At 74.1% G+C, this 55,382-nt stretch carries 51 protein-coding genes and 1 pseudogene (2 of these 52 cut by a window edge); 28 read left to right on the top strand and 24 right to left on the bottom strand.

The genetic code is table 11. The features are described from left to right. The 4 genes from AC07B0_RS07140 to AC07B0_RS07125 form a co-directional block, all read left to right on the top strand. Nucleotides 1-1,469: the 3' portion of a helix-turn-helix domain-containing protein gene (locus AC07B0_RS07140; protein WP_478897122.1), read on the top strand. Its footprint begins 451 nt before the window's first position; the window shows 1,469 of its 1,920 coding nt (coding positions 452-1,920); its start codon lies off the left edge, out of view; the stop codon is at nucleotides 1,467-1,469. 152 nt (nucleotides 1,470-1,621) lie between these two features. Further along, nucleotides 1,622-2,938, top strand: coding sequence for an MDR family MFS transporter (locus AC07B0_RS07135; RefSeq protein WP_478897120.1), 1,317 nt, complete (start codon nucleotides 1,622-1,624; stop codon nucleotides 2,936-2,938). Beyond that, on the top strand, nucleotides 2,935-3,087 hold the full coding sequence (locus AC07B0_RS07130) for a hypothetical protein (protein WP_356876610.1): 153 nt from the start codon (nucleotides 2,935-2,937) through the stop codon (nucleotides 3,085-3,087). The genes AC07B0_RS07135 and AC07B0_RS07130 overlap by 4 nt, the downstream gene beginning before the upstream one ends. Beyond that, nucleotides 3,087-4,457: a YcaO-like family protein gene (locus AC07B0_RS07125; protein ID WP_478897118.1), complete on the top strand. Its 1,371-nt coding sequence runs from the start codon at nucleotides 3,087-3,089 to the stop codon at nucleotides 4,455-4,457. The genes AC07B0_RS07130 and AC07B0_RS07125 overlap by 1 nt, the downstream gene beginning before the upstream one ends. A 16-nt stretch (nucleotides 4,458-4,473) precedes the next feature. Here AC07B0_RS07125 and AC07B0_RS07120 read toward each other — a convergent pair whose 3' ends face one another. Continuing rightward, nucleotides 4,474-5,742, bottom strand: a complete 1,269-nt coding sequence (locus AC07B0_RS07120; RefSeq protein ID WP_469377974.1) for an MFS transporter — start codon at nucleotides 5,740-5,742, stop codon at nucleotides 4,474-4,476. A gap of 276 nt (nucleotides 5,743-6,018) precedes the next feature. On the opposite strand from AC07B0_RS07120, the gene AC07B0_RS07115 reads away from it, so the two are divergent. The 3 genes from AC07B0_RS07115 to AC07B0_RS07105 all read left to right on the top strand — a co-directional run bounded on the left by AC07B0_RS07115 (nucleotide 6,019) and on the right by AC07B0_RS07105 (nucleotide 9,173). After that, entirely contained in the window at nucleotides 6,019-6,426 is a 408-nt protein-coding gene (locus AC07B0_RS07115) for a hypothetical protein (RefSeq protein WP_478897116.1), read from the top strand. 285 nt (nucleotides 6,427-6,711) lie between these two features. Next, nucleotides 6,712-7,869, top strand: coding sequence for a PLP-dependent cysteine synthase family protein (locus AC07B0_RS07110; protein WP_356876618.1), 1,158 nt, complete (start codon nucleotides 6,712-6,714; stop codon nucleotides 7,867-7,869). Beyond that, nucleotides 7,869-9,173, top strand: a complete 1,305-nt coding sequence (locus tag AC07B0_RS07105) for an MFS transporter (RefSeq protein ID WP_478897114.1) — start codon at nucleotides 7,869-7,871, stop codon at nucleotides 9,171-9,173. The genes AC07B0_RS07110 and AC07B0_RS07105 overlap by 1 nt, the downstream gene beginning before the upstream one ends. On the opposite strand, the gene AC07B0_RS07100 is transcribed toward AC07B0_RS07105, so the two are convergent. From AC07B0_RS07100 to AC07B0_RS07080, 5 genes are all read right to left on the bottom strand, one after another. Next, entirely contained in the window at nucleotides 9,152-9,868 is a 717-nt protein-coding gene (locus tag AC07B0_RS07100) for a dioxygenase family protein (protein WP_478897112.1), read from the bottom strand. The two genes, AC07B0_RS07105 and AC07B0_RS07100, sit on opposite strands and share 22 nt — an antisense overlap. A 157-nt stretch (nucleotides 9,869-10,025) precedes the next feature. Next, nucleotides 10,026-10,556: an RICIN domain-containing protein gene (locus tag AC07B0_RS07095; protein WP_356876624.1), complete on the bottom strand. Its 531-nt coding sequence runs from the start codon at nucleotides 10,554-10,556 to the stop codon at nucleotides 10,026-10,028. 223 nt (nucleotides 10,557-10,779) lie between these two features. Then, on the bottom strand, nucleotides 10,780-11,412 hold the full coding sequence (locus tag AC07B0_RS07090; protein ID WP_478897110.1) for an SRPBCC family protein: 633 nt from the start codon (nucleotides 11,410-11,412) through the stop codon (nucleotides 10,780-10,782). Between the two features lie 27 nt (nucleotides 11,413-11,439). Next, nucleotides 11,440-14,736: an amidohydrolase family protein gene (locus tag AC07B0_RS07085; protein WP_478897108.1), complete on the bottom strand. Its 3,297-nt coding sequence runs from the start codon at nucleotides 14,734-14,736 to the stop codon at nucleotides 11,440-11,442. Between the two features lie 24 nt (nucleotides 14,737-14,760). Next, entirely contained in the window at nucleotides 14,761-15,996 is a 1,236-nt protein-coding gene (locus tag AC07B0_RS07080) for an MFS transporter (protein ID WP_469377965.1), read from the bottom strand. A gap of 72 nt (nucleotides 15,997-16,068) precedes the next feature. On the opposite strand from AC07B0_RS07080, the gene AC07B0_RS07075 reads away from it, so the two are divergent. The 3 genes from AC07B0_RS07075 (at nucleotide 16,069) to AC07B0_RS07065 (ending at nucleotide 18,635) form a co-directional block, all read left to right on the top strand. Beyond that, nucleotides 16,069-16,824: a DeoR/GlpR family DNA-binding transcription regulator gene (locus tag AC07B0_RS07075; RefSeq protein WP_356876632.1), complete on the top strand. Its 756-nt coding sequence runs from the start codon at nucleotides 16,069-16,071 to the stop codon at nucleotides 16,822-16,824. 4 nt (nucleotides 16,825-16,828) lie between these two features. Beyond that, a complete protein-coding gene (locus AC07B0_RS07070) occupies nucleotides 16,829-17,461 on the top strand; it encodes an HAD family hydrolase (protein ID WP_478897105.1) in 633 nt (210 codons plus the stop codon). A 61-nt stretch (nucleotides 17,462-17,522) separates the two neighbouring features. After that, nucleotides 17,523-18,635 (top strand): sulfite oxidase, encoded by a 1,113-nt coding sequence (locus tag AC07B0_RS07065; protein ID WP_478897104.1) that lies wholly within the window; start codon nucleotides 17,523-17,525, stop codon nucleotides 18,633-18,635. A gap of 10 nt (nucleotides 18,636-18,645) precedes the next feature. On the opposite strand, the gene AC07B0_RS07060 is transcribed toward AC07B0_RS07065, so the two are convergent. Next, nucleotides 18,646-19,368 (bottom strand): SOS response-associated peptidase, encoded by a 723-nt coding sequence (locus tag AC07B0_RS07060; RefSeq protein WP_478897103.1) that lies wholly within the window; start codon nucleotides 19,366-19,368, stop codon nucleotides 18,646-18,648. Nucleotides 19,369-19,512: 144 nt separating this feature from the next. Between AC07B0_RS07060 and AC07B0_RS07055 the strand changes: the two genes are divergently transcribed. Beyond that, a complete protein-coding gene (locus tag AC07B0_RS07055; RefSeq protein ID WP_356876640.1) occupies nucleotides 19,513-20,049 on the top strand; it encodes an SRPBCC family protein in 537 nt (178 codons plus the stop codon). 86 nt (nucleotides 20,050-20,135) lie between these two features. Here AC07B0_RS07055 and AC07B0_RS07050 read toward each other — a convergent pair whose 3' ends face one another. The 3 genes from AC07B0_RS07050 to AC07B0_RS07040 form a co-directional block, all read right to left on the bottom strand. Continuing rightward, nucleotides 20,136-20,426, bottom strand: coding sequence for an SHOCT domain-containing protein (locus AC07B0_RS07050; RefSeq protein ID WP_356876642.1), 291 nt, complete (start codon nucleotides 20,424-20,426; stop codon nucleotides 20,136-20,138). 129 nt (nucleotides 20,427-20,555) lie between these two features. Then, entirely contained in the window at nucleotides 20,556-21,230 is a 675-nt protein-coding gene (locus tag AC07B0_RS07045) for a response regulator transcription factor (protein ID WP_356876644.1), read from the bottom strand. Next, the gene (locus AC07B0_RS07040; RefSeq protein WP_478897102.1) at nucleotides 21,227-22,441 is read right to left on the bottom strand and encodes a sensor histidine kinase; all 1,215 of its coding nucleotides are present in this window, start codon (nucleotides 22,439-22,441) and stop codon (nucleotides 21,227-21,229) included. Before AC07B0_RS07040 ends, AC07B0_RS07045 begins: the two co-directional genes overlap by 4 nt. 193 nt (nucleotides 22,442-22,634) lie before the next feature. On the opposite strand from AC07B0_RS07040, the gene AC07B0_RS07035 reads away from it, so the two are divergent. The 3 genes from AC07B0_RS07035 (at nucleotide 22,635) to AC07B0_RS07025 (ending at nucleotide 25,756) form a co-directional block, all read left to right on the top strand. Next, nucleotides 22,635-22,886, top strand: coding sequence for a hypothetical protein (locus tag AC07B0_RS07035; protein ID WP_356876648.1), 252 nt, complete (start codon nucleotides 22,635-22,637; stop codon nucleotides 22,884-22,886). A gap of 161 nt (nucleotides 22,887-23,047) precedes the next feature. Then, the gene (locus tag AC07B0_RS07030) at nucleotides 23,048-23,548 is read left to right on the top strand and encodes a hypothetical protein (protein ID WP_356876650.1); all 501 of its coding nucleotides are present in this window, start codon (nucleotides 23,048-23,050) and stop codon (nucleotides 23,546-23,548) included. 135 nt (nucleotides 23,549-23,683) lie between these two features. Then, on the top strand, nucleotides 23,684-25,756 hold the full coding sequence (locus tag AC07B0_RS07025; RefSeq protein ID WP_469377954.1) for a SpoIIE family protein phosphatase: 2,073 nt from the start codon (nucleotides 23,684-23,686) through the stop codon (nucleotides 25,754-25,756). Nucleotides 25,757-25,761: 5 nt separating this feature from the next. Here the strand turns inward: AC07B0_RS07025 and AC07B0_RS07020 are convergent, their stop codons facing one another. After that, a complete protein-coding gene (locus AC07B0_RS07020; RefSeq protein WP_469377953.1) occupies nucleotides 25,762-26,952 on the bottom strand; it encodes a PP2C family protein-serine/threonine phosphatase in 1,191 nt (396 codons plus the stop codon). Between the two features lie 94 nt (nucleotides 26,953-27,046). Then, nucleotides 27,047-29,083, bottom strand: a complete 2,037-nt coding sequence (locus tag AC07B0_RS07015) for a prolyl oligopeptidase family serine peptidase (RefSeq protein ID WP_469377951.1) — start codon at nucleotides 29,081-29,083, stop codon at nucleotides 27,047-27,049. A 119-nt stretch (nucleotides 29,084-29,202) separates the two neighbouring features. Between AC07B0_RS07015 and AC07B0_RS07010 the strand changes: the two genes are divergently transcribed. Beyond that, a complete protein-coding gene (locus tag AC07B0_RS07010) occupies nucleotides 29,203-29,682 on the top strand; it encodes a PH domain-containing protein (RefSeq protein WP_469377949.1) in 480 nt (159 codons plus the stop codon). Nucleotides 29,683-29,748: 66 nt separating this feature from the next. Here the strand turns inward: AC07B0_RS07010 and AC07B0_RS07005 are convergent, their stop codons facing one another. From AC07B0_RS07005 to AC07B0_RS06985, 5 genes are all read right to left on the bottom strand, one after another. Further along, a complete protein-coding gene (locus tag AC07B0_RS07005; RefSeq protein WP_356876660.1) occupies nucleotides 29,749-30,015 on the bottom strand; it encodes a hypothetical protein in 267 nt (88 codons plus the stop codon). Between the two features lie 90 nt (nucleotides 30,016-30,105). Beyond that, nucleotides 30,106-31,017 carry an oxidoreductase gene (locus AC07B0_RS07000; RefSeq protein ID WP_356876662.1) on the bottom strand — a complete coding sequence of 304 codons (912 nt, stop codon included), beginning with the start codon at nucleotides 31,015-31,017 and terminating at the stop codon, nucleotides 30,106-30,108. Next, nucleotides 31,014-32,009 carry an ABC transporter permease gene (locus tag AC07B0_RS06995; RefSeq protein WP_478897099.1) on the bottom strand — a complete coding sequence of 332 codons (996 nt, stop codon included), beginning with the start codon at nucleotides 32,007-32,009 and terminating at the stop codon, nucleotides 31,014-31,016. The genes AC07B0_RS07000 and AC07B0_RS06995 overlap by 4 nt, the downstream gene beginning before the upstream one ends. Then, the gene (locus tag AC07B0_RS06990) at nucleotides 32,006-32,908 is read right to left on the bottom strand and encodes an ABC transporter ATP-binding protein (RefSeq protein WP_478897097.1); all 903 of its coding nucleotides are present in this window, start codon (nucleotides 32,906-32,908) and stop codon (nucleotides 32,006-32,008) included. The genes AC07B0_RS06995 and AC07B0_RS06990 overlap by 4 nt, the downstream gene beginning before the upstream one ends. Next, nucleotides 32,905-33,291, bottom strand: coding sequence for a GntR family transcriptional regulator (locus tag AC07B0_RS06985; protein WP_356876668.1), 387 nt, complete (start codon nucleotides 33,289-33,291; stop codon nucleotides 32,905-32,907). Before AC07B0_RS06985 ends, AC07B0_RS06990 begins: the two co-directional genes overlap by 4 nt. A gap of 113 nt (nucleotides 33,292-33,404) precedes the next feature. On the opposite strand from AC07B0_RS06985, the gene AC07B0_RS06980 reads away from it, so the two are divergent. Together AC07B0_RS06980 and AC07B0_RS06975 are read left to right on the top strand one after the other, a co-directional pair. After that, the gene (locus AC07B0_RS06980; protein ID WP_469377940.1) at nucleotides 33,405-34,001 is read left to right on the top strand and encodes a TetR/AcrR family transcriptional regulator; all 597 of its coding nucleotides are present in this window, start codon (nucleotides 33,405-33,407) and stop codon (nucleotides 33,999-34,001) included. Nucleotides 34,002-34,039: 38 nt separating this feature from the next. Next, on the top strand, nucleotides 34,040-35,401 hold the full coding sequence (locus AC07B0_RS06975) for an MFS transporter (protein ID WP_469378091.1): 1,362 nt from the start codon (nucleotides 34,040-34,042) through the stop codon (nucleotides 35,399-35,401). Here the strand turns inward: AC07B0_RS06975 and AC07B0_RS06970 are convergent. From AC07B0_RS06970 to AC07B0_RS06950, 5 genes are all read right to left on the bottom strand, one after another. Further along, the gene (locus AC07B0_RS06970) at nucleotides 35,391-38,654 is read right to left on the bottom strand and encodes a TIM-barrel domain-containing protein (protein ID WP_356882464.1); all 3,264 of its coding nucleotides are present in this window, start codon (nucleotides 38,652-38,654) and stop codon (nucleotides 35,391-35,393) included. The genes AC07B0_RS06975 and AC07B0_RS06970 overlap by 11 nt on opposite strands. 211 nt (nucleotides 38,655-38,865) lie before the next feature. Then, on the bottom strand, nucleotides 38,866-39,642 hold the full coding sequence (locus AC07B0_RS06965; RefSeq protein WP_467292716.1) for a class I SAM-dependent DNA methyltransferase: 777 nt from the start codon (nucleotides 39,640-39,642) through the stop codon (nucleotides 38,866-38,868). A gap of 135 nt (nucleotides 39,643-39,777) precedes the next feature. Next, nucleotides 39,778-40,731: a transporter gene (locus AC07B0_RS06960; RefSeq protein WP_356882468.1), complete on the bottom strand. Its 954-nt coding sequence runs from the start codon at nucleotides 40,729-40,731 to the stop codon at nucleotides 39,778-39,780. Further along, a complete protein-coding gene (locus tag AC07B0_RS06955) occupies nucleotides 40,728-41,660 on the bottom strand; it encodes an ABC transporter ATP-binding protein (RefSeq protein ID WP_478897094.1) in 933 nt (310 codons plus the stop codon). The genes AC07B0_RS06960 and AC07B0_RS06955 overlap by 4 nt, the downstream gene beginning before the upstream one ends. Beyond that, the gene (locus AC07B0_RS06950; RefSeq protein WP_356882472.1) at nucleotides 41,657-42,079 is read right to left on the bottom strand and encodes a GntR family transcriptional regulator; all 423 of its coding nucleotides are present in this window, start codon (nucleotides 42,077-42,079) and stop codon (nucleotides 41,657-41,659) included. The genes AC07B0_RS06955 and AC07B0_RS06950 overlap by 4 nt, the downstream gene beginning before the upstream one ends. A 240-nt stretch (nucleotides 42,080-42,319) precedes the next feature. Between AC07B0_RS06950 and AC07B0_RS06945 the strand changes: the two genes are divergently transcribed. Then, nucleotides 42,320-44,797, top strand: coding sequence for a D-alanyl-D-alanine carboxypeptidase family protein (locus AC07B0_RS06945; protein WP_478897092.1), 2,478 nt, complete (start codon nucleotides 42,320-42,322; stop codon nucleotides 44,795-44,797). Nucleotides 44,798-44,881: 84 nt separating this feature from the next. On the opposite strand, the gene AC07B0_RS06940 is transcribed toward AC07B0_RS06945, so the two are convergent. Then, nucleotides 44,882-45,454 carry a helix-turn-helix domain-containing protein gene (locus AC07B0_RS06940; RefSeq protein ID WP_356882476.1) on the bottom strand — a complete coding sequence of 191 codons (573 nt, stop codon included), beginning with the start codon at nucleotides 45,452-45,454 and terminating at the stop codon, nucleotides 44,882-44,884. 167 nt (nucleotides 45,455-45,621) lie between these two features. On the opposite strand from AC07B0_RS06940, the gene AC07B0_RS06935 reads away from it, so the two are divergent. From AC07B0_RS06935 to AC07B0_RS06920, 4 genes are all read left to right on the top strand, one after another. Then, nucleotides 45,622-46,401 carry an ABC transporter permease gene (locus AC07B0_RS06935; protein ID WP_478897090.1) on the top strand — a complete coding sequence of 260 codons (780 nt, stop codon included), beginning with the start codon at nucleotides 45,622-45,624 and terminating at the stop codon, nucleotides 46,399-46,401. Continuing rightward, the gene (locus AC07B0_RS06930) at nucleotides 46,398-47,114 is read left to right on the top strand and encodes an ABC transporter ATP-binding protein (protein WP_478897089.1); all 717 of its coding nucleotides are present in this window, start codon (nucleotides 46,398-46,400) and stop codon (nucleotides 47,112-47,114) included. The genes AC07B0_RS06935 and AC07B0_RS06930 overlap by 4 nt, the downstream gene beginning before the upstream one ends. Before the next feature lie 237 nt (nucleotides 47,115-47,351). Then, nucleotides 47,352-48,353 (top strand): ABC transporter substrate-binding protein, encoded by a 1,002-nt coding sequence (locus AC07B0_RS06925; protein WP_478897087.1) that lies wholly within the window; start codon nucleotides 47,352-47,354, stop codon nucleotides 48,351-48,353. Nucleotides 48,354-48,424: 71 nt separating this feature from the next. Then, nucleotides 48,425-49,534 carry an aryl-sulfate sulfotransferase gene (locus AC07B0_RS06920; RefSeq protein WP_356882484.1) on the top strand — a complete coding sequence of 370 codons (1,110 nt, stop codon included), beginning with the start codon at nucleotides 48,425-48,427 and terminating at the stop codon, nucleotides 49,532-49,534. Nucleotides 49,535-49,604: 70 nt separating this feature from the next. On the opposite strand, the gene AC07B0_RS06915 is transcribed toward AC07B0_RS06920, so the two are convergent. Continuing rightward, a complete protein-coding gene (locus tag AC07B0_RS06915) occupies nucleotides 49,605-49,805 on the bottom strand; it encodes a hypothetical protein (protein ID WP_356882486.1) in 201 nt (66 codons plus the stop codon). 282 nt (nucleotides 49,806-50,087) lie between these two features. Between AC07B0_RS06915 and AC07B0_RS06910 the strand changes: the two genes are divergently transcribed. The 6 genes and pseudogenes from AC07B0_RS06910 to ispG all read left to right on the top strand — a co-directional run. Beyond that, a complete protein-coding gene (locus AC07B0_RS06910; protein ID WP_469377923.1) occupies nucleotides 50,088-51,683 on the top strand; it encodes a phospholipase D-like domain-containing protein in 1,596 nt (531 codons plus the stop codon). A 340-nt stretch (nucleotides 51,684-52,023) separates the two neighbouring features. After that, complete coding sequence (locus AC07B0_RS06905; RefSeq protein WP_478897085.1) at nucleotides 52,024-52,818, top strand: IspD/TarI family cytidylyltransferase; 795 nt, start codon at nucleotides 52,024-52,026, stop codon at nucleotides 52,816-52,818. Next, nucleotides 52,811-53,530, top strand: a complete 720-nt coding sequence (locus tag AC07B0_RS06900; protein ID WP_469377920.1) for an SDR family oxidoreductase — start codon at nucleotides 52,811-52,813, stop codon at nucleotides 53,528-53,530. Before AC07B0_RS06905 ends, AC07B0_RS06900 begins: the two co-directional genes overlap by 8 nt. 25 nt (nucleotides 53,531-53,555) lie before the next feature. Then, a complete protein-coding gene (locus AC07B0_RS06895; RefSeq protein WP_478897082.1) occupies nucleotides 53,556-54,503 on the top strand; it encodes a 4-(cytidine 5'-diphospho)-2-C-methyl-D-erythritol kinase in 948 nt (315 codons plus the stop codon). After that, nucleotides 54,500-54,757 carry an acyl carrier protein gene (locus AC07B0_RS06890; protein WP_467292696.1) on the top strand — a complete coding sequence of 86 codons (258 nt, stop codon included), beginning with the start codon at nucleotides 54,500-54,502 and terminating at the stop codon, nucleotides 54,755-54,757. Before AC07B0_RS06895 ends, AC07B0_RS06890 begins: the two co-directional genes overlap by 4 nt. Further along, nucleotides 54,751-55,382: pseudogene (gene ispG / locus AC07B0_RS06885) on the top strand (flavodoxin-dependent (E)-4-hydroxy-3-methylbut-2-enyl-diphosphate synthase); its annotated part runs 142 nt beyond the window's last position; the annotation flags it as partial. The gene AC07B0_RS06890 and the pseudogene ispG, both read left to right, overlap by 7 nt.

The raw sequence follows: 55,382 nt of genomic DNA, 5'->3' as shown, positions 1-55,382 counted from the left end.
GGCTCGTCGCCCAGACCGCCCGCCCGTACGCCACCGGGAACTACCAGAGCGACCCGCGCTTCCGGCACACGCGTCCCATCGACAGAGCCGTCGGCGAGGAGGAACTGCACGCCATCCTGGGCGTGCCGCTGCGGCTCGGGCCGAAGGTGATCGGTGTCCTGTTCGCCGCCGACCGCAGCCCGCGCGAGTTCACCGCCCGCGAGGTGGCGCTGCTGTCCTCGCTCGCCGATCACGCGGCGATCGCCATCGACGGGGCCCGGCTCCTGGAGGAGACCCGCGGTGCCCTCGCCGAACTGGGCGTCGCCTCCCGCACCATCCAGGAGAACAGCGACGCGATGCGCCGGGCCGAGGAGGCCCACGACCGGCTGACCGGGCTCGTCCTGCGCGGCGGGGACCTCGCGGAGGTCGCCGCGGCCATCGGCACGCTCCTCGACGGCGGCACCCTCATCCACGACGCCGACGGTACGGAACTGGCGCGGGCCCGGACCGGTTCCCGTCCCGCGCCCGCCGAAGCCGTCGCGGCTTCCCGGGCCGGCGGCCGGGCCGTCCCGCTGGACGGCACCTGGGTGTGCGCGGTGCTCGCCGGTCCCGAGGTCCTGGGCAGCGTCACCCTCACCGGCCGGCCGGGCCTCGGCGACGCCGGGCGGCGCCTGTTCGAACGCGCGGCCACGGTCACGGCGTTGCTGCTGCTCCTGCGCCGTTCGGTCGCCGAGACCGAGGACCGGATACGCGGCGAGCTCCTCGGTGATCTGCTGAGCCCCGCGGCGGATCCGGCGGGCCTGGCCGTCCGCGCCCGCCGGCTGGGCGTCGACCTCGGCAGGCCCCGGGCCCTGTTCGTCCTGCACAGCGATGCGGCTCCGCGGCCGCGGCTGCTCGCGGCGGCCGCGCACCAGGCGCGTGCGCGGCGGGGGCTGGCGGGCGTCCACCACGACCACGCCGTGCTCCTGGCCCCCTCGGAGGAGCCCGGTGCCGACGCCGAGTCGCTCGCCGCGGCCCTCGGGCGGGCGGTCGGGGGCCCGGTGACCGTCGGTGCGGCGGCGGCGGACGGCGAGGTGGCCGCGCTGCCCGCCGCGCACGCGGAGGCCCTGCGCTGCCTGTCGGCGCTGCGGGCACTGGGCCGGTCCGGAGAGGGCGGGACGCTGGCCGGCCTCGGCTTCCTCGGCGTGCTCCTGGGCGAAGGCCCCGACTTGCCCTCTTACGTACGGAGCACGCTGGGGCCCCTGCTGGAGTACGACGAGCGGCGCGGCAGCGACCTCGTGCACACCCTGCGGGTCTATTTCGCCGCCGGAATGAGCCAGTCCCGGGCCAAGGACGCCCTCCACGTGCACGTCAACACCGTCGTCCAGCGCCTGGACCGCATCGGCCGGCTCCTCGGCCCGGACTGGCAGTCCCCCGACCGGGCCCTGGAGCTCCAGCTCGCGCTCAGGCTGCACCAGGTGGCGGCCCGCCCGCCCTTCCCCGGACCTTGATCCGAGCTCCCTCGGAGATCGTTCACGCCGGGCTGACATTCCTGTAATCGCCCTGACGACAAAGGCACATGACTTAACCCTTGTTCCGTTGACCGCAATACTCCGGATCGATGAATCTGATCATCTGTTCCAGCGACCAGGGGGAGAGTCCGGTGAAATCGAATGCGCTCCTCCTCCCCGTCGGCCTGCGCGGACTGCCTCCGGCGTTCTGGTGGATCTGGGCGAGCATTCTGGTGAATTGGCTCGGCGCTTTCGCCGGACCGATGCTGGCCCTTTCCCTCACCGAAGGCCAGGGACATTCCCTTTCCTACGCCGGATTCGTCGTCTCGCTGCTCGGTGCCGGCGCCGTGGCCGGGTCCGCCGTCGGCGGGGTGCTCGCCGACCGGCTCGGCCGGCGGGCCACCATGTTCGCGGGGCACTGCTTCACCGCCGTCAGCATGACCGCGCTCGGCCTGTGCGAGGACCGCCGGGCGCTCGCCGTGGCGGCGCTCGCCGCCGGACTCGGTGCGGCCTCCGTACGTCCGGCCGCCCAGGCCGCGCTCGCGGACGTGGTCGCGGCCGAGGACCGGCAGCGGGCGTTCGGGCTGAACTACTGGGCCGTGAACACCGGAACGGCCGTCTCGGCCGCGCTGGCGGGCCTGCTCGTCGGCTACGGCTACACGCCGCTCTTCCTGGCCGACGCCGCGACCACCCTGCTGTGCGCCGTGGTGATCCTGGTGAAGGTCCCCGAGACCCGCCCCGAGCGGGCGGCCACGCCCCCGGCCGGACCGCTCCCGCAGGGGTCCGGTTCCGTGGCACCGCGCGCCGACCGGTCCTTCCCGCTCTTCGTCCTGTTCGTGGTGCTCGTTCTCGTCTTCGGCGCCGTGTACGAGCAGAAGGCCGCGGCGCTGCCCGTCGTGATGACCCAGGACGGGCACGCTCCGGCCGTGTTCGGCCTGCTGATGTCGCTGAACGCCCTGCTGATCGTCATCCTGCAGATCCCGCTCACCCGGCTGTTGCGGAGCCGCTCCAGGGCCCTGGTGCTGCTGGTCGGCGGTGCGCTGGCCGGGGGCGGGTTCGGGCTGACCGCGGTGGCCGACAGTGCGGTGGCCTTCGCGTTCACCGTCGTCGTCTGGACCTTCGGGGAGATGCTCTTCGCCCCGACGGTCGGCGCGGTGGCCGTCGAACTCGCGCCCGTCCACCGGCGCGGCCGCTACCTCGGGCTGTACGGAGCCGCCTGGTCGGGCGCGGCGTTCGTCGGGCCGGCCGGCGGGGGCCGGCTCCTCGACCACTGGGGGCCCGGCGCCCTGTGGCCGGTGTGCGCCGTCGCCGGGACCGCCGCGGGCGCGGGCTGCGCGCTGATCGTCCGCCGGCACAAGAACTTCCGTGCGGCAACAGCCGTACGCGAAGGCGACGGTGGCGTCCTGCCGCCCTCGCCCGCCCCCGCCGGAACCGGCCGGGGCACGTCACCCGAGAGGATCACGCAATGAACCAGCAGTTCGCCGTCAACACCTGTGTCGCCGCGTACGTCTCCGAGCAGGAGGAGCAGTTCGTCGCGAACACCTGCGTCGCCGCGTACGTGGCGGAGCAGGAGGAGCAGTTCGTCGTCAACACCTGCGTCGCGGCGTACGCGGCCTGATGCAGGCCCTGCCCGGTTCGCGGCCCGGCCCGGACGGTGACCGCCGTCCGGAGCCGGGCTCCGGCCCGTCCCCGGCCTTCGTCTCCCGGACGAGGGTGTTCGCCGGGCCCGGCGGGATTCCGCCCCGGCTGCACCTGGCCGTCTCGGACGTGACGGGCGCCGCGGACGTCCCGCAGACCTTCGGGACCTCCTGGGACGTGCCGGAGCGGGCCCGGCGCGCCGCCGAGGGCGAGGCGGTGGAGCGGTACGTCGGCGCGCGGGCCCCCGAGCCGTCCCGGATGCTGTACGGCAGCCACCGGGACCTGGTCCGGCGTGGTGTGCCCGCGCTGGACCCGCGCGAGCTGGTCCTCTACTCGCCGCGCCAGTACGCCCGTCCGGGATTCCCCTTCCGGCCCTTCCTGGCGGACTCCCCCGCGCACTGGGTTGAGGGGCGTTCCGCCGTCGACGGCCGGCCCGTCCGCGTACCCGCCTTCCTGGTGTACGCGGCCTGGTCGCGCATGCCCCATCTGGGCCCCGAGCCGCTGTACGCCTTCCCCGCCCTCGGCGGCATCGCCGCGGGTCCCTCGGCGGACTTCGCGCTGCGTTCCGGCCTGGAGGAGGTCATCGAGCACGATGCCACCGCCGTGTGGTGGGCCAACGCGCATCCCCTGCCCGCGCTGCCCCTCACGGAGGAGCTGCGTGCGCTGACGCGGGGCGCCCCGCGCGGTTTCGAGGTCCGTCTGGTCCCCGTCGGCAACGAGTTCGGCGTCCCCGTCGTGGCCGCGGGGGTCCGCAGCACCGACGAGGGCTGGCTGACGTACGGATCCGCCGTGCGGGCCGGCTTCGCGGAGGCCGCCGCCAAGGCCCTGGCCGAGGCGTACTCGCTCCAGCTCACCTGCCGGGCGCTGGACGACCCGGCGGCCCGGCCGGAAACTCCGGGCCGCCGGTCCCCGCTGAAGGCGTGGCGGCGCGACCGCCGCTACCTCGACGACTACCGGCCGGACGGCACGGACGTCGTCGAGCAGCTGTGCCAGCAGCAGCTGTTCCTGGACCGCAGGGCCGCCGACCGGGTCGCCCCCTGGGCGTGGGACCTGCCCGAGGGCCGCTGGGAGGAGCCGGCGGCGCCCGCCTACCGCAGCGCCGAAGAGCTGGTCGGCCGGGTCGCGGCGGCGGGCCGCGACGTGGTCGTGGTCCCGCTGTCGTCGGACGCGGAGGCGGCGCGGGGCACGTACGTCGTACGGGTCCTCGTGCCCGGGACCGCCGGGGCGGCGCCCGCCGCGTACCGGCCGCTCGGCGGCGGCAGGCTCCGGGACGCCGCGGTGCGGCTCGGCTGGCGGGGCCGCCCGCTGGACGAGGAAGGGCTCAACACCTTCCCGATGCCGCACGGGTAGGGGTCCCGGCGCCCGTTCAGCGGTGGCCGGGCACGCCGGGGCGGTTCGGGCGGGTGTCCTCGTCCGGGAGCGCGCCGGTGTCGGTGCGGCGCAGCTGGACGGCCAGGACCGCGAGCGCCGCGGCCAGGGAGACCAGCCCGCCGACGTAGAGGCCGGAGCGGGCTCCCCAGTGCTCGGCGAGCCAGCCGAGGAGGAGCGCGCCGACGGGGGTGGAGCCTTGCAGGATCAGGGCGTAGAGGGCCATGACGCGGCCGCGGAAGCGGGGATCGCTGCCGAGCTGGATGCGGTGGTTCGCGGCCTGCGCGAAGGTGATCGTCGCGAAGCCGGTGGCCGCCAGCAGGACCAGTGCGGTGGTGAAAGTGGGGGCGAACGCGGTGAGGGTCTCCAGCAGGCCGAAGGCGATGGCGGAGGCGACGACGAGGGTGGCGGAGGGCCGTCCGCGGCGGGCGGTGGTGGCGAAGGCGGCGAGCAGGGAGCCCGCGGCGAGTGCGCTGGCCAGCAGTCCGAAGGCGGCGGAGTCGGCGTGGAAGACGGTCTTCGCCAGGAGCGGCAGGGTGAGCTGGAAGTTGAAGCCGAACATGCCGACGACCGCGACCAGCGCCATGGGCAGCAGCAGGTCGGGGCGGCTCCTGACGTAGGCCAGTCCGTCCGCGACCTTCGTGGCGCGCTGCGGGGCGCCGCCCCGGTGGAGTTCGCCGGGCCGCATGGCCAGCAGGCTGAGTACGGTGGCGAGGTAGCTGACGGCGTTGAGCGCGATGACGGGGCCGGTGTCGAAGCGGCTGATGAGCAGGCCGGCGAGGGCGGGGCCGACGACGCGGGCCGCGTTGAAGTAGGCGGCGCTCAGGGCTGACGCGTTCGGCAGCAGCTCGGCGCCGACCATCTCGCTGACGAACGAGAGCCGGGCGGGCACTTCGACGGCGTTGACGGTGCCCAGTCCCAAGGCGAAGAGGTAGACGTGCCAGAGCTCGGCGCCCGGGAGCAGGACGGCGAGGGCGAGCAGCAGGGACAGGACTCCGGACGCGGCGTTCGCGCAGATGAGCAGTACGCGCTTGTCGTACCGGTCGGCGAGCCGTCCGCCGTAGAGGGTGAGCAGCAGGACGGGGGTGAACTGCAGGGCGGTGACCAGGCCCAGTGCCGTGCCCGAGTCTCCGGAGAGGGACAGTACGAGCCAGTCCTGCGCGACGATCATCATCCAGGTGCAGGTGACGGACAGCAGCTGGCCGCCCGCGAAGAGCCGGAAGTTGCGTACGGACAGGGCCTCGAAAGTGGTCCTGAACCTGTTCACTCCCGCACCAGGGCGATCATCGCGGCTCCTCCTCCAGTCAGATCATGATCGGAACCGTAGCCACGAGTCGCCATTTCCTGGCGGGAAATATGCGGTCCTTGACGTGGAATGCACTGACCCCTGCCGAATTTAACGTCCGGTTGCCGTACCCGGGCTCTGCCGCCCCCACCGGCGCGGCGCGGCAGGAATTGACGCCCCTTCACCCCGGAGAGGCCTGTTTTCCAATGTCCGAATCGACATCCACCGTCGGACGGAAGGGAGCGCTAGCATCGCGTCATGGTCACGGACCGCTCGCACGGCACCGCGCGGGCCCGCACTTCGGCGGGCCTGCCGCGCCTGCTCGCTCTGGCCGTGCTGCTGCTGGGCCTGTTCTGCGCGCACGGCACGGCCGCGCAGAGCGGGGAGGCGCATCCGGGTTCCGGTGCGTCCGGCCCGTCGGTGACGCAGGCCGTCAGCAGTGCCGTGCCGTCGCAGGCGCCCGCCGCCGGTCACGATCCCGCCCATCCGGCGCACGAGTGCGCGCCGCTGCCGCCGCGTCAGGGGGCCGTGTCGGACGCCGCGTCCACCGCCCCGCACGCCGATCCCGGCTGCGTCCGGGCCGCTCATCCGGACCACCGTGCCGGATCCGGCCCCGCCCGGCAGGGGCCGGCGCTCCCCGTCACCTCGGCCGTCCTGCGGGTGTAGCCGCCCCCGGCCCCGGCAGAGCCGCGCCCTCCGGGGCCCTCGGCGCCCGTCCTCCGGCCCCGCGCCGGTCGGCGTCGACCGCGACCCCGGCTCCCCGGGCCTCCCCGCCGACCGCCCGGCGGCGGTCGCCGGCACGCCCGTCCCGATCCTCCCCGCGCGGGGCTCCGCCGCCCCGGCCCACCCCGTCGGGGCGTACTCGGCACGCCGTACTCCGCATGCCGAACGCCCCGTGCGACGGCACCCGCACGTGCGATCACCCGGCTCCATCGAACGAGAGCGGAAACGATGCATCCCCCCATCACCGGCATCACACCCCCCAGCCGTGCCACCCTGTCCGGGCTGGTCGGCAACACTCCCCTGCTGCGCGTCTCGGATCCGCTGTCCCGGACGGGGCGCGGTTTCTGGGCGAAGCTCGAAGGCTTCAACCCCGGCGGCATCAAGGACCGGCCCGGCCTCCACATGGTGGAACGGGCCCGCGCCCGGGGCGATCTCGCGCCCCGGGCCCGGATCATCGAGTCCACCAGCGGCACCCTCGGCCTCGGTCTCGCGCTGGCCGGCATGGTCTACGGACATCCCGTCACCCTGGTCACCGACCCCGGACTGGAGCCGTCGATGACCCGCCTGCTGACGGCGTACGGGGCACGGGTCGACGTCGTCGCCGAACCGCACCCGGCCGGCGGCTGGCAGCAGGCACGCCGCGACCGGGTCGCCGAGCTGATGCGGCGCCATCCGGGGTCGTGGTGCCCGGACCAGTACAACAACCCCGACAACACCACCGCGTACACCCCGCTGGCCCTCGAACTCGCCGCCGAGCTCGGGCACGTCGACGTGCTGGTGTGCAGCGTCGGCACCGGGGGCCATTCGGCGGGGATCTCGCGCGTCCTGCGGCAGCTGTACCCCGGCCTGCGGCTGGTGGGGGTGGACACCGTGGGCTCCACCATCTTCGGACAGCCCGCCCGCAACCGGCTGATGCGCGGCCTCGGTTCGAGCATCCATCCGCGCAACGTCGCCTACGAGCAGTTCTCCGAGGTGCACTGGGTCGCCCCGGCGGAGGCCGTCTGGACCTGCCGCCGGCTCGCCGCCTCCCACTACGCGGCCGGCGGGTGGAGCGTCGGCGCGGTCGCCCTGGTCGCCGGCTGGCTGGCCCGTTCCCTGCCCGTGAGCTCCCGGATCGCGGCGGTCTTCCCCGACGGCCCGCAGCGCTACCTCGGCAGCGTCTACGACGACGACTACTGCGCCGCGCACGGCCTGCTGGACTCCCCTCCCGCCGCCGAACCCGACACGATCGGCCGTCCCGACGAGCGGGAGGTCACCCGCTGGACGCGGTGCGCGGCCGTCGTCGACCCACTGACCCTCGGCAGCCCGAACGGCACGGCCGGAACCAACGGCACGGCGGGCGCGGCGGGCACGGCAGGCGCGGCCGGCGCGAAGGAGCGGGCGTGATGGCGGGCACCCTCGCGCAGGTCCGCTCGTACGACCGCTGCGTGCAACTGCTGATGGTGAACCAGTTCACCATCAACCTCGGCTTCTACATGCTCATGCCCTACCTGGCCGCGCACCTGGCGGGGCCGCTCGGGCTGGCCGGCTGGACGGTCGGCCTGATCCTGGGCGTGCGCAACTTCAGCCAGCAGGGGATGTTCCTGATCGGCGGGACGCTGGCCGACCGCCTCGGCTACAAGCCGATGATCATCGCGGGGCTCGGGCTGCGCGTCGCCGGCTTCGCCACCCTCGGGCTGGTCGGCTCCGTCCCCGCGCTGATCGCCGCCTCCGCCGCGACGGGCCTGGCCGGGGCCCTGTTCAACCCGGCCACCCGGGCGTACCTCGCCGCGGCCTCGGGCGGGCGCCGGGTCGAGGCGTTCGCCCTGTTCAACGTCTTCTACCAAGCGGGCATCCTGCTCGGCCCCCTCGTGGGGATGGTGCTGACGGGCATCGGGTTCCGCGTCACCTGCCTGACCGCCGCCGCCGTCTTCGCCGTGCTCGGCGCCGTACAGATCCGGGCCCTGCCCGCCCGGCGGGGCAACGACGCCGCCGGCCGGACGGACGGCCCGCGCGAGAAGGTGCTCGCCCAGTGGCGCGGCATCCTCGCCAACCGGCCGTTCCTGCTGTTCTCCCTGGCCATGATCGGCTCGTACGTGATGACCTTCCAGGTGTACCTGGCCCTCCCCCTGGAGGTCCGGCGCCTGGGCGGTGGAGGGGACTTCGGCACGGCGGCGGTGGCGGGCCTGTTCGCCGTGTCGGGGCTGAGCACGATCCTGTTCCAGACGCGGGTCACCGCGTGGTGCAAGGCCCGGATGGAGCCGGGCCGCGCGCTGACCTGGGGGCTGCTCACGATGGGGGCGGCCTTCCTGCCGCTGCTGGCCGCCTCACTGGTGTCCGTCCCGGCCGGCGGAACGGGGGCGAAGCTGCTGGCCGCGGGGCCGCCGGCGCTGTCGGCGCTGATGCTGGCGCTGGGCACGATGATCGCCTACCCCTTCGAGATGGACACCATCGTCCGGCTCAGCGGGGACCGTCTCGTGGCGACGCACTACGGGTTCTACAACACGGTCTGCGGCATCGGCATCGCCGTCGGCAACCTGCTCACGGGCGCCGCGCTGGACACCGCGCGGGCCGCCGGGATGTCGGCGCTGCCCTGGCTGGTGCTCTGCGCCCTCGGTGTCGGCTGCACCGCCGCGCTGTACGGACTGCACCGCGGCGGCCGCCTGACTCCGGCGCCCCCGGAGCGGGTTCAGGCGATCCCGACGGTGTAGGCGGCGCGGTACCCGGAGCCGTCGGCGAGGGGCTTGAGGGTCATGGCGGCTCCGGAGGCCCGGTAGCGGTCGTCGCGCTCGTTGGGGTGCTTCGGAGCGCGCCGGCGGTCGTAGGGCGCCAGCGCGTACGCCTTCAGGAGGAGGTCCTCGGGGAAGAAGAACTGCGAGGTGGTCCCGGCGCCCGCGTCGGGACGCACCTTGAAGTGGATGTGCGGTGCCAGGCCCGCGTACCAGCCGGGCACGATCGTACGGAACACGGCCCGGCCGGTGGCGTCGGTGATCTGCGTCCCGCGCAGGAAGGTGGCCTTGCCCGTCGAATAGGTGCCCGAGGAGTCGGCCTGCCAGATGTCGACGGCGGCGTCCGCGAGCGGCCGGCAGCCCGCCGACATGCGGACCAGCGTCAGGTCGAGGCGGAACGGCACCCCCTTGCGGCCCTCCGTGACGTCCGACCGGACCTTGTCCAGGTCGAGGTAGTACGGGCCTTCACCTGCCTCCGCCGTGAGCACGCACCCGGGGGCGGCGCTGCCGCCCGAAGACTGGGCGGCCGCGGGCGCGGCGGCCGAGGCCTGACCGGCGGATCCGCGTACCCCGGCCGGGCCGGTACAGGCGGCGGTCAGCGCGGCCGCCCCCGCGGAACCGGCGGCCAGCAGCACCGCGCGGCGGCTGGTCCGGGAGGTGTCGTCGTACTCGGCCATGCGAACCCCTCGCAGCGTTCCTGGACCGTCGCACGCGGACGGCCGCCCACTGCGCCCACCGTGCCGGACGCCCGGCGCCCGCGTCGGCACCGACACCAACAACCAGGCCTTCGGCCCAGCGGCCGGGCGGAGGGTGCCGGCGCCGTGAGCCGGCGGGTCAGGCGGCGCGCTGGCGGATCCAGGCCTGGGTCGAGACGTTCGCGCACGGCATCTGGCGGACCTCCCGGCGGCTGCCGCTGGGCTGGCCCACGTCCTGGAGGCACAGGCCGGTGGCGGCGTTCTGGAACTGGATCGTGCCGTTGGGGAAGGCGAGCGGCAGCCACTGCTGGTTGAACCCGGCGTGGCAGTCCCAGATCTGGACGGTGCCGTCGGCTCCGGTGGCGTCCCTGACGTCGACGCAGCGGTGGCTGTCGAGCGAGATCAGGTTGAGGGTGACCTGCGGGGTGACCCGCTCCTCGAAGAGCTGGTTGGTGGCCCCCTTGCAGCTGAACTGCTGGACGACGGTCCCGTTCCCGGTGTTCCCGCCGCGTACGTCGAGGCACTTGCCGCTCGCGACGTTCGTGTACCGGTACTGGGGCGGAAGGGCGGCCGCGGAGGAGTCCGCGGCCCCGGCGGCGCCGGTGGCACCGAGGAGGCTCGCGGCGGTGACCAGGGCCAGGGTGACGGCGCGGGTGGCGCGTAGACGCATGGGCTTGCTCCCGGGGTGGTGAGGGCGGCGTCCCGGCGCCCGGAGCGGCTGGTGCCGGCTCCGGGCGGGGCAGGTGACGCGAGCACGTGCTGTCGCGGCGTGCTCACCGCACATCCCATCCGATGAAGCGCTTTAGCGGTACATAGCGAATCGGTCATTCCGGTGCCTGCGGGCGGCTGTTGACAACCCTGCGGGTCCGTGGTGGGGGGGCAGCCCGCAGGTCTCAGGTGCCCGTGTAGAACGCGATGGTCGCCGCCGTGGCCGCCGCGGCGGCCTCCGGGTCCGCGCCGGAGGCCGCGTAGGCGGCGCCCCACGCCTCGCCCGACCGGGTCATGAACCCCAGGGCCTCGGGCGAGGTCTGCCAGGCCTCGGCCCGCGCCCTGTCGACGCCGCCGTCCGCGAGGTACCGGCCGAGCCCGAGCAGCGCCAGGTCCCAGCCGACTCCGACGGCCCCCGGCCCGAACCGCCCCCAGAACTCCTCCGGCACCACGGCCGCGTGCTCCAGTTCGAACGCCGTGCGGCCAGAGCCCTCCGCCGCGAGCCGTACCTCGACCTCGCTGAATCCGGGCTCGGGGCCGAACAGCCAGCTCAGCCGTAGCCGCCGCGGCGCGTCGCAGGCGAGGATCCCGCCCCCGGCGTTGCCCTCCAGCTGGTAGTGGCCGCCGGCCTCGAACGCTCCGCTCACCGGCAGGAACCACCGTCCGATGCGCTCGGGCGAGGTCACCGCGGCCCAGACGTCGGCGACGCCGGCTCCGTAGGTGCGGCGCAGCAGCACCGTGCGGGCCTCGTCCGTCCCGGCCGGCCGCGAGCCGACCTCCCGGTGCACCCGTTCGATCTCGTCAGCGATGTCGGTCATGTCCGCTCACTTCCTTGCGGGTCCGCGTCACCGGCCGTCGTGCGCGGGGCAGCAGCCGTCGCGGAGCATCTGGTCCAGCACGGCGCCCCAGCCCTCCCCGGGCGGGACCGCGGTGGCGGGGGCGTGCCGGGCGCCTTCGAGTCCGGCGCGTTCGTGGAGGGTTCCGCCGCGTACGGCCGACCGTACGCGGATCAGGTCGGCGAAGTCGGCGAAGGGGTCCCCGTCGATGACGGTGAGGTCGGCGATCTTGCCGGCTTCGACCGTGCCGAGCCGGTCCGCGACGCCGAACGCGCGGGCCGGGGCGAGGGTGGCGGTGGTGAGGGCCTCGGCCGGGGAGAAGCCGTACCGGTGCAGGGCGCGCAGGCAGAGGTGGAGGTGGAGGCCGACCGGGGTGAGCGGGGCGTCGGTGCCGAGGACGACGCGGCCGCCGCCCGCGAGGACGGCGCGGTAGGCGGCGACCTCCCGTTCCAGAACGGCGTCCTGCTCGGCGCTCGGCGGCCGGGCGGCCGCGGCCCGTACGGCTTCCACGTCCCAGGGCGGCATCAGGGCGGTCACCCTGGGGTCGGTGGCCGTCGCCGGGTCGGCGCCGAGCAGCGGCAGGGCCGTGAACGGGGTGGCGATGAGGTCGAAGGCGCCGTGGGCGTAGACCTCCACGGTGTCCTGGTAGGTGTGGCCGCGGGGGGTCGCGCCGTGGCCGTGCTCGGCCCGTTCGGTGGCGACGAGGTGCGTCGTCAGGTCCTGGCCGCTCTGGATGCCGGGGGCGCACAGGTGGGAGCCGGCGAGGACGCCGAGCCGCTCGTGCGCGAAGCGGGCCGCCTCGGCCATCAGCTCGTACGGGGCCCGGACGTAGGTTTTGACGAAGTCCCAGTCCAGGGCTTCGGCGCGGGCCAGGGAGCGGGCGAGTCCGGTCCGGGTGCGGTGCGCCCGGCCCATGCTGTAGGCGACCCGGGAGCCGTCGAGGAGTTCCCCGCCGGCCAGCATCCGGGGGGCCCGGAGCAGCCCGGCGCGGATGTCCTCACGGAGCCGGGCCTGTTCGTGGGCGGAGCCGCCGAGGGAGACGGTGGTGGTGACGCCGTAGGCGAGGTGGAGCAGGCCCTGGCGGGCTCCGTAGGTGTACGGGTACGGGTGGACGTGGGAGTCCCACAGGCCCGGCAGGACGGTACCGGTGGAGGCGTCGACGCTGCGGGCCGCGCGCCGGGCGGACCGGTGCGGCCGGTGCGGTTCGACGGCGGTGATCCGTCCGTCCCGGATGAGGACGTCGACGTCGGCGCGGGGCGGGGAGCCGGTGCCGTCCCACAGCAGTCCGGCGTGGACGACGGTGTCGACGGGCGCGGGGCGGCGGTGGTTCAGGGAGACGGGCACGGTCCGGGGCGGTCCGGCGGGCGTACCGGTTCCGTCGAGGGTGAGCAGGCGCAGCCGGGCGCCGCTCTGGTAGAGGAGGGTGCGGCCGTCCGCCGACCAGGAGGGGTGGTCGGCGCTCTCCTCGGTGACCTGGCGGGCGGGTCCGGCGGGGGCGCCGTCGGGGGTGACGGGCAGCAGCCAGAGCGCGGACTCGGCGACGCAGGCGAGGAAGCGGCCGTCGGGCGACCAGACGGGGCCGGAGGCGTAGCGGTCGGACAGGGAGGCGTGCGGGGCGAGCGGGTGGAGGCGGTCCGCGCCGGTGACGGTGTCGACGATCCGGATCAGGTTGTGGCCCTCGCGGAAGCGCCGGTTGAGCCTGTTGCGGTCGCAGAGGGCGACGTACCGGCCGTCGGGCGACCAGCTGGGCGGGCCGGGCAGGCCGCCCCCGCCGAGGGCGGTTGCCAGCGGGGTCTCGGCGCCGGTGGTGAGGTCGCGGACGAGGAGGCGGCCGGACAGGTCGAGGGCGGCGAGGCGCCCGCCGTCCGGGGAGGGGGTTCCGTAGACGCGGCCGCCGGGGGCGAGGACGGTTTCGCGGCCGTCGGCGAGTTCCCGGCGGCGTACGGTGTTCAGCCCGTCGCGGTCGTCGGTGTAGACCAGGGCCCTGCCGTCCGGGGTCCACACCGGCCCCTGGACGTAGGCGGTGACGGGCGCCTGGACGATCCTGCGCGGGACTCCCGTGGTGACGGGCGCGACCCAGAGGGCGTTCAGGGCGGCGAAGGCGACGCTGCGGCCGTCGGGCGAGAGGCTGGGCAGGTGGATGCCGAGCACCGGACGGTTCCGCTCGGCCTCCAGGACGTACTCCTTGACCCGGTAGCGGGGCCGGGTCACTTCGAGGGTGGCGTCGAGGGGGATCTCCCGGCCGACGGGGTCGCGGTGGGGGCGGATCAGCCGGAACCGGCCGTCGAGGGTGATCAGGAGGCTGTCGTCGCCGGTCCAGCGCGGGGGCGCGGGTGCCAGGTCGCCGTCGAGGGCGACGGGGCGGCCGTCCACGTACAGCGTGTGGAGTTCGGCCTTGCGCGGGCCGGGGGCGGCGGACAGCCAGGCGGTGCGCCCGGCCGGGGAGAGCGCCGGGGCGAGCAGGCCGCCCTCGCTCACGGTGTGTTCGGTCCGTACGGTGCCGGTCGCGTCGGCGGCGACGGAGGCGAGGGTGCGGGCGGTCAGGGTCTCCCCGGTGAGGGTGGCGCGGACGAACAGCACCCGGGTGCCGTCCGCCGACCAGACGGGGTCGAAGTCCTCCCAGGCGCCGTCCTGGCCGGGGCCGGTCTGCCCGGGCAGACCGGTCAGGCGGCGCGGGGGCCCGCCGGTGAGGCCCGCGGTCCAGATCCGGTACGGGCAGCCCGTCACGGGGTCGCCGCCGCGTTCGGAGCAGAAGGCGAGGGTGCGGCCGTCGGGGGACCAGGCGGGCGCTCGGTCGTCGAAGGGGCCGTCGGTGAGCCGGCGCAGGCCGGATCCGTCGGCGCGCATCACCCAGATGTGGAAGGAGCCGCCGCGGTAGGCGCTCATCGCCACGTGGCGGCCGTCCGGGGAGAACACGGGGCGGCCCGGTTCCAGGTCGGGCGGGGTGAGGGCGGTGGCGGGCGAGCCGTCCGGCGGGAGCGACCAGAGGACGTTCTGCACCTCGGCCACGACGTGCCGCCCGTCGGCGGTGGCGGTCGCCGCGCCGTTGGTGGCCCGGGTGAAGCGGAGCCGGAGCCGGTACCCGGGCGGCGCGGCCGCCGCCAGGGCCGCCGCCGCCCCGGCCGGGGCCGCCGGTGTGGTGGCGGCCGGTGTCGTCGCCGGGTGCGCGGGGGCCGGGACCGCTTCGGCCGGGGAGCGGCCGAGGAGCGCCGTCAGGGCGCCCGCCGAAGCCGCCTGGAGTACCGTCCTTCGTCCGACCCGCAACCCGACCACTCCGCTCGCCTCGCGCACCCGCTTGCGCCGCACGGAGTCCGTACGGCGGCCGCCCCGTCAGCCATCCGAACGATCAAGGCCCGGTTCCGGCAACGGCCCGCGTGCCAAGGGCGTCCGGACGGGGGCCGGGTCCGGGGCCTCGCGGAGGGTCCGGGCGGCGAGGGCGGCGGCCGCGCAGAACAGGACGGGCAGCAGGAGGGCCAGGTCGAGGGAGACGAGGTCGGCGAGCGGCCCGATCACGGCGGGTCCGGCGAGCATGCCCAGGTATCCGAGGCCCGCGACGCGGGAGACGTTGGCGCCGGCGCGGTCCGGGTCGGCGTGTCCGGCCGCGCTGAACAGCTGCGGTACGCAGCCCGCGAGGCCCGCCCCGAAGAGGGTCCAGCCGGCCAGGGCGAGCGGGACGCCGGGCGCGGCCACGGCCAGGGTCAGGCCGGCGGCGGCGAGGGCGCAGCCGTGGCGCAGGACGGCGGCGGGTCCGATCCGTGCGGCGAGCCGGTCGGTCAGGAGGCGGCCGACGGTCATGGCGGTGGCGAAGGAACCGTAGGCGAGTGCCGCGGTGGCGGCGGGGGCGCCGAGGGCGTCCCGCAGGTGCAGGGCGCTCCAGTCGTTGGCCACGCCCTCGCACAGCATGAGCATGAAGGCGAGGACGGCCAGGAACCCGATGCGCGGGGCGGCGCCCCGGCCGGCCCCGGCGGTGGTCTCCGGTTCCGGGGTGGCCGTGGCGGGCTCGGCGGAGGGAGCGGGCAGCAGCGCGGGAGCGGCCAGGGCGGCGACGGCGAGAGCGCCGAGGGCGGTGGCGGTGAGGGCCGCGGTGACGCCGAGTCCCCGGCCCAGCGCGAGGGCTCCGGCCAGCGCGGCGAGGACGCCGCCGATGGAGAAGACGGCGTGGAAGGCGGACATGACGGGCCGCCCGTACCCGCGCTCGACCCGCACGGCGTGGGTGTTCATGCCGACGTCGAGGCAGCCGTTGCCGAAGCCGAGGACGAACAGGGCCGCGCCCAGGGTCCAGGCGTCGCGGGCGAGTGCGGGCAGGACCAGCGCGGCGCCGCACAGGGCGGCGCTGACGGGTACGGCGGCCCTGGCGCCGAACCGGTCGGTGAGCGGCCCGGCCAGCCGCATACCGGCGAAGGCTCCGCCTCCGAGGAGCAGCAGGAGCCAGCCGAGCAGGGCGTGTCCGATGCCGGTGCGGGCCTCCACGGCGGGGATGTGCACGATCCACATGCCCATGACGAAGCCGTTCAGGGCGAAGTAGACGAAGGTGGCCAGTCTTGCCCGGCGCAGTGATGTCTCCATACGAACGAACATAACGCACATGATTCATGTTCGTACATTGCCTTTCGAACATCGATGTTGTTCAATGCGGGTATGAGTACAGACCGTTTGAGGCAGATCACCGAGGCCGTGCGCGAGAACGGCCGGCGCAGCGTCGCCGAACTCGCGGAGCTCACCGGCGCCTCCGAGATGACGATCCGGCGCGATCTGGAGGCCCTGGCCGACCAAGGGGTGCTGGAGCGGTACCGGGGCGGGGCGCGGAGCCTGCTGCTGCGCGGGGAGGAGGTCCCCTTCGCGCTCCGCGCCCAGGACGGGCCGGAGGCGAAGCGGCGCATCGCCGCCGAGGTCGCCGGCCTGATCGCCGACGGCGAGTCCGTCGTCCTCGACAGCGGCACCACCTGTCTGGAGGTGGCCCGCGCTCTGCACGACCGCCGGCTGACCGTCGTCCCGCTGTCCCTGCACGCCGCCAACGCCCTCGCCGACGCGCCCCGCCTGACTCTGCTGCTGCCCGGCGGGGCGCCCCGCCGCGGCGAGCTCGCGCTGACCGGCCCGCTGACCGAGGCCTCCCTCGCCGCGCTGCGCTTCGACACCGCCGTCATCGGCTGCTGCGGTCTGACCGCCGCCGACGGTCTCACCGCCTACGACCTGGCCGACGCTGCCGTCAAGCGGGCGGCGATCGCCTCGTCCCGCCGCGTCATCGCCGTCGCCGAGGGCGCGAAGCTCTCCCGTACGGCGCTCGCGCACGTCCTGCCCGCCGCGGCGCTGCACGCCGTCGTGACCGACGAGGCCGCTCCCGCCGACGCGGTCGACGCGCTCGCCGCCGCCGGCGTCACCGTACGGAAGGTGTGAAGAGATGCCCTCGAACCCGCCCCCGGTGCTGCTCTTCGACCTCTTCGGGGTCATCGCCCGCCACCAGTCCCCGGGGGGCCGCGCACGGCTCACGGAGACGGCGGGCGTCGCCGCGGCGCCCTTCTGGGAGGCCTACTGGGCGCTGCGTCCCGACTACGACCGCGGTGACGTCGACGGCCCCGCGTACTGGAGGCGGGTGGCCGACTCGCTGGGGACCCGGTTCGACGCGGAGACGACCGCCCGGCTCGTCGAGGAGGACGTCGCGAGCTGGAGCGCGGTCGACGAGCGGATGGTGGACCTGGTCGGCGAACTGGCTTCCGCCGGGCGGCGGACCGCCCTGCTGTCCAACATCCCCGAGGAGCTCGCCGTCCACTACGAACGGCACGGGCCCTGGCTGGCACGGTTCGAGGTGCGGGCCTTCTCCTGCCGCATCCGCCACGCCAAGCCGGAACCGGACGCCTACCGGTGGTGTCTGACGGCCCTCGGCGCCGAACCGGGGCAGGTCCTCTTCGTCGACGACCGGCAGGAGAACGTCGAGGCCGCCCGGGCGCTCGGGATGCGCGGCCACCTCTTCACCGGCCCCGACGCCCTCACCGAGGCCCTCGCCGCGGATCCGGTGCCGCGCCCGGGGGCGTGAGCGGCTGTCCGCTCCGGGCGGGCGGCGTGCCGAAGCCGTTCCCGCGCGCGACGATGGGGGGATGGACGGCTCTCTCGGTGAGGTCAGCACCCCGGGGCGGGTCGCGGACGACGGGGAGGGGATCAGCGCGCAGGAACTGGCGCTCGCGGCCCGCAACCACGGACTCCCGCTGGAGGCCCTGCGCTACGAGGTGACCCCGGCCGGGCTGCACTACGTACTGGTCCACTACGACATCCCCGCCGCGGAATCCGGCACCTGGCGGCTGTCCGTCGGCGGGCGGGTCCGGACCCCGCTGGACCTGGACGTGGCGGCGCTGCGCGCGCTCCCCGCCGTCACCCACCGGGTCACGATGGAGTGCGCGGGCAACGGCCGGGCACGGCTGCTGCCCCGGCCCGTCAGCCAGCCCTGGCTGGTCGAGGCGGTGGGCACCGCGGAGTGGACGGGCGTGCCGCTGCGGACGGTGCTCGCCGAGGCCGGGGTGCTGCCGGACGCCGTCGAGGCCGTGTTCACGGGCGCCGACCACGGGGTCGAGCGGGGCGTCGAGCAGGACTACCGGCGCAGCCTGCCCGTGCGGGTGGCCACCGGGGAGGACCCGCCGGTGCTGATCGCGTACGCGATGAACGGCGGGCCGCTGCCGCCGCAGCACGGCCACCCGCTGCGGCTGGTCGTACCCGGCTGGTACGGCATGGCGCACGTGAAGTGGCTGCGGGACATCACCCTGGCCGACGCCCCGTTCACCGGTTTCCAGCAGAGCGTGGCCTACCGGTACCGGCAGGCCCCCGACGACCCGGGCGTGGCGGTGACCCGGATGCTGCCGCGCGCGCTGCTGGTTCCGCCGGGCTTCCCCGACTTCATGTCGCGGGTCCGCGTCGTGCGGCCGGGCCCGGTGCGTCTGGAGGGGCGGGCCTGGTCGGGGGGCGGGCCCGTCGTACGGGTGGAGGTGAGTGCGGACGGGGGCGCCGGCTGGGCGAGGGCGCGGCTCGCGCCGCGGGAGCCGGGCGGGTGGGCCTGGCAGGCGTGGCGGTACGACTGGACGGCGACGCCCGGCCGCCACACCCTCTCGGCCCGCGCCACCGACGCGGAAGGGCGTACGCAGCCCCTGGAACAGCCCTGGAACCGCGGGGGGTTCGGCAACAACCTCGTCCAGCGGGTCCCGGTGCTGTGCTGCCGCTGAGCGCCACGGCTCAGGCCAGCAGCTCGGGCCCGTTGTTGCGGACGTTGTTCACGGCGGTGGACACCGCGCGGACGTCCAGCCGGCCGGCCGCGGGGGCGGTGAGGAGGGCGCGCAGGTCGTGCGGGTCCTGGTGGGCGGGGTCGAGCCAGGTGTCGTAGTCGGCGGGGGCGAGCGCCAGCGGCATCCGGGGGTGGACGCGGCCGGCGGCGTCGGTGGCCTCGGTGGTGATGACGGTGCAGGTCGCCCACCACGCGGCCGGGTCGTCCCCGTCGGTGACGGACGGGTCGCGCCAGAACTCGTACAGGCCCGCCATCGCCATGACGGAGCCGTCCTCGGGGCGGATGAAGTACGGCTGCTTGTACGCCTTGGCCCGTTCGGTGGCCGCGACGGGCTGCCACTCGTAGAAGCCGTCGGCGGGCAGCAGGCAGCGGCGCTTGGCGAACGCCCGGCGGTAGGCGGGCTTCTCCTCCACCGTCTCCACCCTGGCGTTGATCATTCTGGCCCCGCCGGACGGGGACTTCGACCAGGACGGCACCAGTCCCCAGCGCAGGGGCCGCAGCTGCCGCTCCAGTACGCCGGTCTCCCGGTCCGCGCGCTCCAGCACCGCCCAGACGGGGTCGGTGGGGGCGACGTTCCAGCTGGGCGGGAGTACCGGGCCGGTCTCCCGCCGGGTGACCTGGAACAGGCCGGTCAGGTCCTCGGGGCTGCGGGTGGAAGCGTAACGGCCGCACATGCCACCCAGCCTGCCACGCCCGGGCCCCCTCGCGCGTCAGGCGCCGCACCCGGTGGCGGTCCCGCGGCCCCGGCGGGGGCGGGCGGGCGGTAGCGTGCCGTCGGGATGGCATGTCCCACTCATCCACCGGGCAGCGAGGTACCCATGGCACACGAGAACACGGTCGCCCCCGCCGGGCGGGTGCGGCGGCTGGAGGAGGACGTCGTGGTCGCCGCCTCCCCGGCGGAGGTCCACCGGCTCGTCTCCGACCTGCGGAACATGGGCCGCTGGAGCCCCGAATGCCGGCGGGTGTGGGTTCCCCGCCGGCCCGCCCGGGCCGGCAGCGCCTTCGTCGGGTTCAACCGGCGGGGGCCCTTCCTGTGGTTCACCACCGGGCGGATCACCGCGCTCCGCGCGCCCGTGGCCCCGGACGGTACGGGCGAGTTCACCTTCGACGTCGGCGTCTTCGGTCTGCCCATCGCCCGGTGGGGCTACCGCTTCGTGCCCGAGGGCGACGGCACCCGCGTCACCGAGACCTGGGAGGACCTCCGCAGCGGACGCGGCTCCCGTACCGCCGACGCCCTGGGCGCCGTCTTCGCGGGGACCACCCCGCAGCGGCGCGTGGCCGTCAACCGGGCGGGGATGCGGACCACCCTCGCCCGCATCGCCGCCGCCTGCGGACCCCGTACGGGCGGGGCCTGAGACGACGGCCCGTATGGGACGACGGCCTGCCCGGGGCGGCGGGTCCCGTGGTCGCGGTGGCGGTCCTCAGCGGGGCGCGCCGGTCTTCAGGCGGCGCCGTCCTTGAGGGAACGGCCGAACTGCTCGTCCAGGACGGACAGCCGGCGCCAGTACTCGTCCTCGTCGATCTCGCCGGACGCGAAGCGGCGCCCGAGGATCGCGATCGGCGAGCTCCCGCCGTACGCGGCTCCCCGGTCCCGCCACGGCGCCCGGCGGCCGAGCCCGCCGGTGCGGCGGAACACGGTGACGACGCCGATCACGACCGCCGCCCAGATCAGCGGGAAGAACAGGATCCACGGGCCGGGCCCGTCGTACGCGAGGGTGGTGAGGGTGTTCATGTCGGTTCAGCTCCTCGGAAGCGGGGACTTTTCGTCGTGCTCCGAGACTCGCTCCGGGAAGGGGTCCGGGGCGTCGTACGGCCGGCTGCACCGCGGGTACTCCCCCGGGAGTACCCGCGCCCGGGCGGGTCAGCCCAGCCAGCCGGGTCTGACCAGGCCGGACTCGTAGGCCAGGACGACCAGTTGGGCGCGGTCCCGGGCCCCGAGCTTGAGCATCGTCCGGCTGACGTGTGTCTTGGCGGTGAGCGGGCTGACGACCAGGCGGCGGGCGATCTCCTCGTTGGACAGGCCCATGCCGACCAGGGCCATCACCTCCCGCTCCCGGTCCGTCAGCCGGTCCAGGCCGGCGCCCGCGCCGGTCGCGGCGGGCCGTTTGGAGCGGGCCGCGAACTCCGCGATCAGCCGACGGGTGACGCCCGGGGACAGCAGGGCGTCACCGTCGACCACCGCTCTCACCGCGCGCAGCAGTTCCTCCGGTTCGGTGTCCTTGACGAGGAAGCCGGAGGCACCGGAGCGGATCGCCTCGAAGACGTACTCGTCGAGCTCGAAGGTGGTGAGCATGACGACCCGGACGGCGGCCAGCGCCGCCTCCTCGGTGATCTCGCGGGTGGCCGCGAGCCCGTCGAGCACGGGCATCCGGATGTCCATGAGGACGACGTCGGGAAGCAGTTCCCGCACGAGCCCGAGGCACTCCCGGCCGTCGGCCGCCTCCCCCACGACCTCGATGTCGGGCTGGGCATCGAGGAGGGCACGGAAGCCGGCCCGTACGAGGAGCTGGTCGTCGGCGAGCAGCACACGGATCACGGCGCCCCCTCGGGCGGGGCGGCCTTCAGCGGGAGTCGCGCGACGACCCGGAAGCCGCCGTCCGGCCTCGGTCCGGCCTCGACGCTGCCGCCGAGGGCGCCGGCCCGTTCGCGCATCCCGATGAGTCCGTTGCCGCCGCCTTCCGCGCCCTCGGGGGTGTGGGGCGCGGTGGCGGGGCCGTCGTCCTCGACCCGCAGTTCCAGGGAGCGGGGCTGCCAGTCGAGGCGGAGGCCGGCGGTGCGCGAACCGGAGTGCCGTACGACGTTGGTCAGGGCCTCCTGGAGGATGCGGAACGCGGCGAGGTCGGCTCCGGGCGGCAGCGGGCGCGCCCGCCCCCTGGTCTCGGACCTCACGGTCAGCCCGGCGGCGGCCTGTTCGAGGAGTTCGGGCAGGCGGTCGAGGCCGGGGGCGGGGGCGCGGGGGGCGTCGCCCGGGGTGCGGAGCGTGTCGAGGATCTGCCGCACCTCTCCCAGGGCCTCCTTGCTGGCCGTTTTGATCGTGGTGAGCGCGGTGCGGGCCTGTTCGGGGTCGGAGTCGAGCAGGGCCAGGCCGACCCCGGCCTGCACGTTGATCACCGAAATGCTGTGGGCCAGGATGTCGTGCAGTTCGCGGGCGATCCGCAGCCGCTCCCCGTCCGCCCGGCGTCGGTCGGCGGCCGCCCGCTCGGCCCGCTCCCGGGCCCACTGTTCCCTGCGGACGCGGACCAGTTCGGAGACGGCGAGGACCGCGAGGATCCAGGCGGCGACGCCCAGCTCCTGGGCCCAGGGCGCGGGACCGTCACCGGCGGGCGGCAGCCACCGGTAGAGCCAGTGCCCGATGAGGAGGTGGCCCGCCCAGAACAGGGCGACCGCGCCCCATGCGGCTCTGCGGTGACCGGCGATGACGGCCGCGAAGCAGGCCACGGCGAGGCTGATGAAGACCGGGCCGTAGGGGAACCCGGCACCGAGGTAGACCAGGGTGACGGCGCTGACCCCGTACACCACGGCCACCGGATACCGGTGCCGGACGACGAGCAGCGCGGGCCCGAGCAGCAACAGGAGACGGGGGAACCATCCCAGGTCCGCCCCGTCGCCCTGGGCCCGCGCGGCCCACCCCGAGCCGATCTGCGCGAGGACGGCGACGAGCAGCGCGGACCGCCAGGCCGGGCCCCGCCCCGCCCGCTCGGCCCACCGTCGCCACGGTGGCCCCTGATGCCCGCGCCGCTCTTCCATACGGCCACGCTAGACCGCACCCCAGGTCACCGGCGTCACCCCGGCGTAGCGTTTCCCCCGTACTCCCCTGGTAGTACCTGGTCATACGCGTGGTGTGGTGAACCTCGTGGTGAACCTGGTGGTGCGTCCGGTGGTGCGCCCCCTGCACCGCGCCCCGGATGCGTGCGCGTCGGCTCGGCGCCAGGGTGGAGGCATGGAGCACGCACCGGTGGTCGTACACCGCATCTCGCCGTCCGGCGGCCGCCGGGTGTCCCTGCGCGCCCAGGGCCGCGAGACGGTCCTCGGCGTCGCGCACGGCGACGGCGACGTGATCGAGTTCCTGCGGCGCGCGGAGGTGCCCGACCCCGACGAACTGGTGCTGGGCGGGGCCTCCCGGCTCCTGGAGTGGCAGGGCGACGGTCCGCACGTCTACGAGGCCGAACCGACGTCCTCCGACGTGCCCTGACAGCGGCCCGGCCCGGGCTCCGGCCTGCCGGTCTGCCGAATTCCGGCCAAATCATGTTGCGCTCATGACATCTCAAGACCCCTGTGGGACTCTCCGTGGCGCGCGCACTCCGCACCGCCCTCGCACCACACCCCCACAAGGACGTGTCAAGGAGGAGCGACATGAAGCACCTCGCGAAACTCGCCGTGACGATGACGGCCGTCGCGGCCGCGCTCGGCGCCGCCACCACCGCCGCGGCGGCCGGTGACGCCGCCGACCAGAAGGCCGACGGCGTCATCGTGGTCGCGGGCAACACCTGCACCTGGACCAACGCGAGCACCAGCGCCACCCCGCCGAGCGCCCTCACCGTCGACCGCACCACGATCAACAAGCCCGGAGGCAACCTTGCCTGCGGCGGCGGCCTCAACGCCTCCCTCAACAACAACCCGGCGTTCACCTTCGACGACACCGCCGCCACCGCGCGGACCGACCTCATCGACATCACCGGCCAGCAGAGCTTCATCTCCTGTCGCTACAAGGCCGCGAACATCGTCTGGGACCGCGACGGAACCACCCGCAAGTACCTGAACCGGGCCTTCAACGCCACCAAGGCCTCGGGCAGCTTCCTGTGCCCGGCCACCGTGACCACCCCGGCCGGCGGCGCCTCCATGCTGTTCCGCTGACCGGCGCTCCTGCCGGGCCGGCCACCCACCGGCCCGGCAGGACGCCCGGGCACCCCCCGGCCGCCACGACCGGGTCGCAGGCCCGGGCACGGGGCCGCAGCATGGAAGCACGCGCCCTGGACGAGGAGGCCGGTCATGGCCGAGGAGGATCCCCCTCCGTCTGCCGCCGGCCCCCTGGTGGGGTCCGCGGCGGCGGGAGGCTTGCTCGACGTCCTCGGCGTGGCCTCCGTGGTCCTCGACGACGAGGGCCGGATCAGGCTGTGGAGCCCGCAGGCCGAAACCCTGTTCGGATACCCGGCCGCGGAGGCCCTGGGACGGTACGCCGCACAGCTGCTGGTCGACGAGGACCACCGCGACGAGGTGCTGGCCCTGTTCGCCCACGTGATGACGGGCGAAGGCGCATGGGCCGGGTCCTTCCCCATACGGCACCGCGACGGCCGCTCGGTGCTCGTCGAGTTCCGGAACATGCGCCTGGAGGCCGACAGCGGCCGGCGGTACGCGCTCGGCCTGGCGTCCGAGCAGGCCACGCTGCGCCGCGTCGAACGCGACCTCGCCCTCTCGCTGCGCCTGGTCGACCAGTCCCCCATCGGCCTGGCCGTCCTCGACACGGACCTGCGCTACGTCCTGGTCAACCCCGCCCTGGAGCGGATCAACGGCGTGCCCGCGGATCGGCACCTGGGGCAGCGGCTCGGGGAGATCCTGCCCTTCCTCGACGCGCACGCCGTCGAGACGCGGATGCGCCGGGTCATGGAGACCGGCGTACCGATGCTCGACGAGTTCACCACCGGCCGCATCCCCGGCGACAGCGAGGGCGAACACGCCTGGCTGACCTCGATCTACCGGCTCGACGACCAGGCCTCCCGGGTCATCGGGGTCGCCGTGTCGGTCGTGGACGTGACCGAGCAGCACCGGACGGCCACGGCGGCCGCGCACGCCCGCCGCCGCCTGTCCCTGATCGCCGACGCCTCCGTCCGCATCGGCACCACCCTCGACCTGGACATCACCGCCCGGGAGCTGGCCGACGTCGTGGTCCCGGAGGTCGCCGACATCGCCGCCGTCGACGTGCTCGACACCATCCTCACGGGCACGCGGCCGGGCGGGGCCCTACAGGACGGGTCCGTACGGTTCCGCGCGCTCGCGGTGAAGGCGGCCTACCGCAATCCGGCCGAGGAGGCCGCCGACCCCGTCGGGGAGGTGGCGCTGTACGGTCCGGGCCGGCTGGTCTCCCGCTGCGTCCGTACGGGCCGGCCGGTCCTCGTACCCCGGGTCCTCCCGGCGGACCTGCCGCGCATCGCCCGCGACGAGGACGCGGCCCGCCTCCTGGGCGCCGCCGGACTGCACTCCTACCTGGCGGTCCCGCTGATCGCCCGCGGCCAGGTCCTCGGCGCGCTCGACCTCAAGCGGGCCCGCAACCAGGTGCCCTTCAGCCAGGACGACGTCCTGCTCGCCTCCGAACTCGCCGCGCACGCGGCCGTGTCCATCGACAACGCCCGCTGGTACCAGCGCGAGCGGCACGCCGCCCTCGCCCTCCAGCGCCACCTGCTGCCGCAGGACCCCCGGACCGCCCCCGGTCTGGACATCGCCTACCGCTACCAGCCGGCCGGGGCCGCGGACGAGACCGGCGGCGACTGGTTCGACGTCGTCCCGCTGCCCGGGGACCGGACCGCGCTGGTCGTCGGCGACGTCATGGGCAGCGGCATCAACGCCGCCGCCACCATGGGGCAGCTGCGCGCCACCGCCCGCGCCCTGGCCCGCCTCGGGCTCGAACCCGCTACGGTCCTCACCCACCTGGACGCGGCGACCGCCGACCTCGGCGAGGCGATGGCCACCTGCGTGTACGGCGTCTACGACCCGCACACCCGCCAGTGCCACATCTCCACCGCCGGCCACCTGCCGCCCGTCCACCTGCGCCCCGGCCGTCACCCCCAGCTGCTGCGCCTGAAGACGGCGGTCCCCCTCGGCGTCGGCGGCGTCCCCTTCGGCACCACGACCGTGCACTTGGGCCCCGGCGACGAGCTGGTCCTGTACACGGACGGGCTGGTCGAGACCCGCGACCAGGACATCGACACCCGCCTGCTCACCCTGACCGACCTCCTCGCGGGGCCGCACCGCCCGATCGAGGAGACCTGCGACCTGCTGCTCTCGGCGCTGCGCCGCCCCGACACCCACGACGACGTGGCCCTGCTCATCGCCCGCACCCACACCTAGTGCCGTCAAACTCCGGTCTGCCCGTGCGGCGGGCGGGCCCGGATCCGGGCGGCGAGGACGGCGACGTCGTCCTCCGCGTGCTGCGCGTCCAGACCGGCGACGACGGCGTCCGCGGCCTCCGCGACTCCCCCGCCGGCCGGGATCCGCAGCGCCGTGAGGCGGGCCAGGGAGGCGTCGATGTCCTCACCGCGCCGCTCGACCAGCCCGTCCGTGTAGAGCAGCAGGGTGTCCTCCTCGCCGAGGGGGTGGGCCACCGACTCGTACCCGCCGAGTCCCGTGCCCAGCGGCGGTCCGACGGGGACGTCGACCAGCCGGCCCGTCCCGTCCGCGGCGAACACCGCGGGCGGCAGGTGCCCGGCGCTGGCGTACACGGCCGTGCCGCGCGCGGGGTCGACCCGCACCAGCAGGCAGGTCGCGGGGCGGCGGGCCGGGTCCTCGGCGACGAGCGCGTCGAGCTGGCGCAGCACCCGGTGGGGGGCCAGGTCGGTGGAGGCGACCTCGCGCAGGGTGGAGCGGTAGGCGTTCATGTCCACCGCGGCGTCGAGGCCGTGGCCCATGACGTCGCCGACGACCAGCAGGGTCCGGCCGAAGTGGAGCCGTACGGTCTCGAACCAGTCGCCGCCGACGAGGGCGCTCGTCCCGACGGGCAGGTAGCGGCCGGCGACCAGCAGGTTGGGGTGCGGACGGCCGGGGTCCGCCACGAGGGCCCGCTGGAGGTTCAGGGCGACGCTCTCGGTGGCGGCGAGCCGCCGCGCGTGGCGGACGTGCACGGCGGTGACCCGGGCCGCGAAGTGCAGGGCGGCCGCCTCGGCGTCGGTGAATCCCGTGCCCGTGCGCACGGCGAGGACGGTTCCGTACGAGGTGCCCTGCCGGGAGAGGGCGACGGACAGGCCGTGCACCGGGGCGCTGCCCGGGCGCAGGGTCCAGCTGCGCAGCGGGTGTCCCTCGTCGACAGCGCGGACGGCGGGCCGCCCGCTCTGGAGCGGGGCGCGCAGCAGGTGGGCGGCCCCGGCCACGGCGACGCGTTCGGTGCGGCCCTCGACGGTCACGTCCACGGCCGCCGCGTCGCACAGGGTGCGGAACAGGAACGCGGCCAGCTCCCGGCAGGTGGTGCGTTCGTCGTCGGTCGTGCCGATCGCTTCGAGGGCTTCGGCGGGGGCGCACAGGTGGTGGTGCGCGCCGTCGCGGTCCGACACAGTGCCTCCGCCCGGCGGGCGGCCCCGTGCGGGCCGCCGGTCGGTCCATTCCACCAGCCGCGGCCGCGGGCGGGCGGGGCAGCGCGCCGGGGGTTCAGCGCGGCGGGGTGAGCCGCTCCCACAGGAAGGTGTGGACGAGGGCTTCGTTGAAGGCGGTCTGCGCGTGGTCAGTGGCGCCGGCGTGGCCGCCGCCGAGGTGTTCGTGGAAGAGCACGGGGTGGCCGTGTTCCCGGAGGCGGGCGGCCATCTTCCGGGCGTGTCCGGGGTGGACGCGGTCGTCGCGGGTGGAGGTGAGCAGGAGGAGCGGCGGGTACGGGGGTCCGTCGGCGCGGATCTGGTGGTAGGGGGAGATCCGCTCCAGGTGGGGCCGGTCGGCGGGGTCGTCCGGGTTGCCGTATTCGGCGGTCCAGCTGGCTCCGGCGAGGAGCTTGTGGAAGCGGAGCATGTCCAGGAGCGGTACGTGGGCGACGGCCGCGCCGAACAGTTCCGGGTCGCGGGTGAGCAGGGCGCCCATGAGGAGGCCCCCGTTGCTGCCGCCCTCGATGCCGAGCTGGGCGGGGGTGGTGACGCCCCGGTCGGTGAGGTCGCGGGCGACGGCGGCGAAGTCCTCGAAGGCCCGGACGCGGTGGGCGCCGAGGGCGGCCTGGTGCCAGGCGGGCCCGTACTCGCCGCCGCCGCGGATGCCGGCGACGACGTACGTGCCGCCGCGCGCGAGCCAGGTGCGGCCCGTGACGGCGCTGTAGTGCGGGACGAGGGGGATCTCGAAGCCGCCGTACCCGTAGAGGAGGGTGGGGCCGGGGCCGGGCCGGTCCTCGGGGCCGATGACGAAGTACGGCACGCGCGTGCCGTCCGCGGAGGTCGCGAAGTGCCGGCTGACGGTGAGGCCGGCGGTGTCGAAGAGGGCGGGGCCCTGCTTGACGCTCTCGCCGCCGTCCTGGGTGCCGGCGGTGCCGCGGTGGAGGGTGGCGGGCTGGAGGAAGCCGGAGACGTTCAGGAAGTACTCGTCGCTCACGTCGGGGTCGGTGCACACGACGGAGGCCGTGGACAGCGGCGGCACCCCGGCGAGGGGTGCCCGGTCCCAGCCGTCGGGGCCGGGGGTGAGGAGCTCCAGGCGGGAGGTGACGTCGGCGCGGACGGCGAGGAGGAGGTGGTTGCGGGTCCAGCTGTAGTCGGCGAGGGCGGTGCGCTCGTCGGGGGCGAACAGGACGGCGGGTTCCCTCTTGCCGGCCCGGTAGTCCTCGAAGTCGAAGGCGAGGAGGGTGCCGGTGGCGTGGCCGAGCCACGGCGACCTGGTGGTGACCAGCAGCCATTCTCGGTGGACGGAAGCGGCCGCGTCGTCGGGTACGTCGATCCGCTGGGGCGGGGCTCCGGCCTCCTGCGGGAGGAGGAACAGCCGCTGGTTCCAGAAGTCGATCTGGCGGTGGACGAAGTCCCGTTCGAAGCCGGGCGTGTCGTCGTGCCAGCCGCTGGCGGAGAGGTCGGAGGGCTCTCCCTCGTAGACGAGCTCGGCCTGGTCGAGGGGGGTGCCGCGGCGCCAGCGGCGCACCTGGAGGGGGTAGCCGGACGTGGACATCGTGCCGGGGCCGAAGTCCGTCCCGATCCAGACGTGGTCGTGGTCGATCCAGCCGATGCGGGTCTTGGCCTCCGCGACCTCCAAGCCGCCCTCGACGAACTCCTTGGATTCCAGGTCGAACTCGCGGACCACGCTGGCGTCCGCGCCGTCGCGCGAGAGCAGGAGCAGGGCGTGCCGGTGGTCGGGGGCGAGGACGCGGCTGCCGGCCCAGGACCACTTCTCGCCCTCGGCGTCGGCGAGGGCGTCCAGGTCGAGGACGGTCTCCCAGGCGGGCTGCTCGGTGCGGTACTCCTCCAGGGTGGTGCGCCGCCAGATGCCGCGGACGTGGTCGGCGTCCTGCCGGAAGTTGTAGAGGTGGCGGCCCCGGCGGACGGGGTACGGGATCCGGCCGTCGTCGTCCAGGACCTCGCGCACCTCCCGCTCCAGCAGCTTGAAGGCGCTGTTCCCGGTGACCGCGGCCACGGTTTCGGCGTTGCGTTCCCGGACCCAGCCGAGGGCGGCCTCGCCGGTCACGTCCTCCAGCCAGAGGTACGGGTCGTTGGGGGCTTCTTCGCTCATCCACCGATTGTGCCGCAGGCGGGGCGGGCCGTCCGGCCGACGGACGGGAACGGCCGCACCCCGCCCGCGGGGCGGCCGTTGCCAGGGCCTACGGTGGTCGGCCGGGGAGAGGAGTGACCATGGGGGCACTGGAATTGCCGCGCGAGTACCGGCCGGGCAGGGGCGGGACGATCACGACTCTGATCATCCTCGCCCTCAAGAGCGGCTTGTTCCTGTTCATCATGTGGACCGAGGAGCTCTTCTCCCGTGACGTGATGGTCTGGGTGAGCGTGGCGCTGGCCCTCTTCGTCCTGCCGATCATGGTCCGCGCGCCGTGGACCGTCACCGTGGCCGACCACAGCGGTATCCGGCACCGGGGGATCTTCCTGACGCGCCGGATCCCCTGGACGGAGATCGAGGACATCAGGGTCGCCACCCCGCGCGGGCCCGGCAACGGGGCCAATCCGTACGCGTACGCCTACCTGACGGGCGGCAAGCGCAAGCTGCTGATGCACGTCGGCGACGGGGAAGCCGGACTGGCCGGCGAGGTCGCGTTCCTGCGTGCGGCCCTGGCCCGGTCGGTCGGCACGGACCCGGTGCCGGACACCCCCGCCGCCTGACCGCCGGGGGCCGCCCTCACCCGGTGCCGTGACCGGAACCGTGCGCGGCTGGTGCCGTGACCGGAACTAGTCGAGGAGGCCGAAGCCCTCCGGGAACTCCTCCAGGAACTCGCGGCGGGCCGGGTCGGCTTCGGCTTCGGCCATCGCCCCGAGCATGTCGCCCAGTTCGCCGCGCTGCTCCCCCGACAGTTCGCCCACGAGCTGGGCCACGCCCTCCAGGACCTTGACGGCGTCGTCCGCGTCCAGCGGCTCTTCCTCGCTGTCCTCGACGAAGCGCAGTACGTCGACCAGGGCCTCGGCCAGGGCATGGGTCAGGGACGGGTACACGGGCATGAGGGGGATCTCCCAGCGGGTTCATGACGACAGAGCCCGCTCATCCCACCACGCGCCTCCGACAACCCGAGCCCCGGGGCCGGGGTTTCCTCAGGCGGACCGCTGGTGGAGGCCGTCCAGAAGGGCCAGTTCGGTCTCGGAGAGGCGCAGGGTGCCCGCGGCGACGTTGGCGGTGAGGTGGTCGGGGTTGCCGGTGCCGGGGATGGCCAGCAGGTGCGGGCCGCGGTGCAGGGTCCAGGCCAGGCGGACCTGCGCCGGGCTCGCGCCGTGGGCCCGCGCGACGGTGAGGACCTCCTCGCTCTCGGCGCCGCTCGCGCCGCCCTCGCGGCCGGTGGTGGCGATCGAGTAGAACGGTACGAAGGCGATGCCCTCCTCGCCGCAGAACCGTACGAACTCGTCTTGGTCCGGCCGCATTCCGATGCCGTACGGGTTCTGCACGCAGACGACCGGTGCGATGGTGCGGGCCTCGGCGAGCTGTTCCGGGGTGACGTTGGAGACGCCGAGGTGGCGGATGAGGCCGGCCTCGCGGAGCTCGGCGAGGACGCCGAAGCGTTCGGCGAGGGAGTCGGTGCCGAGGATGCGCAGGTTCACGAGGTCGAGGTGGTCCCGGCCGAGCTGGCGCAGGTTCTCCTCGACCTGCCCGCGCAGCTGCGCGGGTCCGGCGTGCGCCGCCCATTCGCCGGACAGGTCGCGGGCCGGGCCGACCTTGGTGGCGATGACCAGGTCGTCCGGATAGGGGCCACCCAGGGCGCTGTTGATGAGCTCGTTGGCGGAGCGCAGCGAGGAGAAGTAGAACGCGGCGGTGTCGATGTGGTTGACGCCGAGTTCGACGGCCTTGCGCAGGACGCCGATGGCGCGGTCGCGGTCGCCCGGAACGGCGTCGGCGCGCAGCGCCGGACCGTTCTGGGGCAGGCGCATCGCGCCGAAGCCGATGCGGTTGACCTCCATGTCGCCGAGCTTCCAGGTGCCCGAGGCCGATGCGTTGATCGTTTCTGTGGTCATGCCGGGGATGATCGCCCATGCGGCGCTCCGGCCGCCACCGGGATTGGCGTGCGGTGGCGGCCGGGCCCGGCTGTCAGCCCCGCCGGGCGCGCAGGACGCGGAAGGCGGTGTACAGGGCGAGTGCCGTCAGGGCCAGGACGGTGGTGGTTTCGATGAGCTGGGTCTGCCAGTAGTGCGACACGGGGTTGGTAGTCGGCGTACCGGCCGGTGACCTGGAGGTCGGCGGGACAGACGCCCATGCCGCCGGAGCGTTCGCGGCAGGCCCATGAGGGCAGCCGCTCGCCCGTGGCGGTGAGGAGTCCCGAGTCGACCAGGAAGGAGGAGCGCGGCAGCGCGAGGTCCGCGTACTCGGACAACGGGGTGGTCCTGGTCACCGGGGTGAGGACCGACCAGCGCAGGTACCCGAACAGCACGAGGACCAGGCCCGTGACACCGCCCGCCACCAGCATGGCGGGCAGCGTGCGCCGCAGCCACTGGCCGACGACGGCTCCGACTCCCACGCCCAGCAGGCAGTAGGCGACGATGACCGGGCCGGTGGCCTCGTACGTGCCCCGGTCGGCCCAGGAGAGCTGGTGGCTGCCCGCCACCGGAGCCCAGCCGAGGCGGTACACGCCGATCATGGCGGCCGCGCACCCCGCCGAGACCACCGCGGCGACCACGGTCTTCGAGGCGAGCCAGGCCTTCGGGGTCGTCGACTGGGTCAGGGCGAGCCGGTAGGTGCCGCTCTCCGTCTCCCGGGCCAGCATCGGGCCGGCCACGAACGCCGCCACCAGCACCGGCAGGAGCAGCATGCCGCGGCCCGCCCCCTCCATGGCGATGCGCAGCATGCTGTACCAGCGGTTCGGGTACAGCGTTCCCGGTTCGGAGGCCAGCAGTCGCAGGGCGACGGCGGCGACGAGGGCTGCGGCGACGGCGACGGGCAGCGCCCACAGGGCGCGCCGGTGCTGGCGGACCGCGACCCAGCGCGGGCCGTTCAGGGTCAGGGCGCTCATCCCCGCACCGCCCCGGTGGCGGCGGGACGGACGTCGAGGGCCGGGACGGCGAGGGCCGGGGCGTCGGGGGCGCGGAGGTGCGCGAGCAAGAGTTCCTCCAGGGTCGGGTAGGCGGTCTGCCACGTCCCGGGGGCTATCGGGCCCCCCGGCCTTACGAGGGTGACCAGTTGACGGCCGGTGGTGCGGGATTCGACGACGGTGTGCGCGGCGAGCTCGCCCGCGGCCGCGGCGGGGCCGGTCAGCAGGCGGTGGCTCGCGATGACGTCCTCGATGGGGCCGGAGAGGCGGATCCGGCCGCCGTCGACGAGGAGCAGGTGGTCGCAGGCGCCTTCCAGCTCGGTCAGGAGGTGCGAGGACATCACCACGGAGGTGCCGTTCTCGGCGGCGTCGCCCATGAGCGTGCCCATGAGCTGCTGCCGGGCGAGGGGGTCGAGGTCGGCCATCGGCTCGTCCAGCAGGAGCAGGGCGGGCCGCTTGGCCAGGGCGAGCGCCAGGGCGACGCGGGTGCGCTGGCCCCCGGAGAGGGACCGGACCCGGGTGTCCTCCCGGAGCCCGCCGGCTTCGACGATCCGCGCCGCCTTCCCGGCGTCCCAGCGCTCCGGGTTGAGCTCGCGCCCCATGCGCAGGGTCTCGCCGATGGTCAGCTGCGGGTACAGGGGCTTGTCCTGGGCCACGTACGCCGTCGTCGCACGCGACGCCGACGTGCCGATGACGCCCTCGGTCGGCCGCACCAGTCCCGCCGCGAGCGTCAGGAGCGAGGACTTGCCCGCTCCGTTCGGGCCGACGAGGGCGCAGACGCGCCCCTCGGGGAGCCGGAAGGAGCAGTCGCGCAGCGCCCAGGCCCCTCGTCGTCCGTAGCGCAGACCCAGGCCCTCGACCTCGATCACCATGTCCGTCACGCGTCGTCCCCCTTGAAGTGTGCGTCGAGTACGGCGGTGAAAAGGGCGGCGGCGTCGTCCCGTGCCAGACCCGAGTCACTGGCCCGTCGTGCCCAGTCCGCCAGTTCGGCCCACAGCGGCGAGTCGGCCGGTGCGGCGCCCAGGGACTTTCGGACGAAGGTGCCCAGGCCGCGCCGCGCCTCGACGAGGCCCTCACGTTCCAGCTCCCGGTAGGCCTTGAGGACCGTGTTCGGGTTGATGGCGGTCGCCTCGACGACCTCCCGCGCGGTGGGGAGCTTGTCCCCGGGCACCAACAGGCCCAGGCGCAGGGCCTGTTTGGTCTGCTGGACGATCTGGAGGTACGTGGCCATGCCGCTGCGCCGGTCGATGCGGTATTCCAGCACGCCCCATCACCACCCTTTCACTAATTAAGTAGTGAAAGGGTGGTGCATCGCGCGGACATCTGTCAACCCGTCAGGAGTAGACACTGTCTACTCACGCCTGGTAGACAGTGTCCATGGAATCCGGGAGCCCGCTCCGCGAGCGGTTGATCGACGTCGGGGTGGAACTGGTCACGGCCGAGGGGAGCGGCGCCGTGGGACTGCGGGAGATCGCCCGGCGCGCCGGGGTCTCGCACGGCGCGCCGCGGCGGTACTTCCCCACGCACCGGGCCCTGTTGTCGGCCATCGCCCGGCGCGGGTTCGCCGACCTCGGCGCCCGCTTCGCCGCCGGGGGCGCCGAGGACGCCGCCCCGCGCGAGCGGGTGCGGGCACTGGCGACGGCGTACGTCGGCTACGCGCTGGAGCAGCGGGGCATGTTCGAGCTGATGTTCCGTCACGACCTGCTCGACAGCACGGGGGACGAGCCGTCGGACGGGCCGCGGCTGCGGGAGTCGACCCTGCCCCTGTTCGCCCTGCTCGTCGGTCTCGTCTCCCGGTGCGGGGCGCGGGAGGCCGAGGTGACCGCCGCCGCCCTGTGGGCCAACCTGCACGGACTGGCGCAGCTGTGGGCGTCGGGCAGTCTCCCGCTCGTCCTGGAGGACGGCGCGCGGGCCGGCGTCGACCGGCTCGTGGGCGCCGCCCTGGACGCCCACCTCGGCCCGGAGCCGGCGTGAGGCGGCATCTCGCGCTCCTGGTGAGCGTGAGCGCGGCCATGCTCGTCGCCCTCGACGGCACGGTGCTGATCGTGGTCCAGCCCGCCCTGCGGCGCGACCTCGGGGCGAGCGCGGCGCAGGTGCAGTGGACGAGTACCGCCTACCTGCTCACGGTCGCGGCGTTCCTGGTCATCGCCGGACGCCTGGGCGACCGGTACGGGCACACGCGGCTGCTGCTGACCGGCGTACTGGGGTTCGCGGCGGCCTCGGCCGGGATCGCGCTCGCGCCCGGCGTGGGCTGGGTCATCGCGCTGCGGGCCCTCCAGGGGCTGTTCGGGGCGCTGATGCAGCCCGCCACGCTCGCGCTGCTGCGCCTCGCCTATCCGCCGGAGCGGCTGGCCACGCCGGTGGCGGTGCGGACCGGCGCGATCGGGCTGGCCGCGGCGGCGGGGCCGCTGCTGGGCGGGGTGGTCGTCGCGCAACTGGGCTGGCGGGCGGTGTTCCTGGTCAACGTGCCGGTGGCCGTGGTCATCGCCGTCCTCGCGGCGGCCGTACGGGTTCCCGCGCCGCCCCGCACCGGGCCGGCTCCGATGGGCGTGGCGGGACCGGCGCTGCTCGCGGCGGCCGTCGCGGCGGCGGTGTACGCGCTGACCGGGGCCGCGGAGCACGGCTGGACGGCCTCGGGAACCCTGCTCGGCTTCGGGGCGGCGGCCGGTCTCGCCGTGCTGTTCGTAAGGGGCGAGCGGCGCGGGCCCCGGCCGCTGGTGCCGGCCGCGGTGGCCCGGTCGAGGCCGGTCGCGGCGTCGATGGCGCTGCTGCTGGCCGTGTCGGCCGGGATGTTCGGGGCGCTGTTCACGGCGACGTTCCTGCTCCAGGACGTACGGGGGCTGGACCCGCTGGAGACGGGGCTGCGGGTGCTGCCGATGACCGCGCTGATGGTGGCCGGGGCGCCGGTGGCGGGGGCCGCGCTGCGCCGGGTGGGGCCCCGGCGTACGGCGCTGGCCGGGACGGTGCTGGTGGCGGCCGGGATCGCGGGACTGGGCTCGGGCGGACCGGTGGCGTTCGGGGTGCTGGGCGCCGGGTTCACGGCCGTGATGGTCACCGCGACGGCCTCCGTCGTGGGTGATGCCCCGCCCGGCTACGCGGGGGTCGTGGGCGGGCTCAAGCAGACCGCGATGAACGTCGGTCCGGCCCTCGGGATCGCCGTGGCGGCCGGTTCGGGCGCCGGGGCCGCGGGCCCGGCGGCGGCGGACGCCGCCGGCCGGACCCTCGTCGGGCTCGCCGCGCTGGCCGCCGTCGGTCTGCCGGCGGCCGCGGCGCTGCCGGGCCGCGTCCGCCCGGCGGCGCCCGGCGCCTCCCGCGGGGTCCGGCCCGGCGTGGGGGGCCGGGCCGGACCCCGCGGGAGGCGGGTCAGGGGGTGAGGGTCCAGCGCTGGGCGGCGGCGCCCGTGCAGGCGGCCCGGGTGAGCCGGGTCCCGTCGGCGGTGCCGGACCCGGCGGGGGCGAGGCACTGGCCGACGGTACGGAGGCTGCCGTCGGGGGCGGTCTGCCACTTCTGGCCGGGGCCGGCGCCGCAGGTCTGGACGGTGACCTTCGCGGGGTCCGTGCCGTCGAGGCAGACCCCGGCGAGGCCGGTGAGGCGGCCGTCCGGGCGCAGCGTCCAGCGCTGGTTCGGGCCGCCGTGGCAGGAGTACAGGGTGGGTTCGGTGCCGGGGGTCGTGGCGCTGTGCGGGAGGTCCGCGCAGCGCCCGGAGGCGGCGTTGACGAGGGTGGCGTCGGCCGGGAGGGGGGCCGGCCTGCCGGTGAGGGTGAGTTCGGCGACGCTGGTCCACGGGCCGCGGCCGCCCGCCTCGGTCAGGGCCCTGAGGCGGAGGTAGCGGCCGGTCCTGGGGGCGAGGGTGACGGTCCGCGCGGCCGGGGTGTCGGCGAAGGTGCCGGTGGCGGCCGGGGTGCCCCAGTCGGTGGTGGTGTCCGAGACGTGGACCTCGTAGGCGCCGATCCTGCCGTTGGTCCCGCCGTCCTGGCGGGGCAGGTAGCCGAGTCCGTCGACGGTGTGGCGGGCCCCGAGGTCGAGGACGATCTCGTGCGGCAGGGCGGCGGGGGTGCCGGAGGACCAGGCCGTGTGCCAGAAGGTGGCCGGGTCGCCGTCGAAGGCGTTGGCGGCGGCGCCGTTCTCGGCCGTGGTCTCCTGGCTGTCGGCGGAGACCAGGCTCCACCCCGCCCGGTCCAGGGGCGGCGAGGAGACCGGGACGGGTTCGGCCGCCGGGACGGTGACTCCGGTGGCGGTGACGGTGAAGGCCCCCGCCTTCGTACCGGTCTTGACCCACAGGACGCCCGCGCGGTCGGCCGGGTCGAAGAACCAGCCCGTCGCGGCGGCGTCGTAGGCGCTCTTGGTGGTGAGGCGGGTCAGCGGGGTGCCGTCCGCGGTGAGGGCGCCGGGGGCGGAGGCCACGTGGAGGCTGAACTCGTAGCCGCGGGAGGCGGGTTTGCCCCGGTAGCTGCCGGTGGGGGCGCCGACGGAGACGGTGACCGTGCCGGATCCCGTCGCGGGCGCGGTGACGTCCACGCGCTGGCGGGCGTAGGCGCCCGATTCGTGGGCCCGGGTGAGGCCGTCGTCCTCGTAGAGGCTGAAGGTGGAGGCGCCGCGGGGGTGGATGTCGTAGGTGAGGGTGGAGACCGGCTTCTCCCCGGTGTGGTTCATCTGCGGCCACATCGGGACGATCGCGCCGCCCTTGACGAACAGCGGCAGGGTGTCGAGGGGGGCGCTGTAGCCGTTCAGCCAGCCGGGTCCGGCGTACGTCCTGCCCGTCCAGTAGTCGGTCCAGGTGCCCGCGGGCAGGTAGATGCCGTCGCGCACCGCGGTGTCGGAGACGACCGGGGCGACGAGGAAGGAGTCGCCCGCCATGAACTGGCCGCTGGTGGCGTTGCCGCGGGCCACCGGGTCGTCGGGGTACTCCAGGACCATGGCGCGCGTGCTGGGCACCCCGCTCTCGTGGGCGACGCGGCTCATCGTGTACAGGTAGGGCATCAGCCGCATCTTCAGTTGGAGGTACTTGCGGTTGACGGAGAGGTACGGCTCCGCGAACCGCCAGGGCTGCTTGTCCTGGTAGCCGGCCGAGGGGTTGGTGGCGCCCCAGCCGGACATGGTCATGAAGGCGGGGGTGAAGGCCTTCCACTGGAGGTCGCGGACGTACGTCTTGGGGCTGCCGCCGAAGATGCCGTCGACGTCCCCGGCGGCGTAGTTGAGGCCGGACAGTCCGGCGCCGGTGATGGCGGGGACGTGCCAGCGCATGTCGTCCCAGGTGCCGTGGGTGTCGCCGGTCCAGACGACGGCGTTGCGCTGGGTGCCCGCCCAGCCGTCGACCGTCCAGACGTACCGGCGGGCGTCGGAGTTCTTCTCGATGCCCTCGACCGCCTGCCGCACCCCGTCGAAGGCGTACTTGTAACCGCTGCCGATCCAGGCGACGTCGGTCTTGACCCCGCGGCTGCCGGCCGTGCCCACCTCGTCGGCGATGGAGCCGAGACCGGTGGAGGTCCACAGGCCGGTCTGGAAGCCCTTGGCCTTCAGGGCGTCGACGGTGGACTTCAGGGGCTTGGTGTAGCCGCACCCGTAGCCGTCGTTGGGCAGGAACCAGCCCGAGGGCATGTCGGCGGCACGGGCGTCGGCCGCGTACCCGACGACGTCGGGGGTGGTCTGGTGACGGAGGCGGCCGTGGTCGCCCTGGTAGTCGGGGTTGGAGGCGTTGAAGCAGTCGGCGTTGCCGAGTTCGAAGCCCCACTGGGGTGCCATGAAGGGTTTGCCGCTGACGTCGGTGTAGGCGTCGAGGACGGACTTGAGGGAGGTCCCGGTGAAGTACCAGGCGTCGAAGCGGTTCTCGTCGTGGGTGAGGGCCGTGGGCGCGTCGAAGGCGTACGAGCCGGGGGCCCAGGTGTTGCGCATGACGCCGTAGCCGTTGGTGGACATGTAGAAGGGGGCGGGGCTGGCGTTGTCGTTCTCGCGCCACTTGTTGTCGACGGCGACGGGGACGGTCTTGCCGCGCAGCGCCCATTCGCCGAGCCGCAGGCCGGTGCCGTAGAACTGTTCGTCGGCTCCCCGCGCGAGGTACTGGGTGGTCTTGCCGCCGCCCCAGGTGGTGGGCCGCGTCTCCTGCCAGACGAGGGTGGAGTCGTCGGCGCGGTAGACCGAGAACCGCAGGGGCGACTTCTCGACGTGGATGGACAGCGCGCCGGTGGTGATCCGGTAGTGGGTGCCCGCGTCCGAGTAGGCGGTGTCCACCGGGCCGAAGTCGGTGGTGGGCGCCAGGTCGGAGCCGGCCGGATCGTCGGTGAAGGAGCCGTCGGGCGACAGCCAGAGCCGGAAGACGTCGGCACGGGCGACGGTCACGCGGGCCTTGGCCCCGCTGGACGTGCTGACGGTGAACGTGCCGCCGGCCCGGGTGAAGCCGGTGACCGTCCCGGCGGTCGCGGCCGGTGCGCTCGCACCCGTCGGCGGGGCGGATCCGGCGGCGCGCGCGGTGGCCGGTCCGGCGGCGGCGAGGCCCGCGACCGCGAGGGCGGCGGCGAGCAGCGCCTTGAGCGGGGACCGCAGGACCCGGCGGGCGGGGGTCGCACGCGGGTGGCCGGTGCGGCGGGCGGGTGGGGGGTCGTGCCGGTCGCGCCTCGTGCTCGGTGTCATGGGGCAGCTCCTCGTGCGGTCCGGATCGCGGACACACCTCTTTGGCATGCTCCCGGCAACATAGCCGTCCCGGCGCTCCGTTTGAAGGAAGTTGCTCGAAGTCGTCACCTACCACGCAGCTTTGAGCACCACACTGCCCCGTGCGCACACAACACGACGCCCCCGGCGGGCCGTTGCGGCGGCCTGCCGGGGGCGAGGGCGGACCGGCCCGTCAGCCGGTGGTGACGCGGATCTTGGACTGGCCGTGGCCGAGGCGCTCCCAGTCCTCCATGAAGCGGGCCTTCAGTCCGTGCTTGGCCGCCAGGTCGACCAGGGTCTGCGTGCGGTAGTAGAAGTCCTCGCGCAGGACTTGGTGTTCGGTGCCCTCGGTGCGGTCGAAGGTGAAGTCGAACCAGCCTCCCGGCGCCAGTACCCGCCCCACGTGGGCGAGGCACTCGTCGATGATCCCGATCGGCGAGTGGGAGAAGACGCTGTGCGCGTGCACCACGTCGAAGTGGTGGTCGGGCAGGAAGTCCAGGGTCAGGTCCTGGGTGATGGTGAGGTGCGGCAGCTTGTCCTGGAGTCCGCGCCCGGTCAGGGTCTGCTTGGCGGCTATGAGGATGTCGGGCGAGATGTCGATGCCGTAATAGTGGCCCGTCTCCAGGTGCTCGATGAACCGCCAGCCGGCCCGCAGGTTGCCGCAGCCGATGTCGAGCATGCGGTGCCCGGGCGTCAGGCCGTGCTCCGTCAGGTAGTCGAACTGCATCTTGCCGAGCGCCAGCCAGCGGTCGTGGGTCTGGCTGCCGACGGCCGCCTCCGGATTGCGGCCGGTGTCGGAGGCCATGACGGCCCGGTAGTAGCCCACGTGGTCGGGGTGCTTGAAGCGCAGCCAGCTGTCGCGGGCGGCGCGCCGCACGTAGGGGGCGATACGGGTCGGGTTGCCCAGCGCGTAGCGGACCTTGTGGGCGACGCTGGCGCGGTCGGCGGTCAGGTTCTTCTTGGTGGCCATGAGGGGTCCCCCCTGGGGTACGGAGAAGAGGTGCGGAGAAGACCTGCGATGGCGTACGGGCGGCGCGGGGCGCCCCGTACGGCGGCGGTCGGTCCGTACGGAGGTCAGGCCGTACGGAGGTAGGTCGTACGGAGGTCAGGCCGTACGGCGGCGCAGGACGGTCAGGGTGACGGCGATCAGGACGGCCGCCAGGCCCAGGTAGAGCGCGGTGTCGATCCACTGGAAGGTCCAGAAGTCGCCGCTGGGATAGACCTTGTGGAAGCGGCTGACGAACCCGTGCTCCTCCATGCACAGCCGGGCCTCCTCGCCGGAGGTGCGGCACACGTCGTTGATGGAGAACTCCCGGCCGTCCGGCGTGAGGTAGCCGAACTCGCCCGTGGACCAGGCGCTGCCGACGCGCCGCTTCGGCGTCATGCCCGGGGTGATCCTGGTCTCCGGGTCGATCCAGCTGGTCCGGAAGAAGGTCATGGCCAGCATGACCGTGCCGATCACGCCGAAGGCCGCCCCCATGGCCGGCAGGACCTTGCGGGCCAGCAGTCCGGCGAGGGTTCCGGCGGCGAGCGCGAACAGGGCGCCGGCCAGCGGGGCCGGGCCGGTCGCGTTGTAGATCGCGGCGTCGTGCCAGTAGGGACCGTCGAGGGTGTTGGCGATGGGCAGCCAGTACCAGGCGACGAGGGCCGCGACGACCGCCGAGGCCAAGACGGCGAAGAGAGCCGCGAGGCCGAAGCGGGCGGCGAACCAGCCGCGCGGGCCGACGCCCTGGGTGAGGGCCACCTTGAAGGTGCCGCTCTCCAGCTCCCGGCCGATGAGCGGGGCACCCCAGAACACGCCGATGAGGGCCGGGACCGCCAGGCCGAGCGTGCCGAGCATGCGGATGCGGCCGGTGTTCTCGTCCATGATCTCGAAGGTGGCGGGGCCCTCGCACTCGCCGTTCCAGCCGGGGCAGGGCACCCACCCGTACTCCTCGATGAGCTGCACCATCCCGGAGCGCTGGTACGCCACCCACACCGCGCAGCCGACGAGCAGGAGCGTACCGGCCAGGATCAGCAGCCGCTGCTGGCGCCAGGCCAGCCAGAGCGCGCCCTTCATGCGGCCGCCTCCGTCTTCTCGGTGGGGTGGGCGGCGGGGCGCGGGGCGCGCAGGTGTGCGAGCAACAGGGTTTCCAGGGAAGGGGTTTCGGCGATCCAGCGGTCACCGGGGACGAACGGGTCCCCGGGAGGCGTCCGGACGAGGGCGGTGACCTGACGGCCGCTGGCGGCGGCGTGCACGACGGCACGGCGGTCGAACGAGCGGGGCAGGCCGTCGGCTTCCATCGGGTCGGCGCGACCGGTGAGCCAGGCGTGCCCCTCGCAGAGCTTCTGGACGTCCCCGGCCAGCCGGACGCACCCCCGCTGGAGGAGGACCACGTGGTCGCAGACGTCCTCCATCTCGGCCAGGACGTGCGAGGACATCAGGATGCTGGTGCCGCGTTCGGCGGCCTCCGCCATGAGCAGGGACATCACCTCGTGCCGGGCGAGCGGGTCGAGGTCGGCGAGCGGCTCGTCCAGCAGGAGCAGGTCCGCGCGCTTGCCGAGGACCAGGGACAGGGCGACCCTGGTGCGGTTGCCGCCGGACAGGGAGCCGATCCGGGCCCGGAAGGGGATGTCCCCCTGGCGTACGAGCCGTTCGGCGGCGGACTGGTCCCAGTGGCGCGGGTTGAGTCTGCTGCCCATGTGCAGGGTCTCCTCGACGGTGAAGCCGGGGTAGAGCGGCTTCTCCTGCGCGAGGTAGGCGGTTCGGCGGCGGGCCTCGGAGGTGCCGGGGGCGGCACCGAAGACGCGTATCTCGCCGCCGGACGGGCGCATCAGGCCCGCGGCGAGCTGGAGCAGCGTGCTCTTGCCCGCGCCGTTGGGGCCGACGAGCGCGGTGATGCGGCCCGGGGGCAGCTCCACGTCGCACCCGTGCAGAGCCGGCCTGCCGCCGAACTCCCGCCCGAGGCCCGTCGCCCGTAGTGCCGGAGCGTGGGTCGGATCGCTCACGCCGTTTCCTCTCTCGACGGACCGGGCCCCTGGGGCCCGGAGGTGCTGAAGCTTTCGTCCACGGTCGCCGCGATGAGCGCCGTGATGTCCTCGCGGCCGAGTCCCGCCTCGCGCGCCTGGAGCATCCAGGCGGCCAGGGCGAGGCGCAGCGGCGAATCGGCCGCCGCCCCGGGGTGGGACAGGGACCGGCGCACGAAGGTGCCCGCGCCGGGGCGCGGCTCGACGAGCCCTTCGCGCTCCAGCTCCCGGTACGCCTTCAGGACGGTGTTCGGGTTGATGGCGGTCGCCGCGACCACTTCACGGGCCGTCGGCAGCCGGTCGCCCGGTTCGAGCACACCCAGACGCAGCGCCTGCTTCACCTGGGTGACGAGCTGCAGATAGGTGGCTACGCCGCTGCGACGGTCGACTCGGAATTCCATCAGCTCCACCTCATTCCACTAACACGTTAGTGGAATAGTGCAGGGTGGAGGCGGGCTCGTCAAACGGCGCGGAGTATGACCGAACCGTCACAGGCTCCGAAGGGTGGAACGCGCAGGCCGCGAGGCACATCTAGGGGTTCGGCGGGCCCTGACGCGGGACCCGCCGACGAGTCGGCGAGAACCGGCCGGCCGACGCGCGAGCGGCCGGGCCGGGTGTGAGCAGCAAGGTGGGGCGCTGGAATGAAGGCGGAAACGGTGGCGGGCGAGGCGACGGCGGCCGGTGGCGACGGAACGCCGGAGGGCGGGAACGCCGTTCCGGCCCCGGACCCGGCCCTGCGGGACACCACCACAGGGGGGACTCCGGAGGACCGGGCGGAGGACGCCGCGGGCGTGCCCGGTTCCGGGGACGGGAAGCGGATCGCTCCGGGCGGGGACGAGCCCGTACGGGACGCCGCCGCCGGCGGGGGCGAGTCGGCTCCGGAGGATTCCGACGCGGACTCGGGCGCGGACGCGGACACCGACGCGCCGGCCGGGGAGGCCGAAGCGGACGTCGAGGCGGACGTCGAAGCGAGCGCCGGCACCGAGGACCCGGCCGAACTTCCGCCGCGCGACGACGAGTCCGCGGCGGCGGGCGAAGCTGCCCGCGAGGCTGCGCCCGCAGCCGGGCGGAGCGGCACCGCGGATGACGACGACGCGGACGACGGCGAAGCGGACGGGGGCGCACCGGCCGGGCCCGACGCCGGGTCGGAAGCCGGTGCGCCGCGACCGGCACAGGACCACGCCCCGGACGACGCCCCGGCCAACGCCACGGAGGCGGAAGAGGCCGACGCGACGGACGAACCCTCCTCGACGACCGCGACCGGCACCGAACTGGGCGACGACGCGGACGACGCGAACGGCGCAGGCGACTCGGACGACCCGGACGGCGGCACCGCAGCGCCCGAGGCAGGAGCCGGCGCCGGTCCCGACGCCGATGCGGGAACCGGTACGCCGGACGCCGCCCCGGCCGCACCCACGGCGGAGGACGCGCCCGACGATGCGGCCGAACCCGCGGAGGAGGTCGGAGCCGCCACCGCGGCGGCGGCAGACGCACCGGCCGGAGCCGCGCCGGGCGAAGGCGCTGCCGCCGGCGCCTCCGTACGCCGGACCCCGTCCTGGGCCAAGCCCGACGCGGAGCGCGGGGCGCGGGAGCCGGCCCGGGACCGCACCCCGGGCACCACTTCCGGCGAGCCCCGCGAGGCCGACGCCGCTGCCGGGCCGAAGGGCGGTAAGACGGGGGCCGGCGACGAGTCCGATGCCGAGCGGACCAGTACGTTCGTCGCGCTCAAGGACCCCGGCAGGCCCGCACCCGTGGCCGTCGCCGCGCGGCCCGTCGCGGAGCCGCCCGTGGTGGAGCCGACGCGGGAGGCGCCGCTGCCTCCGCTCGACCTGCTGGCCGAACTGACCAACACCGCTCCCCCGCCGGAGACCACGCGCCGCACGCTCACGCGCCGCGTCAAGGTGTGGACGCCGATCCTGCTCCTGCTCGCCGCCGCCGCCACCGGGGCCCAGCTGATGCGTCCCCTCCCGGCGCCGCAGCTCGTCGCCGGGTCGACGACGTACACCCTGGAGGGGACCACCTCGATCCCCTGGCCGGCGAAGGGCCAGGCGGCGGTGCGCGTCCCGGGCTCCGGAGAGATCGGGACCTTCGGCGAGCAGAAGCCCATGCCGACGGCCAGCGTGGCGAAGGTGATGACGGCCTACGTCATCCTCAAGGAGCACCCGCTCCGCAAGGGCGAACCGGGTCCGCGCATCGAGGTCGACGCCAAGACGGTGGCCGACGGCAACTCGGACGACGAGTCGCGGATCGAGGGGCTGACCGCGGGGACGACCTTCAGCCAGCAGGACATGCTGAAGATGCTGATGATCCCCTCCGCGAACAACATCGCCCGCCTGCTGGCCCGTTGGGACTCGGGCAGTGACTCGACGGACGCCTTCGTCGCGAAGATGAACGCCGCCGCCAAGGAACTCGGCATGAACGACACCACGTACACGGATCCCAGCGGCCTGGACTCCGGAACCGTCAGCACCGCGGCCGACCAGCTCAAGCTCGGGGAAGCGGTCATGAAGGAGGAGGTGTTCCGTGCGATCGTCGCGCTTCCCAGCGCGACCATCGAGGGCCTGCCCAAGCCGATCGAGAACAACAACAGCAGCCTGCTGCTGTCCAACGGGCTGAGCATCAAGGGCATCAAGACCGGGTCGAGCACGCCCGCCGGCGGCACCCTGCTGTGGGCGGCCTACAAGACGGTCGGGGACGAAACCCCGCTGATCCTGGGCGCGATGATGGAACAGCGCGTCGACGGCCCGGACCCGAACGCCTTCAAGGCCCTCGGGTTGGTGAAGGAGAACAGCCGCAAGGTGATCGAGGCCGTCCGTACGGCGCTGACCTCGGCGCCGGTGATCCGCAAGGGCCAGGTCGTGGGCCACGTGTCGGACGGCCTCGGCGGGTCGACGCCGCTGGTGGCCACGAAGGACCTCAACGTGATAGCCGTACCGGGCCAGCAGCTGCGGCTCTCGCTCGGCCCCGGCACGAAGCCCGTGCCGCACGAGGCGAAGGCGGGCACCGCGGTCGGTGTCCTCACCGTGGGCGAGGGCGCGGGCGCGAAGTCCGTGCCGGTCGCGGTCGAGCGCGCCCTGACCGGGCCGTCGTTCGGGACCCGGGTGACACGCCTGTCCTGAACCCCGTTCCACCCCGGCCGTCCGGCCGGCGCCACACCCCCGGGCCCCGTCCGGGCCGGCCTTCGCGGGCCGCCCGGGCGGGGCCTACGCGTTGGCGATGACCAGCAGGGTGCGGGCCGCGGCCTCGCGCCCGCCCAGCCCGCAGCGGTGCGGTACCTCGCCGCGGTGGTGGGCGCTCTGTCCGGCGCGCAGGACGAGCGGCTCCTCGCCCTCGACCTCCAGGACGATCTCCCCCTCCAGGACGTAGAGGAAGTCCTCCCCCGGGTGTTCGAACCAGCCGCGTTCGCCCTGCCCCGGTTCGAAGTGGTGCTCGTAGGCCTCCATCAGGCCGCTGCGCCCGCCCGGGATGAGCACCTGGGCCACCTGTCCGGCGGCCTCGCTCACGCGGATGACCTGCGGGTCGCTCTCGTGACTGACGACTCCGGGCCGGTCCGGGGGCCGCAGGAAGGTCCCCGGTGTCACGTCGAGGGCCTCGGCGATCCGGTAGATCGAGCTGAGGCTGGGCGTGGCCAGGCCGCGTTCGAGCTGGCTGAGGAAGGGCTGCGACAGGCCCGAGCGGGTGGCCAGTACGGCCATGGAGACGCGGCGGGCGGTACGGCAGCCGCGGATCGCCCGGCCGACCTCGATCGCTTCGGGCGTGGGTTCTGGTCGAGACACGCAGGTGAACGTACCCCATGGCCGATCGGGGGCCCGGGGCTCCCCGGGGAGGTTTCGCACCGCTGCAACACCCCGTTCATAAGCGTGGTCAATTATTGACCTCACTTATGAACGACGTGGTCGACGCGGCCAACGCGGTCGACGCGGTTCAACGAAGGAGTCTTCGCGTGCAAGCCACCCCCTCGCCCACGGGCCGGGCCCTCGGCCGGCTCGGGCCCGCCCTGGGCGCGGCCGGCGCGGTGCTCGCCCTCTGGTCACTGGCCGCCTGGTCCGGCGCGGTGGCCCCGGGGCTGCTGCCCACCCCCGCCGAGACGGCCGCGGCGCTCGTCGAGAGCGCCCGCAGCGGGGTACTGGCCTCCGACCTGGGCGCGAGCCTGGCCCGCGCGGGCCAGGGGTTCGCCCTGGGCTCGCTGATCGGCGGCGCCCTCGGTTTCGCCACGGGGTACCTGCCCCGGCTGTCGGCCGCCGTGACTCCGGTGGTCTCCTTCCTGCGGCCCATCCCGGCCATCGCGCTCGTACCGCTGGCGACGGCCTGGTTCGGCATCGGCGAGAGCGCCAAGCGGTTGCTGATCGCCTACGCCGTCCTGCTCGCCGTCTGGCTGTACGTGCACGACGGGGTGTCCCGCGTACCGGTCTCCCACCTGCGGGCGGCCCGCTCCCTGGGGGCTCCGCTGCACCGGCGCTTCACCGAGGTGCTGCTCCCGGCCGCCGCCCCCGCCCTGCTCGCCGCGCTGCGCTACGGGGCCTCGGTGGCGCTGCTGGCCCTGGTCGCCGCCGAACTGGGCGGTGCGGACAGCGGACTGGCGTACCGGCTCCAGGTCGACGGCCAGTTCCTGCGGGTGGACCGGATGTTCGCGGGGCTGATCGTCCTCGGACTGCTCGGGGTGGCCGCCGATCTCGTACTCGCCGCCGTGGGCCGCCGCTTCGTCCACTGGAGCGCGTCATGAGCCTGACGGTACGGCTGGAGGGCCTGTCGGCCGGCTACGCGAACACCCCCGTCCTGGAACCCACGGACCTGGAGTTCCCCGCGGGGTCGTTCACCGCGCTGCTCGGACCGAGCGGGTGCGGGAAGTCCACGGTGCTGAACACGGTGGCCGGGTTCGTCCGCCCGGCGGCGGGCCGGGTGACGGCCGGCTCCGCGACCGTGGAGGGGCCGGGTCCGGACCGGGGGGTGGTCTTCCAGCACTACGCCCTGTTCCCCTGGCGCACGGCCCGCGGGAACGTCGAGTTCGCCCTCAAGCGCCTCGGGCTGACACGCGCGGAACGCCGCGAACGGGCCCTGGCCGCGCTGGCGGAGGTCGGACTGGCCGACGGAGCGCACAAGTACCCGGCGCAGCTGTCCGGCGGCATGCAGCAGCGCGTGGCGCTGGCCCGCGCCCTGGCCGCGCGGCCCGAAGTCCTGCTGATGGACGAGCCGTTCGGCGCCCTGGACGCGCTGGCCCGGACCCGGATGCAGGACCTGCTGCGGGAGCTGTGGCGGCGCAGCGGCACCACCGTGCTCTTCGTGACCCACGACATCGACGAGGCGCTCGCGCTGGCCGAACGGGTCGTCGTCCTCGGCGGCTCGCCGGGCCGGGTGCTGGCCGATCACCCGGTCGAGCCCGGCCCCCCGGACCCGGACCTGCGCAACCTGATCGCCCGCCACCTCGGCGCCGCCTGACGGGGGCCCTGCCCTCCGGCGGCACCCGCCGAGCCGGGCGGGCCGGGCGGCCCGCCGTCCCGACCGTCCACGTCCCCCGGCCCTCCGTGTCCCCGCCTTCCCGACCGGGTCGCCTTCCGACCGGGCCCGGCGCCCTGCCGTCCCGGCCGGCCCCGGACCCACCCCAGGCCACACCCCGACTCACCGGCATCCCCCTCAGCACACCCCCGACCGCCCCCCTTGGAAGGATCCCGACCCATGCCCAGACCCCGCGCGGTGGCCGCCGTACTGCTGGCTGCCCTGCTCTGCGCGTTCACCACCGCCTGCGGCGGCGCTCCCGCCGGCCCCGACACGTCCGGCGGGCGACTCGCCGTGACCGTGGCCGGCAGCGACCACCTCGGCGGCGCCCCCGTCCACATCGCCGAGGAACGTTCCCTGTGGGCCGCCGAGGGCGTCGACGCCACGGTCACCACCCTGCCCACCGGCCGGGACGCCTTGAACGCCGTGCTCGGCGGCCAGACGCAGCTCGGCATCGTGGGCGACCTGCCCGCCGTGACGGCCGCGCTGAGCGGGCGCGACGTACGCGTGGTCGCCGACCTCTCGCGGTTCTCCGACTGGCGGCTGCTGACCGCCACCGACCGCGGGATCACCGGCTTCGCCTCGCTGCGCGGCCGCAAGGTGGGCGTCCCCCGGGGCACCAACGTCGAGTACGCGCTGAGCCGGATGCTCGCCTCGGCGCAGCTGACCGCCGCCGACGTGACCGTGGTCAACCTGACCCCCAACCAGGTCGCGGCGGCGCTGGCCCGCGGCGACGTCGACGCCGGCGTCACCTTCCCCAGCTTCTACGACGCCGCGCGCACCGCCCTCGGCGACCGCTACGCCGAACTGCCCTTCACCGGCTACACGGCGCGGACCCTGCTGGTCGCGGGCCCCTCGGCCAGCGACGAGGCCGTCACGGCGGTCCTGCGTACGGTGCTGCGCGCCCAGCGGGCGTCGGCCGACGACCCCGCCGCCGCCCGGGCGGCCGTGGTGGCGCAGTCCAAGGGCGCGCTCCAGGCGGGGTACGTCGACGCCTTCCAGCCCCGGTACGCGTACGGCGCGAGCCTGTCCCCCGAGCTGCTGACGCAGCTGACGGACGAGGCCGCCTGGGCGAAGGCCACCCAGTCCCTGCCCGGCGACGCCGACCGGGCGTCCCTGCTGAAGCGGCTGCGCCCGGGCCCGCTGAAGGCCGCCGACCCGTCCGCCGTCACCGTCGGCTGACCTCCCGCACGACGGTGTCCCACCGACCACCACCCACGACCCGTTCACCCCACGCCCCACAGGAGCCCTTCATGACCGTCGACCAGAACACCCTGCGCCGGCGCGGCACCGGCCTGCGCGCCCACGATCCCGAGCGCAGCCACGGCGGCTACACGCTCTACACCCCGATCACGGGGGACGGCGAGATCCACCTCGTCGACATCGAGGGGCGGACCGCCCACACCTGGAACTCCCCGCACCCGCCCGGCCGGCAGGCACAGCTCCTCCCGAACGGCAACCTCTTCTACGCGGCCAAGGACACCTCCGGGCCGACGCTCTTCCCGATCTGGGACGTCTACCACGGCGGCATCTTCCAGGAGCTCGCCCCCGACTCCACGGTGCTGCGCGAGGTCCGGCACCCCTTCCACCACCACGACGCCTCCGTCCTGCGGAACGGCAACCTGCTCGTCACGGTCGTGGAGCCGCTCTCCCCGGCCGACGCCGCCCGCATCCGCGGCGGCATCCCCGGCTCGGAGGCGCCGGGCGGGGTGATCTACGGGGACGTGGTGTACGAGCTGACCTGGGAGGGCGAGACGGTGTGGCGCTGGGCGGCCATCGAACACCTCGACCCCGAGGAGGTTCCGCTGAACCCGCACTTCGCGCGCGAGCACTGGCCGATGGCCAACACCGTCAACGAACTCGCCGACGGCGGGATCGTGGTGGGCTTCCGCAGCGCGTCGACGACGGTGGCCGTCGACCGTGCCGACGGCTCGGTGCGCTGGCGCATCGGGCCCGACGTACTGGCCCAGCAGCACCACCCCCACGAGCTGCCGGGCGGCACCATCCTGGTCTTCGACAACGGCACGTACCGCGACACGACGTCCGTGCCGTACTCGCGGGTGCTGGAGCTGGACCCGGTCACGGGCAAGGAGGTGTGGTCGTACGAGGACAACCCGCCGCAGAACTTCTACAGCCCGTACATGTCGAGCGCGCAGCGGCTGCCGAACGGGAACACCTTCATCGCCGAGGGGTCCTTCGGGCGGCTCTTCGAGGTGACCCCCGAGGGGGACGTGGTGTGGGAGTTCGTGGTCCCGGAGTTCGGTTCGTTCAGCCGGGGCACCGGTCTGGAGTCCTCGCGCGGCGCCCAGAACTCGGTGTTCCGCGCCTACCGGTACGGGGCGGAGCAGATCCCCTGGCTCTGAACGGCGTACGGCCGGTCCCCCCGCTCCCGGCTACCCGGGGAGGGGGACCGGCCGTGCCGGTGTGGCTGCGTCAGTTGTTCGAACCCACGGTGTTGTCGTGACCCGCGTTGAAGACGTCGTCCGCGGCGAACTGGAACCAGTCGCCGAAGACGAGGGTGTAGTTGTTGCCTTCCGGAACGGTCACGGTCACGTCGGCGCTCGCGACGGAGGCGCCGCCGAAGACGAGGGCGCCGGCGGCGAGGACCGTGAGGACGGAGCGGACAGATCGCATGGATCCACCTTTCGAAAGGGAGGGGGCAAGCACCGAAGGTAGGCAACGGCGGCCCGGCTGTCCCGGCGCCCGACCGCGCAGGCGCGAGTCCCATCCGAATGGACCAGCCGCGCGGACCGGCGTACGGACCGGCCTACGGCCCCCCGGCGGGCGGTGGCCGGAAGCAGCCCCACGGAGGTGAACGCGGGGCTACGGGCTGGTAACTTGCGCGGGTTGATCAAGGCCGGGGGGCCGGTTGCACCCTGCCGCCCGGCAGAGCCACCCCCCGAGCAAGGAACCACATTGGCCCGCACCGTCCGCACGACGGCCCTCGCCTTCGTACTGTCCGCCGCGCTGCTGCCCGCGGCCCCGGCCTTCGCCGCCGACGCCCCCGCACCCCACCTGGACGCCGTGGAGCAGACCCTGCGCCAGGTGTCCCCCGGCCTGGAGGGCTCCGTCTGGGAGCGCACCGCCGGGAACCGGCTGGGCGCCTCCGCGCCCGGCGGCGCCGACTGGCTGCTCCAGACGCCCGGCTGCTGGGGCGACCCCACCTGCACCGACCGGCCGGGCACCCGCCGGCTGCTCGACAAGACGCGGGAGGACATCTCCAAGGCCCGCCAGAGCGTGGACATATCGACGCTGGCCCCCTTCCCCGACGGCGCGTTCCAGGACGCGATCGTGGCCGGGCTGAAGGAGGCCGCGCAGCAGGGCAACCGGCTCCAGGTCCGCGTCATGGTCGGCGCCGCGCCGATCTACCACGCCAACGTGGTGCCGTCCTCGTACCGCGACGAGCTGGTCACCCGGCTCGGCCCGGACGCCGCGAACATCACCCTCAACGTGGCGTCGATGACGACCTCGAAGACGGCGTTCTCCTGGAACCACTCCAAGCTGGTCGTCGTGGACGGCGGGTCGGTGATCACCGGCGGCATCAACAGCTGGAAGAAGGACTACCTCGACACCGCGCACCCGGTGAGCGACGTCGACCTGGCGCTGTCCGGTCCGGCGGCGGGTTCCGCCGGCCGGTACCTGGACACCCTGTGGGACTGGACCTGCCGCAACAAGGGGAACTGGAGCTGGAGCGCCGCCTGGTTCGCCTCCTCGAACGGCGCCGGCTGCCTCCCGACCCTGCCCCGGCCCGCCTCCCCGCCCGCGGGCGGTGACGTTCCCGTCCTGGCCGTCGGCGGTCTGGGCGTGGGCATCCGGCAGAACGACCCCTCGTCGGCGTTCCGCCCGGCCCTGCCGACGGCCCCCGACACCAAGTGCGGCATCGGGCTGCCCGACCGGACCAACGCCGACCGGGACTACGACACGGTCAACCCGGAGGAGAGCGCACTTCGCGCCCTGGTGGCGAGCGCCACCGAGCACATCGAGATCTCCCAGCAGGACGTCCACGCGACCTGCCCGCCGCTGCCCCGCTACGACGTCCGGCTGTACGACGCGCTCGCCGCGAAGCTGAACTCCGGGGTCAAGGTGCGCATCGTCGTCAGCGACCCGGCGAACGGGGGGCTGGTCGGCAGCAACGGCTACTCACAGATCAAGTCCCTGTCCGAGGTCGGCGACGCGCTGCGCGGCCGGCTGACGGCACTGACCGGTGACGAGGGCCGCGCGAAGGCCACGATGTGCCAGAACCTCCAGCTGGCGACGTTCCGCTCATCGGACAGCCCGACCTGGGCGGACGGCAAACCGTACGCCCAGCACCACAAGCTGGTCTCGGTGGACGACTCGGCCTTCTACATCGGCTCGAAGAACCTGTACCCGTCCTGGCTCCAGGACTTCGGCTACATCGTCGAGAGCCCGGCCGCGGCCCGCCAGCTCGCGACCGGCCTGCTGGCACCGCAGTGGCGCTACTCCCAGGCCACGGCGACGTACGACCACACCCGAGGCCTCTGCGCTCCCTGACCGCTGCCGGCCGGAGGCCGGCACCAGGGTGGATGGCGGCGGCCTCGTCCCGACGGGCGGCGAGGCCGCCGCGCCGTTGCCCGAGCACGGCGTTCGTGCCGCGCGGATATCGGGACCCGGTCCGAACGTCCGGCGGCAACCTCCGCACATCTCCCACGAGATCTCCACGGATCAGATCCACGAGCCTGGAATCTCGGCATTTCGGGTCACCAAGAAGTATCGAAAGGTGCCAAACGGGCGCGGAAAATTAACCTCTCGTCCAGCTATTGATCATGTTACGATCGCTTGAGATGACCCAGAGCGGGCCATCTCGCGTGAATGCCATTAATAGCGGGGGCTCATGGCACACCATCACCTTTCATTCAATCTTGAACACCCTCGGCATGTCGGTGCGGTCATCCTGGCAGCCGGCCGCGGAGAACGCCTCGGCGCGGGACCCAAAGCACTGTTAGAGGTCGGCGGGAAACCACTTCTCCTCCATGTGCTGGAATCCGTCGGTTCCAACTCCAGTGTGGAATCCATCGTGGTGACGGCCCCGCCTGACCTGATGCCGGACTTCCAGGAGTTGGTCGACTCCGCGGACCAAGCCGTTCCGGTCCGCGTCACTCCAGGAGGAGCGAGCCGGCAACTCAGTGCGCAACTGGGGGTAGCGGCCCTCCCGCCGGAGGCGGACTGGGTCGCGATCACCGACGTGGCGCGCCCGTTCACACCGCGGGGGGCGGTCGACGGGCTGCTCGCAGAGCTGCGGGCCATGGCGAAGGACGGGCAGCCCGACCGTTCGCCGTGCGGAATCGTGCCGTCACTGCCCCTGGTCGACAGCCTGCACCTCCTGGACGAAGCTCCGTTCCTGGGGCAGCCCTTCGACAGGAGCCGTCTGCGGGCGGCCCAGACACCCCAGATGTTCGACCGGGCCTGCGTGACCGCCGCTTACGCGGCTGCGGCCGGGGACGGCCTGGCCTTCACGGACGACGCCGGCATGGTCCGCCACTTCGGAGGCGCCGTGGCCGCCGGGCCGGGCGACGCCTCCAACTTCAAGATCACGTATGAGCGTGACCTCTCCTTGGCCGAGGCTCTTCACGCCCACCTGTCGAAGGCAATTCCCCCGCTTCCCGTGGGGTCGTCCCGGCATGGGTGACTTGCAGGGCAAGGTGGCCGTGATCACCGGCGCCAGCTCGGGCATCGGCGCAGCGACGGCGCGCAGGCTGCACGCACTGGGCGCCCGTCTGGTGCTGGGCGCCCGGCGAGGAGATCGCCTCAAGGAACTGGCCGACGAGCTGGGCGACGAGAGGGTCGTATGGGCGGAAGCGGACATCCGCTCGCCCACCCAGGTCGAGGACCTCTTCGCCCGAGCGGTCGACGCGTTCCAGGGTGTCGACTGCCTGATCGCCAATGCGGGAGTGGGCGTGTACGGCGGCATCCTCGACCTGTCCGACGCCCAGGTCGAGGAACTCGTGGACACCAACCTCACGGGGACGATCTGGTCCGTGCGGCAGGCCGTCCCGCTCCTGAGTGCTCGCGGTGGCGACATCGTCCTGGTCAGTTCCGTTGCCGGCCTTCGGGGACGGCCGGACGAAGCCGTGTACGCGGCCACCAAGCACGCCCTCGTCGGGCTCGCCGGATCACTCGACCGTGAACTCCGCCCGAAGGGAATCCGAGTCGCCACCCTGTGCCCCGGAGCGACCGATACGGAATTCGCCATGGGCGGGGGGCGGTCGCCCGACATGCCCGAGCTCAGGACGATGATGCGGGCCGAGGACGTCGGCGACGCCATCGCATACCTCCTTACACAGCCCGCCTCCATGAGGACCCTGATGTGGAGCATGCGCAGCGTTACGTCCGAGAACTGAAATCCATGAGACCGAAAGCTCGTGAATGTCAAACGTGAGATCCATTACCGTCCGCGCGCCGGCCAAAGTGAACTTGCAATTAGGCGTGGGCGGCCGCCGGGATGACGGATACCATGAACTCGCAAGCGTCTTCCTGGCCGTCTCCTGCTTCGATCGAGTGACGCTCACCCCGGCAGAGGAATTACGCGTCACGATCTCGGGCGACACGACCGCCGGGGTTCCTGCCGACGAATCGAATATCGCCGCGAAAGCCGTCCGGCTTCTCGCCAAGAGACACGGTGTTCCCCCGGCCGTCCACGTCCACATAGACAAGCGGATCCCCGTTCAGGGCGGCATGGCCGGAGGCAGCGCGGACGCGGCCGGCGCCCTGGTGGGCTGCAACGCCCTCTGGAACCTGGGCATGAGCCGCCAGGATCTTGGCGGGTTGGCCGCCGAACTCGGTAGTGATGTGCCCTTCAGCGTCCTCGGGGGAGCGGCGTTCGGGTCGGGCCGGGGCGAGCGGCTCACCAGCCTTCCCGTCGGCACCACCTCCCACTGGGTGTTCGCCACGGCCGGTTTCGGGCTGTCCACACCAGAGGTCTTCACGGAGCTGGAACGACGTCGCAGAAACGCGGGACGGCACTGGTCCGCGAGCTCGATCCCGTCACCTCAGATGTCACGGAGACTGGTCGACGCCCTGGCCGGAGGCGACACCGGCGCCTTGGCCGAGACGTTGAGCAACGACCTGGAACCCGTGGCGGCATCGATGCGCCCGGAACTGGCCACGACCCTGACAGCCGGAACGGCCGCCGGCGCCCTCGCCGGAATCCTCTGCGGAAGCGGGGCCACGGTCGGGTTCCTCGTGGCCGACCACCGCGCCGCGCAGACCGTCGCGGACGAACTCATGGCATCAGGAACGTGCACCGCGGCCCACATCGCGCACGGCCCCGTACCCGGACCCGAAGCCACCAGCACGACTGGAGAAAGCACATGACTGCCCAGACCCACTCGGACGCGGAAGTACTGGCGGTCCTCCGCCGGATCTGGGAGGAGGTCCTGGAAGTCGCGGTCGATGATCCCGACGAGAACTTCATCGATCTCGGAGGGGACTCCCTGTTGGCGCTCGTGGTGGCCAACCGCGCACAGGAGGCCGGACTCGCGATGCCGCCCACCGGGGTCCTGCGTCGGCCGACGCTGCGAGAGCTCACCGAAGCCGTCATGGATCCGCGCCAGTTCGAGCAGTGGTAGCCCGCCGCCCCTCGCGCCAGGTCCTGATCGGAAAAGTTGCCGTGGGAGGCGGCGCGGCGATCAGCGTCCAGTCGATGACCACCACGGTGACCGCCGACGTCGACGCGACGAGCCGCCAGATCGAGGAACTGGCCCGGGCCGGCTGCGACATCGTTCGCGTGGCCGTGCCCAGCCGCGACGATGCGGACGCGCTTCCCGACGTGGTCCGCCGTGCCGGGATCCCGGTGATCGCCGACATCCACTTCCAGGCGCGCTACGTGTTCGCGGCCATCGAGGCGGGTTGTGCGGGCGTGCGGGTCAACCCGGGGAACGTGAGGAAGTTCGACGACCGGGTGGCGGACATAGCGGCGGCAGCGGCCGCGGCAGCCGTGCCCGTCCGCATCGGCGTCAACGCAGGTTCACTGGACCCCCGCGTCCTCGCGGGCCATGGTGAGCGGACTGCCCAAGCACTGGTGGACAGCGCCCTCTGGGAGTGCTCGCTCTTCGAGGAGGCCGGCTTCCGTGACCTCAAGATCTCCGTCAAACACCATGACCCGGTCGTCACGATCAGGGCGTACCGACTGCTGGCCCAGCGCTGCGACTACCCCCTGCACGTCGGCTTGTGGGCCGCGGGTACACCGCCCTA

The organism is Streptomyces sp. NPDC044704 (genome assembly GCF_056433525.1).
This window is presented reverse-complemented; position numbering and strand designations above follow the sequence as displayed.

Coding starts and splice junctions, on each gene's coding strand:
- AC07B0_RS07130 (WP_356876610.1), top strand. CDS start 2,935: ATGAACCAGCAGTTCGCCGTCAACACCTGTGTCGCCGCGTACGTCTCC.
- AC07B0_RS07125 (WP_478897118.1), top strand. CDS start 3,087: ATGCAGGCCCTGCCCGGTTCGCGGCCCGGCCCGGACGGTGACCGCCGT.
- AC07B0_RS07115 (WP_478897116.1), top strand. CDS start 6,019: ATGGTCACGGACCGCTCGCACGGCACCGCGCGGGCCCGCACTTCGGCG.
- AC07B0_RS07110 (WP_356876618.1), top strand. CDS start 6,712: ATGCATCCCCCCATCACCGGCATCACACCCCCCAGCCGTGCCACCCTG.
- AC07B0_RS07105 (WP_478897114.1), top strand. CDS start 7,869: ATGGCGGGCACCCTCGCGCAGGTCCGCTCGTACGACCGCTGCGTGCAA.
- AC07B0_RS07100 (WP_478897112.1), bottom strand. CDS start 9,868: ATGGCCGAGTACGACGACACCTCCCGGACCAGCCGCCGCGCGGTGCTG.
- AC07B0_RS07095 (WP_356876624.1), bottom strand. CDS start 10,556: ATGCGTCTACGCGCCACCCGCGCCGTCACCCTGGCCCTGGTCACCGCC.
- AC07B0_RS07090 (WP_478897110.1), bottom strand. CDS start 11,412: ATGACCGACATCGCTGACGAGATCGAACGGGTGCACCGGGAGGTCGGC.
- AC07B0_RS07080 (WP_469377965.1), bottom strand. CDS start 15,996: ATGGAGACATCACTGCGCCGGGCAAGACTGGCCACCTTCGTCTACTTC.
- AC07B0_RS07075 (WP_356876632.1), top strand. CDS start 16,069: ATGAGTACAGACCGTTTGAGGCAGATCACCGAGGCCGTGCGCGAGAAC.
- AC07B0_RS07070 (WP_478897105.1), top strand. CDS start 16,829: ATGCCCTCGAACCCGCCCCCGGTGCTGCTCTTCGACCTCTTCGGGGTC.
- AC07B0_RS07065 (WP_478897104.1), top strand. CDS start 17,523: ATGGACGGCTCTCTCGGTGAGGTCAGCACCCCGGGGCGGGTCGCGGAC.
- AC07B0_RS07060 (WP_478897103.1), bottom strand. CDS start 19,368: ATGTGCGGCCGTTACGCTTCCACCCGCAGCCCCGAGGACCTGACCGGC.
- AC07B0_RS07055 (WP_356876640.1), top strand. CDS start 19,513: ATGGCACACGAGAACACGGTCGCCCCCGCCGGGCGGGTGCGGCGGCTG.
- AC07B0_RS07050 (WP_356876642.1), bottom strand. CDS start 20,426: ATGAACACCCTCACCACCCTCGCGTACGACGGGCCCGGCCCGTGGATC.
- AC07B0_RS07040 (WP_478897102.1), bottom strand. CDS start 22,441: ATGGAAGAGCGGCGCGGGCATCAGGGGCCACCGTGGCGACGGTGGGCC.
- AC07B0_RS07035 (WP_356876648.1), top strand. CDS start 22,635: ATGGAGCACGCACCGGTGGTCGTACACCGCATCTCGCCGTCCGGCGGC.
- AC07B0_RS07030 (WP_356876650.1), top strand. CDS start 23,048: ATGAAGCACCTCGCGAAACTCGCCGTGACGATGACGGCCGTCGCGGCC.
- AC07B0_RS07025 (WP_469377954.1), top strand. CDS start 23,684: ATGGCCGAGGAGGATCCCCCTCCGTCTGCCGCCGGCCCCCTGGTGGGG.
- AC07B0_RS07015 (WP_469377951.1), bottom strand. CDS start 29,083: ATGAGCGAAGAAGCCCCCAACGACCCGTACCTCTGGCTGGAGGACGTG.
- AC07B0_RS07010 (WP_469377949.1), top strand. CDS start 29,203: ATGGGGGCACTGGAATTGCCGCGCGAGTACCGGCCGGGCAGGGGCGGG.
- AC07B0_RS07005 (WP_356876660.1), bottom strand. CDS start 30,015: ATGCCCGTGTACCCGTCCCTGACCCATGCCCTGGCCGAGGCCCTGGTC.
- AC07B0_RS07000 (WP_356876662.1), bottom strand. CDS start 31,017: ATGACCACAGAAACGATCAACGCATCGGCCTCGGGCACCTGGAAGCTC.
- AC07B0_RS06995 (WP_478897099.1), bottom strand. CDS start 32,009: ATGAGCGCCCTGACCCTGAACGGCCCGCGCTGGGTCGCGGTCCGCCAG.
- AC07B0_RS06980 (WP_469377940.1), top strand. CDS start 33,405: ATGGAATCCGGGAGCCCGCTCCGCGAGCGGTTGATCGACGTCGGGGTG.
- AC07B0_RS06975 (WP_469378091.1), top strand. CDS start 34,040: ATGCTCGTCGCCCTCGACGGCACGGTGCTGATCGTGGTCCAGCCCGCC.
- AC07B0_RS06970 (WP_356882464.1), bottom strand. CDS start 38,654: ATGACACCGAGCACGAGGCGCGACCGGCACGACCCCCCACCCGCCCGC.
- AC07B0_RS06965 (WP_467292716.1), bottom strand. CDS start 39,642: ATGGCCACCAAGAAGAACCTGACCGCCGACCGCGCCAGCGTCGCCCAC.
- AC07B0_RS06960 (WP_356882468.1), bottom strand. CDS start 40,731: ATGAAGGGCGCGCTCTGGCTGGCCTGGCGCCAGCAGCGGCTGCTGATC.
- AC07B0_RS06950 (WP_356882472.1), bottom strand. CDS start 42,079: ATGGAATTCCGAGTCGACCGTCGCAGCGGCGTAGCCACCTATCTGCAG.
- AC07B0_RS06945 (WP_478897092.1), top strand. CDS start 42,320: ATGAAGGCGGAAACGGTGGCGGGCGAGGCGACGGCGGCCGGTGGCGAC.
- AC07B0_RS06930 (WP_478897089.1), top strand. CDS start 46,398: ATGAGCCTGACGGTACGGCTGGAGGGCCTGTCGGCCGGCTACGCGAAC.
- AC07B0_RS06925 (WP_478897087.1), top strand. CDS start 47,352: ATGCCCAGACCCCGCGCGGTGGCCGCCGTACTGCTGGCTGCCCTGCTC.
- AC07B0_RS06920 (WP_356882484.1), top strand. CDS start 48,425: ATGACCGTCGACCAGAACACCCTGCGCCGGCGCGGCACCGGCCTGCGC.
- AC07B0_RS06915 (WP_356882486.1), bottom strand. CDS start 49,805: ATGCGATCTGTCCGCTCCGTCCTCACGGTCCTCGCCGCCGGCGCCCTC.
- AC07B0_RS06905 (WP_478897085.1), top strand. CDS start 52,024: ATGGCACACCATCACCTTTCATTCAATCTTGAACACCCTCGGCATGTC.
- AC07B0_RS06900 (WP_469377920.1), top strand. CDS start 52,811: ATGGGTGACTTGCAGGGCAAGGTGGCCGTGATCACCGGCGCCAGCTCG.
- AC07B0_RS06895 (WP_478897082.1), top strand. CDS start 53,556: ATGTCAAACGTGAGATCCATTACCGTCCGCGCGCCGGCCAAAGTGAAC.
- AC07B0_RS06890 (WP_467292696.1), top strand. CDS start 54,500: ATGACTGCCCAGACCCACTCGGACGCGGAAGTACTGGCGGTCCTCCGC.